Raw genomic sequence first — 49498 nt, 5'->3', positions numbered from 1 at the left:
GAATAGCGCAGTTTGGTAGCGCATCTGGTTTGGGACCAGAGGGTCGGGGGTTCGAATCCCTCTTCACCGACCACTTTCAGGAAGCCCGCTCATTGAGCGGGTTTTTTTGTATGTGCAGGATTCGGCATTTGTGCCTGATAACCCCCTCCTAGCCTCCCCCTTGAAAAGGGGGAGGAACTGATCGCATTTGCTGCGCGTACTGACTTTTCCCTCCCCTTGGCAAGGGAGGGCTAGGGTGGAGTTCGTGAAGTGAGCGCGGATTGGCAGGAGACCGGTTGCGCGGTGTTGATTTGCTCAACGGTGAAGCCCTGCTTTTTCAGTAATGCCGGTAGTCCATATTCTCCCAGCATGTGGTATGCACCCACCACGACCAAAAATGTCCCTTTTTGATATTGCGATGCATGGGCTAACTGCGTGGCCCAGTTCTGATTACGACGGATCAGCAGTCGCTGTTCAGTATCCTCAGACAGGGCGATATCCTGACTGAGCTCGGTCAGAACGGCATTATTCCCGGTCTGCCAAGCGGTGAGCAGGCATTGCAGCTCTTCTTCCAGCAAGTGCCATTCCCGAAGTGTCACCTGAAGCAGATCCAGCCCGTGATCCGGCAAACTGTTCAGAATCCGGAACTGTTCCGCAACACCTTCCAGTTCGTAAATGGGAAGCGACTCTTTCTGAGCCTGATAAAAGAGCGTTTGGTCAATGCCCTGAGCCGGGGTCAGTCCCAATTTCAGCGACTGTGCCATTTGCAGTTGCATGGCGGTCAGCCAGGGGGGACCTTCCAGTAAATGATAGGTGGACAGTTGGTATTCAGCAGCCAGATCTTTGAGCTTTCGTAAATCGTCCGGCGCCAGCAGCTTTCGGGTGAAATGAGCTTCAGGGATCGCAGGCATTTCAAAGTGCTTTTGAATATTGGCTTCCAGAATCAAGCCATCGGCATCCGGCCAGTATCGGGTGAATGCAGTTGGCAGCGGGTAGAGCTGTTGATTGCCGACATGGATGGACCCCATCATGACGAACTGACGCTGCGGGTCTTTTGCCAGCCAGACCTGCGGCTCTGCTGAGGTAGCCGTGCTGAAAAAAGTCAGCAACAGGCTGGCTTTGGTAAGAAGCGATCTGAACATATGCAGTCCATTGGATCCGGTGTGCAAACAGCGTATGGAAAACGGCGATGACAGGCAAGTTTTTGACAGGAAAAGAGGCGGCTGAAAATCAGCTTTCAGCCGCAAGTTTGCTTATTTATCCGGATGGAGCCAGAACCACCAGACAATCAAGCCAATGGCGAGGGCTGCAAGTAATGCCATCATGTCAGGCCTCCTTTGCTGAATGGGGTTGTGTGGTCGCACTACCGGGACGGAACAACCGGAGCCGGTTTGCGTTACTGACGACGGTAATGGAGGACAGCGCCATTGCCGCGCCCGCAATCACCGGGCTGAGTAAACTGCCGGTAAACGGGAACAGAATCCCGGCCGCCAGCGGAATACCCAGCGTGTTGTAGATAAACGCACCGAACAGGTTCTGTTTCATGTTGCGCAGCGTGGCGGAAGACAGTTCCAGTGCATCCGCTACACCGTGCAGCGAATGGCGAACTAACGTCAGTTGGGCGCTTTCGATTGCGACATCACTGCCGCTACCCATGGCAATCCCGATCTCCGCCTGAGCCAGTGCCGGTGCATCGTTAATCCCGTCACCGACCATGGCGACATGCTTGCCGGATTGCTGCAGACTGGCGACCTGCTCTGATTTTCCGTCTGGCAGCACGCCGGCAATCACACGGTCAATGCCAGCCTGACGGGCGATGGCTTTCGCAGTACGTTCGGTATCTCCCGTGAGCATGATGACATCAATCCCTTTGTCTTTCAGGCGTGTTACCGCAGCTTTGGAATCCTGACGTAGCGGATCACTGATCCCGAGGATCGCGGCCAATTGTCCGTTGACGGCCACGAAGATGGCCGTGGCGCCTTCGTCTGCCAGCGCGTGCGCATCGGCCTCGTGGGCATCGGTTGCCACGCTTGATTTTGCCATCAGGGCTCGGTTCCCCAGCAGAATCTGATCGGGACCGACCTGACCGATGACGCCATACCCGGCTTTTGCATCGAAGTTTGCGGCGGACTGCAATTGCAGTGCTTTGTCTTTGGCGGCTTGCACAATGGCTTTCGCAAGTGGGTGTTCGGCCCCCTGCTCAAGACTGGCTGCCAGCGTCAGCACCTGTGCCTCAGTGTGTTCGCCATAATAATGGCTGTGTGTCAGTACCGGCTTTCCTTCGGTCAGTGTGCCTGTTTTGTCCAATACCACGGTGTCGATTTTGGCAGCCAGCTGCATTGCATCGGCATGGCGGATCAGAATCCCGTGTTCTGCAGCCCGGCCCAGTCCGACGGTGACGGACATCGGCGTAGCGAGGCCCAACGCACAGGGACAGGCAATAATCAGCACTGTGGTCGCGGTGATCAGCATATAAATGGCGACCGGATCCGGGCCCAGGTAATACCAGAGGGTGGCCGTGATGATCGCGATGATCATGACGGTCGGGACAAAAATCGCTGAAATGGTATCGGCCATTTTCGCCAGCGCCGGCTTACTGCTCTGTGCCTGACGAACCAGACCAATGATCCGGGCCAGCAGGGTTTGATTCCCGACTTCTTCAGCCCGGAACAGCAGGCTGCCGCTCTGGTTCATGGTCCCGGCATGTAATTTATCGCCCGGTTTTTTATGGGCAGGCACGGGTTCACCGGTCAGCATGGATTCATCCAGATAGCTTTCGCCGCTTTCGATCAGGCCGTCTACCGGTACTTTGGCGCCGGGGCGTAATCTCAGCTGCATGCCGGGTTGGATTTCTGACAGCGGCACCTCGCGTTCGCCGGAGGCGTCAACCAGAATGGCCGTCTGCGGCTGAAGATCGATCAGTTTTTCCAGCGCTCTGGAGGTTCGTCCCCGTGCTTTGGCTTCCAGCGCGTGACCGAGCGTAATCAGACCCAGAATCATGGCTGAAGCTTCAAAATACACATGCCGCGCCTGTGCCGGAAACAAATCGGGCTTGAGCACCACAAACATGGAGTAGAACCAGGCGGCACCGGTTCCCAGCGCCACCAGAGTATCCATGCTGGCTCTGTGATGACGGAACGCTTTCCAGGCATCTTTGAAATAGTGACCGCCGCTGTAGACCAGCAATGCCAGCGTCAGCAGACCAATCACCCCCCAGGCCCACTGGCTGGTGGGGGATTCAATCATCATACTGCCGCCGAACACGCCCCAGGCCATCAAAGGCGCACCCAGCGCCAGCCCGAGGGTAGCATTGGTCAGGTGTTGGCGGTAAGTGGCTTGATTCTGCGCCTGCTGGCGCGCTCTGCGGGTCACTTCATCTTCACTGAGCTCGGCACCGTATCCGGCATCTGAAACGGCCTGTGAAACGGTTTCCGGATCAATCTCACCCTGAACCAGCGCGGTTCGTTCCGCAAGGTTCACGTTGACACGGGTCACGCCATCGACTTGCCGGATCGCTTTCTCGACGGAGGAGACACAGCTCGCACAGGTCATCCCGGAGATCAGGAAATAGCGGCTGTCGGCATCGCTTGCAGTATCGGCTATCGCAGACTGCGGCTGATCCGCGGCTGCCAGAGCAGCGGTGTCGTTAACGGCGGTATTGCCAGATGCTGCTTCAGAAGCGAGGTCTTCTTCAGATACTTCCGGTACCTGATATCCTGTCGCCTGAATGAAAGCGATGAGTTCATCCTGGGGGATGGCGCCGACGACCTGAGCCCGTGTTTGACTGACTTCTGCGCGGGCAATCCGGCTATCTTCTGTCAGGGCTTTAGTCAACTTGGCGACACACTTGCCGCAGGATAAACCGGCCAGCGGCAGGTCGTGATGATAGCCGGCTTCGTAGCCAAGGTTCTCAATCGTGCTGATCACTTCTGTGAGCGCAACCGGGCCAGTAATATGGGCTGTCTTCGTATTGACATCGGCTTGCTCCACACCCTCAAGGGCCTGAAGTGCCTGAGTAATTTTTCCTGCGCAATTCATACAACGGACTTTGCCGAGCGGCAGCGTCATCTCAATGTGCGTCGGGGAATGTGTTGAAACTGTCATGGGCTTCCTTTATACCAGTCATCTCATGTAAGCTGAAGCATAAAGCTTCCAGTTAATGGAAGGTCAAGGCGCAATTACATATTTTTTCATTGGAGGGACACATGAACATCAGTGACGTTTCAAAACAGACTGGTCTGACCAATAAGACCATCCGTTTTTATGAGAGCAAAGGGATGATCAGTGAACCGATGCGGGGAGAGAATGGCTATCGCCGATACAGTCAGAAGCAGGTGAATGAGCTGCTGATGATCAAACGTTCCCGCCTGGTGGGGTTTAGTCTTGAAGAAAGCCGTGAGCTGCTGAGTTTATCCCGGGATCCGGAACGAAAAAGTGCGGATGTGAAAGCCAAAGCGGAACAGAAGCTTTCTGAAATTGATCATCAGATTCAGGAATTACTGGCGATGAAACAAAGTTTACAGAGCCTGATCAGCCAGTGTCCGGGGAATCAACAGCCGGGCTGTCCGATTATCGATGCGCTGACGCAAGACAACGCACCGGATGAAGTTTCGTCCCTGCAGGATTGTTGCCAGCAGGGACGTGTGGATCAGTAAAGCAGAGAATAGAGCTGGCGACGGTACTGAGCCGCGATCGCATTCCCCTGACCCAGTGCGGCCAGAATATCCATCATGGTTTTCTTGGCATTGCCATCGGCGAAGTTCAGATCGTTGCGCAGCAGGCCAATCAGAATGTCCAGCGCTTCCTGCTGACGACTGACCTGGCTGTACTGAATCGCCAGTTCATAGGCCAGTTGGCCATTGCCCGGATCTGCCGCCAGTTTTTCTTCCAGCTGACGAATTTCCGGGGAGTCGCTGGCCTGACGGTGTAATTCCAGCTTCGCGATGAGGCCTTTGTAGTAACCATCCTGATCCTGCATTGGGATCTGTGACAGCAGGGTCTCCGCTTCATCAAACTGTGCGGTTTCCAGCAGACATTCTGCCATCGCCAGTAATACCTGACTGTTGTCCTGCAGGCTACCAGCCAATTCACGCAGCACTGGAAGCGCTTCGTTATAAGCCTGCTGGCTGACCAATTGAATAGCCTGCTCAAGCTTCATTTCTTCTTCGCTGGGCAGATGTTTGTTCAGCATCTGGCGCAGGCTGTCTTCCGTTTGTGGTCCTGCAGCACCGTCAACCGGCTGTCCGTGACTGAAGACGGCGACCGTCGGCAGGCTCCGGACACCAAACTGAGCGGCGACCATTTGCTGGGTTTCACAGTTCAGAGTGGCCAGCACAAACTGACCGGGACGCTGGGCGGCCAGACGTTCCAGCACAGTGTTGACTTCAGCTGTTTCTGGCATTGACGGCGCCCAAAAGCTGATCACCACCAACTGTTGCATTGACTGCTCAATCACCTGATGCAGATTGGATTCGTTCAGTTCAATCGCTGTTTTGTCATTCATACCGGGTGTTTCCGTGATCGTTTACAAAGTGATGTTCAAGATGTTGGGCTTGTTGGCAGGAAAATCAAGAGAAAAGGATGAATTACGCGGGTCAGCGCCGGGATCATTGAAAAAAACGGAGAGCCTGGCTCTCCGTTAGAAGTGGAAGGTTAAAAGCAGAGCAACAGCAACACAGAGACAGACCGCATTGACCCGACGTAATGTCATGCCGATTCCCCCGAAAAAATGGTTTGAATGGAGATCGCTGGACCACCCGAGCGTGCAGGAAAGCACCAACTGAAGAACAAGCGTAGAATTCCCAGATGACACATTCATGACATCGCGCAATAAAATGTAGGGAGTGCTCCCGGATTTCAGTGGAATGGGGTCGAGATCAAACCTTCACCGGTTTGGTTGGTGGTTAATCGCTTTTTGCGAGGATTTTGTCCAGCCATTGCACTGGGAGGATTCGGCGTAAGAACCCAAAAATATACGTTGGCTGGGTCACGTAATAGCGCGGCGCTGGCTTGTCTTTTTCAAGGATCTCCAGCAAGGGTTTCAGGACGGCTTCAGGTGTCAGGGTGAATTTGTTGGAGGGTGACGGCTTACCCAGCCGGTCGAGTGTGTTCTGATAGCTTAGCTGATGGCGCGAGGCGTTCATGTCAATCTGAGCTTCGAACTGCCGTTTGGCATTGGCCCGGAACTGGCTTTCAATGGGGCCCGGCTCGATCAGACTGACCTGAATCGGGCTGTCGGCCAGTTCCAGGCGCAGGGTATCGGTGTAACCTTCCAGCGCAAACTTGCTGGCGTTGTACGCCCCGCGATACTTCATCGCCACTAACCCCAGTACGGAGCTGTTCTGGACAATTTTGCCATGGCCTTGTTGCAGCATCACGGGGATGACCGCACGGGTCAGGGTGTGCCAACCAAACAGATTGGTTTCAAACTGATCGCGTAGTGCATCGGTTGGTAAATCTTCCAGTGCCCCCGGCTGACCATAAGCCCCGTTGTTAAACAGCACATCCAGTCTATTTTCTGTGATGGCTAATGTGTCTGCGAGCCCCTGTTCTATGGATGCGGTATCGGCCAGATCCAGCCGGACGCATGCCAGTCCTTCCTGCTGCAGTCGGTCGACATCTGCTTGCTGGCGGCAACTGGCCACCACCTGATAACCCGCCTGATGGAGGGCGTGTGCGCAATGGTAACCAATACCGCTGCTGCAACCGGTAATGAGAATCGCAGGTTTCATATTGTGTCCTTACTCGGGAAAATCAGAGATAGTAAAATCTGGTTACAAAAAAGGTGTGATAGCTTCTGTCATGAATTGTGCAATCCAGGGCTGCGCCTCGGCAGTCGGATGAAGACCATCCTCCATCATCCATTCATCCTGTAAAATCACTTCTTCCAGAAAGAATGGCAGCAGGGGCAATTCGAATGAAGCACTGAGTTTCGGGTAGATGGCTTCAAACTGGCTGGTATAGCGTTTGCCGTAATTGGGCGGGATACGGATTTGCATCAGCATGGGTTCAGCACCGCTATTATAAATAAGGTCAATGATTGCGGTGAGGTTCTTCTCCACCGTCGCTGGTGGGAAACCCCGCAAGCCATCATTCGCACCCAGTTCAATAATGACGTAATCTGGCGAATGTTGTTTCAGTAACTTAGGCAGACGGGCCAGTCCATTTCCTGTGGTATCGCCGGAAATACTGGCGTTGACCACTTTTAATTTCAATCCGTCGCTATTCAGCATCGGTTCCATCAGACGTGGCCAGCTTTGCTCGGCCCGCATCTGATAGCCAGCGCTCAGGCTGTCTCCAAAGACCATCAGGGTCGCAGCAAAACTGCTGACCGGGGTCATAACAAGTAATAACAGTGCAAGGATCCGCATCATGTCTATATCCGTGATAAAAGCGCAATCAGTTTCCAAACAGGTGACCACAGCCACCACGACTCTGACCATTCTGCAGGATGTTTCGCTTGAGGTCGAGCAGGGGGAAAGTATTGCTTTAGTGGGCGTTTCCGGTGCCGGGAAATCAACCCTGATGACTCTGCTGGCCGGTTTGGATGTTCCGAGTCACGGAGACATTGAACTGCTGGGTCAGTCGCTTGCTTCCATGGATGACGAATCCAGAGCGGCGTTGCGCAGTGAAGCCGTCGGCTTTGTCTTCCAGAGCTTCCTGTTGATCCCTTCTCTGACAGCGCTGGAGAACGTCACGCTACCGGCCATCATTAAAGGAGAATCGGGCGATACGGACCGGGCCGCTGAACTCTTGCGGCAGGTCGGGCTTGAGGGGCGAGAAACGCATCTGCCAGCCCAGCTCTCAGGGGGTGAACAGCAGCGCGTTGCGCTCGCGCGTGCCTTTATGACCGCGCCTCAGGTGCTGTTTGCGGATGAGCCGACCGGCAATCTGGATCAGCACACAGCCGCGACCATCATTGACTTACTGTTTGCGCTGAACCGGGATCATGGCACCACGCTGGTGCTGGTCACGCACGATACTCAGCTCGCCGAACGCTGCGATCGGGTGATCCGGATTCATGGCGGACGTGTGGAGGCAGCATGACCGAGATGAGTGAAAGCCAAACCCCGGCGAAGCCGAAAGGTCACTCCCTGCTGCTGAAATGGAGTTGGCGTGAGTTGTGGCAGGGACAACTCTGGCCGGTCGCCGTCGCTCTGACGCTGATTATTGCCTGTGTCTTTGCGCTGGCATCACTGGTGGTGCGGGTTGAGAAAATCATGATTGATCAGGGACGCAGCATGATTGCTGCAGATCTGGTGCTGCGTTCAGCCAATCCGGTACCGGATTCTGTCCTGGATTCTGCCAGAGCACTGGAGATGACCACCACAGAGCAAACCCGGTTTGGCACCATGGCGTTCAGTGATCAGGCGATGCAATTGGTTAGTGTGAAGGCGGTTTCGAGCGCATTTCCGCTGCGTGGTGAACTCGTGCTGAAAGGCTCACAGCAGACGCAGCATGAAGTAAAGCCCGGTGAATTGTGGTTATCGGAGCGACTGTTTGCGCTGCTGGCAGTAAAACCAGGCGATCCGGTGGCGATCGGGAACGCGGAACTGACCGTGGCGGGGACCATAGTTTCTGAACCTGAATTATCCTTTAACCCCTTCAGTCAGATGCCGGGTGTATTGATCCATCAGTCTGATCTGGCGGCGACCGAAGCGATTCAGCCGGGCAGCCGGGTGCGTTACCGGGCTTATTTTAACGGCGATGAAGCCCAACTGAAGCAATTGCAGGCGCAGGTGTCCCTGACGCCGGATCAACGCTGGATTAGTGAAACCTCACAGGGACGGACCGGCGATATGATCGAACGCGTGCAGCAGTATCTGTCTCTGACGCTGATTCTGGTGATCTTGATGGCCACCGCAACGCTGGTCCTGACCTGCATGCATTATACCGCCAGCCGGACCGAAACCGTGGCCATGATGAAAAGTCTCGGTGCTCGGAAAGGGTTTCTCTGGCGCTGGCTGGCACGTCAGCTTGGCCTGTTATTTGCGATGGCAGCAGTGGCCGGATTCAGCCTTGGCATGCTGCTGGAATGGCTGCTTCGTTTACCGCTCACCGATGTTTTGCCACAACCTTTGCCAGATACCGGTGCCATGCCCTGGCTGGCCAGCTTGCTGGTTGCGGTTCTGGTGTCGGTGCCGGGTATCGGCATCGCGCTGTGGCGGCTGCTGGACGCTCCCGCGCTGGCCGTAATGCAGAAGCAGGCTATGGGGGCAACGTCTAACGTCCGCTATCTGCTGATTTTGGTGCCAGTTGCCGCTTTGCTACTCTGGGTGGGTGACAATCCGCTGATGTGGCTGACGCTGGCGGGGCTGGCCGGATTATTGGTGGTACTGGCCGGACTCGGGTTACTGATCGTCAGGGGCCTGCGTCGCCGCAACTGGGGACCGGCGATGACGCTGGCACTGAGCCGAATCGGACGCAGCCCGCTGGCAACCGGCGCGCAACTGGCGGCACTGACCAGCTCTCTTATGTTGCTGGCGGTGATCTGGTTGCTGCGCACAGATTTGCTGCAAGACTGGCAACAGACGCTGCCGCCGGATGCCCCGAATGTGTTCGCACTCAATATCAGTCCGACACAACAGCAGCCGTATGTGGATGCGCTGGATGACTATGGCCTGATCCGCTCCGACAGTTATCCGATTGTGCGGGGGCGTCTGGTGACGATTAACGGCGTGAATCCGAGAGCGGAAGGTCAGGCGTCTGATGCGGCGGGGGATGATCAGCAGGAAGGCGATGAATCGCTGCGCCGTGAGCTGAATTTCACCTGGCGAGACACGCTGCCGGTTCACAATACGCTGGTCGCCGGTGAGTGGCAGAACACACCCGGCGGTGTCTCTGTCGAGTCTGAGGTCGCGCAGCGGCTCGGGATCAAGATTGGTGACACCTTGGGATTCAACGTGAACAGCCAGCCGTTTACTGCCACGGTAACCAGCTTGCGTGAGGTTGAATGGCGCAACATGCGGCCGAACTTTTACTTTATTTTCACGCCGGATGTGATGGCGGATTTACCGGCGACCTGGCTGGTCAGTTTCCGGGTGGCGGCGGATCAGAGTGAAATCGTCAATCAGCTGGGGCGTGATTATCCCACAGTTACCCTGCTGGATCTGAGAACCATGGCGACCCGGATCCAGGCCATTTTGCAGCAAGTGTCTCTGTCGTTGTCGGTACTGGCTTTGCTGGGCGTATGCAGCGGGCTGTTACTGGTTCTGACGCTACTTCGTCTGAGCCTGTCGCAGCGTCAGCAGGAAATCAAACTTTACCGCACACTCGGTGCCAGCCGTCGCCGTATCCGCGCAACGATCTGGAGTGAATATGGCCTGATGGCGGTGCTGGCGGGTGGGATTGCTGTGGTGGGAGCCGAGGCGCTGGTCGCCGCGCTGATCAAATGGGGATTTGAACTGCCGGTATCGCTGCATCCGGGCCTCTGGCTGGTCTTGCCAGTGTTATCTGTGCTGCTGATCCTGCTGATTATCAGCTCCATGATGAAGCAGCTGTTGCGCCCGTTGGGGAAATAACGGCTGCATCACCATCGCTCTGTACTGAAGGCAGGGTTACTCCACGCGAGTGACCCGGCTTTCCGGTTCTGTCAGGGTATTTTTCAGCGCGCGCTCCAGCTCCGGGTAGCAAAAATGAAAGCCATGGGCTTCCAGGCGGGCGGGAAGTGCACGCTGGCTGTCGAGCAACATCTGCGCCGCTTCGCCCATGCCAATCCGAAGCAACCATTCCGGGGTGCTCAGAATATGCGGCCGATGCAGCACTTTCGCCAGCGTCTGACTGAATTCTTTATGGGTGACCGGATTCGGCGCGGTGAGATTATAAGGCCCTCTGGCATCCCCCTGACGCATCAGGAAAAGAATCCCTTTCACCATGTCCTGCAGGTGAATCCAGGGGAAATATTGCTCGCCACTGCCAATCGGGCCGCCGAGCCCCATTTTGTAGACCGGCAACAGCTTCGACAGAGCTCCGCCCCCTTTTCCGAGCACAACACCGGTTCTGAGCAGGCAAACGCGGGTGTGTTCTGACTGAGCAGCCAGTGCCGCTTCTTCCCACTTCCGACAGACTGTGTGGGCGAAGTCGCTGTCTTTGTTGCCCTGAACTTCCAGCGACTCATCAAAAGCGGTGTGCTGCTGATCTCCGTAATAGCCCACGGCTGAACCGCTGAGGAAAGTATGCGGCGGTTCCGCACTTGCTTTGAGCTTATCGACCAGTTGCCGGGTCAGCTGCCAGCGACTTCGGCAGATTTCTTCTTTTTGTTTGTCTGTCCAGCGTTTGTCTGCGATGGGTTCACCGGCCAGATTAATGACGACTTCAAACTCATCAAGATTGTCCAGGGAATCGAGTGTGGTGAGGACTTTGATGTGGTGTCCCAGGCGCTGATAGGCCCGGTTGGGATTTCGGCTCAGAACAGTCACCTGATCATGATTCAGATGCGGAAGTAATGCTTTTCCGATAAAGCCGGTGCCGCCTGTGATCAGAATATTCATCGCCGTTCTCCTGTTGTCATTGTCGGTTCATCCTTGTTTTGTATAAATTATAACCAAGGAAAGACAACCCCACTGTTTTTCAGTGGAGGACAGGCATTGAAGTGGGTCGCGTTTTTGCCCCTTAGCGATCGACATGACCCAGATCGCGAGCCGGATCCAGAATGTCGCGGATCCGCTGTTTGAGCTGCTTGGCATCGGGGAAACCGCCATCGGCTTTCCGTTCCCAGATCCGGGTGCCGTTACAGAAGATTTCAAAGCGACCGCCGGTGTCCGGATGCAGGCTGACGGCTTCGAGATCTTCACTGAAGGTGTGCAGCAGTTCCTGACACATCCAACTGGCCCGGAGCATCCAGTTACACTGGCGGCAGTAGTAAATATCAATGACGGCTTTAGGCGCCGTGTGTTGCGTGTTGTCAGACATAAATGACCTCAAAGACCAGATAACAGTTTTGCCCCAATCAGGAACGTGAGTACTTCAAAACAGCGTTTGATCCGTTTGTTACTCTGTCGGACCGACAGATGCGCGCCCAGATAGCCGCCAAGCAGTGAGCCGGCGATTAGAATGGGCAGCCAGGGCAAGTAAATCTCCGCGCCGGCAGCATACATGGCGATGGCTCCCGTCCCATTCCAGAACAGGCCGACGCTGATCATGGTCAGCGCGACCGCTTGTTTATAGTCATAGCCAAACCAGCGGATCAGAAACAGGGTGACGAACAAGCCGCTGCCTGCCGTCAGGGAGCCATTGACGATGCCAATCGCCGCCAGACCAAGACTGCCCAGAAGCAGACCCGTGGTATCGCGCCGACGGGGTGTTTCTGCCTGTCCCAGATTCGGCTGATACAGGGAATACAGGCCAAGTCCCAGAATGAGCAGCCCCAGCGCCGCTTCTGCGATCCGGCTTGGGACATAGAGTATGGCATTGGCGCCAAGTACAACCCCAAGCGTTCCGGCAGCGATGACATAAATTGTCATCGGCCAGTTGAGTTTGCCGGTCCGGATATGCTTCACGGCTGCACCCAGTCCCAGCGCAACACTGGCAATTTTATGGGTCGCCAGCGCCACAGAAAAGGGCAGGCCCAGAAAAATGAGCAGGGGAAACTGAATCAGTCCGGCACCACCGCCAGACAATGATGCCAGCGTATTGGCAAGCAGGGAACCGATGAAAAGCCCGAGCGAATTGAGTGCATCCATGTGGCTGACTGCTGTCCTTCTACATCCAGAATTCAACAGCATACGGGTTCTGAAAGGGATCGCAACGGGGGCAATTGGAGAGCTGATAAAAAATACCCCGGCAGCAGGGCCGGGGTATCTGATGGAAGCAGGGTGAAGCGATTAAGCGCCTTGCTCTTCCGCTTGCTTCGCCTGAATCGCGGTCAGGGCGATGGTGTAGACGATATCGTCAACCAGTGCGCCACGGGACAGGTCGTTCACCGGCTTACGCATGCCTTGCAGCATTGGACCGATGGAAACTAAATCTGCAGAACGCTGTACCGCTTTGTACGTGGTGTTACCCGTGTTCAGATCCGGGAACACGAAGACGGTTGCTTTACCGGCAACCGGTGAATCCGGCGCTTTGGATTTCGCAACGTTTTCCATGATCGCAGCATCGTACTGCAGCGGACCGTCGATGATCAGATCCGGACGTTTTTCCTGAGCGATGCGAGTGGCTTCGCGCACTTTATCAACGTCAGCACCCTGACCGGAGTTACCGGTAGAGTAAGAGATCATCGCCACGCGTGGTTCAATCCCAAAGGCTTTGGCAGAATCGGCAGACTGAATCGCGATTTCAGCCAGTTGCTCAGCGTTTGGATCCGGGTTGATCGCACAGTCACCGTAAACCAGAACCTGATCCGGCAGCAGCATGAAGAACACAGAAGAAACCAGCGACGCGTTTGGTGCTGTTTTGATCAGCTGCAGCGGCGGACGGATGGTGTTTGCTGTGGTGTGAACCGCACCGGAAACCAGACCGTGGACTTCGTCACGCTCCAGCATCATGGTGCCGAGCACCACGGTATCTTCCAGTTGCTCGCGGGCCACAACTTCCGTCATGCCTTTGTTTTTACGCAGTTCAACCAGACGCGCAACGTATTGCTCACGCACACTTTCCGGATCGATGATTTCAACACCCGCACCCAGAACCACGCCTTGCTGTTCAGCAACACGCTTGATTTCAGCCGGATTACCCAGCAGCACACAGTCCGCAATACCACGTTCAGCACAGATCGCTGCAGCTTTCACGGTCCGTGGCTCGTCGCCTTCCGGCAGCACGATGCGCTTGGCCGCTTTACGGGCCAGCTCAGTCAGCTGGTAACGGAATGCTGGCGGGCTCAGACGGCGCTCACGGGCAGACCCTTCAGACAGAGACTCGATCCACTGACCGTCGATGTGGCTGGCCATGTATTCGTTGACCATTTCCACACGCTCTTTATCGTCTGCAGGTACTTCCAGGCTGAAGCTTTGCAGGTTCAGAGACGTCTGCCAGGTATTGCCCTGAGCCGTCATCACCGGCAGGCCGGTTTCAAAAGCGCGTTTACACAGGGCTTTCACTGCTTCTGGCAGCTCGTAGCCGCCGGTCAGCAGCAGGGCACCGATTTCAACACCGTTCATGGCAGCCAAACAGGCCGCAACCACAACATCCGGACGGTCGGCAGAAGTCACCAGCAGTGAGCCAGGACGGAAGTGCTGAACCATGTTCGGAATCGAACGGGCACAGAAAGTGATGCTCTTGATACGACGAGAGTCGATTTCGCCTGCATTGATGATTTCTGCATTCAGGTGCTGAGCGATGTCGGTCGCACGGGTGGCGATCAGTTCAGCGCTGAATGGCGCACAACCCAGCACACGAATCGGGCTGGAGTTGAACACCTGCATGACTTCAACGTGCGTTGGCATCACAGAGTCTGAACCGTCGAAGATTTCAGACAGATCTGGACGTGTCCGGCCTTCCGCATCGACAGGTGCGTTCAGCTTGTTCACGATCACACCCGCGATGTGTTTGTTCTTGATGCCGCCGAAGTTCGAGCAGGCAATCTCGATACGCTCTTTCAGCTGAGCCGGGTTATCTGTACCAGGCGCAACCACGAAGACGATTTCTGCATCCAGCGTTTTCGCGATTTCGAAGTTAATCTGGTTCGCGAACGGATGGGTGCGGGTTGGCACCAGGCCTTCGATCAGGGCGACTTCTGCGCCTTCGGTCGCTTCTTTAAAGCGGGCAACGATATCTTCCAGCAGCACATCGCTCTGGTCGTTACGAATCAGCTCGTCCGCCTGCGCCATTGAAACAGGCTCGGCGATTTGCATGTCGCTGTTCGCACGGATAATGGTGGTGGTCAGGTCCGGCTGATCGCCGCCATGACGTGGCTGGGCGATAGGTTTGAAAAAGGAAACACGGACGCCTTTGCGCTCCATAGCGCGTAGCACACCCAGGCTGACGCTGGTCAGGCCGACTCCGGCACCAACCGGAATTAGCATAATGGTACGTGACACAGTCAATTCCTCAAACTGATGGCAAACGGTAGAAAATGTTGGCAGATAGATTGCGGGGCAACCTTCTTCCTTATCATCTTTCTGGATAGAAAATGGCCGACAGAGTCGGCCATTTGATGTCTGTTAGATTTCAGCCAGACGCGCTGTATCTTCGGCAATTACCAGCTCTTCGTTGGTGGAGATCACCATGGCTGGGATGCGGCTGTTGTCGGTGGTAATCACACCTTCGCCGCCGAAACGTGCTTTCAGGTTCTTCTCGCTGTCCACTTCGATACCGAAGATTTTCAGGCGGTTCAGCACCATTTCACGGATTGGAGCCGAGTTCTCACCGATACCACCAGTGAAAGTGATGGCATCCAGCTGGCCATCCAGCGTTGCCGTGTAGCTGGCAACATACTTCGCCAGACGGTGGCAGAACACGTCCATTGCACGGGTCGCTTCTTCTTTCTCACCGTAGTTGTCTTCAACGAAACGGCAGTCAGAAGTCACTTCGGTCAGACCGGCCAGGCCAGACTCTTTGGTCAGCATGGTGTTGATCTGATCAACGGTGTAACCCAGGGTATCGTGCAGGTGGAAGATGATCGCAGGATCGATGTCACCACAACGGGTGCCCATGACCAGACCTTCCAGCGGTGTCAGACCCATTGAAGTATCAACGGATTTGCCGTTCTTGATGGCACAAACCGATGCACCGTTACCCAGGTGGCAGTTGATGATGTTCAGTTCGCTTTCTGGCTTGCCCATGCGGCTTGCCGTTTCGCGGGTGATGAACAGGTGAGAAGTCCCGTGCATGCCGTAACGACGGATGCCGTGCTCTTTGTACAGCTTGTACGGCAGTGCGTACAGGTAAGCTTCTTCCGGCATGGTCTGGTGGAACGCCGTGTCGAATACAGCCACGTTTTTCAGGCTTGGGAAAGCTTTCTGAGCCGCTTTGATACCGATGATGTGCGCTGGGTTGTGCAGAGGCGCCAGGGTTGCACAAGACTCAATGCCTTTCAGAACAGCGTCGTCAATCAGGGCAGACTGAGTGAACTGCTCACCGCCGTGAACCACACGGTGACCGATAGCTTTCAGGTTTTCAGCCAGCTCAGGTTTGGAAGCCAGAATTGTTTCTACCATGAATGCCAGTGCTTCTTCATGTGCGGCACCATTGCCCAGTTGAGCTTCATGTTTGGCGCCATCAAGTTTCCACTTGATACGAGCTTCCGGGAGGTGCAAACATTCTGCGAGACCTGTCAGATGCTCATCACCTGAGATTGCGTCAACGACTGCAAATTTCAGTGAAGAACTACCGCAGTTAAGTACTAGAACCAGCTTAGACATGTGAGTGACTACCTATATAATCTGTCTGAAAGTTGATATTCAATTGAATAAGCGTTACCCATAGAATAGTCGTCTTGTTTTGAAGGCGGCTAAACCAGGTAAAATTCGCTTCTGTCCGTAGAAGGGATGTGAACCTGAGGTGTAAATCATCCTGAATGTTGCGATAACAGGGTTATCGGCCAACAATTACCAAAGGCGTGCATAGGATAGCCCTTGTTGCGTCATATCACAAAAAAATTTTTAAATATTAATTCGAGTTAGATTGATTGTTGCCTAATTTTAATTTTTATAAGATTTGTTGAGGCTGGTGCGATATGAATCAGACAAAAATCTGGAAGCAGGTCCAACATGGCCAGCACTACATGTCGGTATGGCCGATGCGCAAAGAACTGGCGGTTTTGTTCCCAGAGCAGCGCTATATCAAAGCGACCAAATTTGCAGTGCGGGTGATGCCTGCTGTTGCGGTGATGAGTGTGCTGAGCCAGATGGCTTTTCATAATTCATCCGGCCTGCCGCTGGCGATGGCCGTCGCCTTGTTTGCGCTGAGTATGCCGTTGCAAGGGCTGCTGTGGCTGGGGAAACGGAGCCGAACGGATTTGCCCCCGTCGCTCGCAAACTGGTACCGGGAAATTCATCATAAAATTTTGAGTGAAGGTCACGCGATGCAACCTTTGAAGGATCGGCCGCGTTATCTGGAGCTGGCACAAGTACTGAACCGGGCGTTCAAGCAACTGGACAGAGCATCTCTGGAACGCTGGTTCTGAGAATGAATTCTACCGGCTGCTGACCAGCCAATCTCTTTCTTTTTGTACACCACAAACAACAACGGACAGGCCGAGACCTGTCCGTTTGTTTATTGGGATGCCTGCACAGGCGAGCGGTTTATCTGGCCAGATATCGGCGGATTTTCGCCTCGATCCCCGGGCCGTCAATTTCCAGTTCTGCATGCAGTTCTGCCTGGGTGCCCTGATGGATAAATTGGTCTGGCAGGCCAATTTGCAGCACGGGCTTGAGCAGTTTCTCTTTCATCAGATACTCAATCACACCTGAACCTGCGCCACCGGCAATGGCATTTTCTTCCACGGTAACCAGCACATCATGCGTTGATGCCAGTTCACGGATCAGGGTTTCATCCAGCGGCTTCACGAATCGCATATCGGCAACCGTGGCATTGATCGCCTCGGCGGCTTCCAGCGCATAGCTCAGCGTGGTGCCGAAGTTCAGGATCGCAACTTTTTCCCCTTCGCGACGGATGATCCCTTTGCCGATGTCCAGTTCTGTCATGATACTGTCGGGGGATACGCCTGTGCCACTGCCCCGCGGGTAGCGCACGGCGCTTGGCCCTTGATGGCGATGGCCGGTATAGAGCATTTGACGGCATTCGTTTTCATCGCTTGGCGCCATGATCACCATGTTCGGGATGCATCGCAGAAAGCTCAGATCAAAAGCCCCCTGATGCGTCTGTCCGTCGGCACCGACCAGACCGCCCCGGTCGATGGCGAACATCACAGGCAGGTCCATGATCGCAACATCGTGGATGAGCTGATCATAACCGCGCTGCAGGAAGGTGGAGTAAATCGCGACCACAGGGTGATAGCCACCGATAGCCATCCCCGAGGCGAGTGTGACAGCGTGCTGCTCGGCAATCGCCACATCAAAATACTGATCCGGGTACTCTTTCGAGAAGCGAACCATGCCTGAACCTTCGCGCATGGCTGGCGTGATCGCCATCAGCTTGTCATCCTGCGCTGCCATATCGCACAGCCAGTCTCCGAAAATTTTCGAGAAGGTCGGCTTGCTGTTGGCTGCTTTTGGCAGCGGGTTCTGACTCAGATCGAATTTTGGTACTGCGTGGTAGTTAATCGGGTCAGCTTCTGCCGGGGCATAGCCTTTGCCTTTTTTCGTCATGATGTGCAGGAACTGCGGGCCTTTCAGGTTACGCATATTTCTGATGGTGCGGACCAGTTCCTGAACATCATGGCCGTCAATCGGGCCGATATAATTAAAGCCGAGTTCTTCAAACATGGTGCCGGGCACGACCATGCCTTTGAGGTGTTCTTCTGCACGACGAACCAGTTCTTTGATCGGCGGCGCGCCCGACAGGACTTTTTTGCCGCCTTCGCGAATACTGGTGTAGAAATTGCCGGACAGCAAACGGGCCAGATGGTTATTCAGCGCACCGACGTTTTCAGAAATCGACATTTCATTGTCATTGAGGATTACCAGCATGTTCGGGTGCACATCACCGGCATGGTTCATGGCTTCGAATGCCATGCCTGCTGTAATGGCGCCATCACCGATCACGCTGACCACTTTCCGGCCTGCGCCTTCATGTTCTGCGGCAATCGCCATGCCCAGACCTGCGCTGATCGAGGTCGAGGAGTGACCGACCGACAACACGTCATATTCGCTTTCTTCACGCCAGGGGAACGGGTGCAACCCATCTTTCTGGCGGATGGTGTTCAGACGATCGCGGCGTCCGGTCAGAATTTTATGCGGATATGCCTGATGGCCGACATCCCAGATCAGGTGATCGAAAGGGGTGTTGTACACATAGTGCAGAGCGACCGTCAGTTCGACGGCGCCCAGCCCGGAGGCAAAGTGTCCACTGGACTGGCTCACAGAGTTGAGCAGATACGTCCGCAGCTCTTCACAGAGTGCAGGTAAACTCTCCACAGGCAGTAAGCGGAGTTCATCCGGTGTATTGGCTAAAGCCAAATGTGGGTATTTTGAAATATCCAGTGTCATATCAAGTCGGCGCTTTTACTGTTTTAGTTGTTGCGCTCGATAACGTATCGGGCGAAAACTTCGAGTGAATCTGTATTGTAGGGTATAGCTTCCAGAGCGTGTAGGGCTTCCTGGTAAAGTTGCTGTGCCTTTTCCTGCGCCCCGGTTAAACCGAGCAGTGCCGGATAAGTACTTTTTTCCAGCGCTAGATCAGACCCTTGCGGTTTACCCAGTGTTTGGGTATCGCTGATCACATCCAGAATGTCATCCTGTACCTGAAACGCTAGGCCAATTGCATTGGCGAACTGATCCAGTTGCGGCAGCACCGCCAGCCCTTTGTCTCCGGCAGCCAGGGCCCCCAACCGAACGGCGCAGCGAATGAGTGCGCCTGTTTTGTGGCGGTGAACCGTCTCTAACTGTGCCAGTCCCACTTTTCTCTTTTCAGCAGCCAGATCCAGAGCCTGACCGACACACATGCCTGAAGCACCGGCAGCCTGAGCCAGTTCACGGACCATGGCTATGCGCTGGGTGTTGCCGGCATCGCTGAGTTGTCCGGAAGCCAGAATTTCAAACGCCAGCGTCTGCAGGGCATCTCCGGCCAGAATGGCGGTGGCCTCGTCAAAAGCAATGTGGCAAGTGGGCTGACCACGGCGCAGCTCATCGTCATCCATGGCCGGTAAATCGTCATGGATCAGGGAATAGGCATGGATACACTCAACAGCCGCTGCCGGCGCATCCAGATCAGCTTCTGACACGCCCAGCATCTGTCCGGTGACATAAGTCAGGAATGGCCGGGCACGTTTTCCACCCAGCAGCGCGCCATATCGCATGGCCTGAACTAAAGGTTGATCGGTAAACGGCAGTTGGGCCAGCCAGCGTTCCAGTTGTTCGTTATTCCGGGTCGCGTAAGCGGCCAGTTGTTGTGAAAGGCTGTTAGTCATCGCTTGGGTCAAAGTCGGTTAGTGGCGCGTTGTCATCCGCCTGAAGCAAAATTTCGACACGCTGTTCAGCCTGAGTCAGCTTTTGCTGACTGTTCCGTGCCAGGGCAATCCCGCGCTCGAATTTTTTCAGCGCGTCTTCTAAAGGGATATCACCGGATTCCAGCTCGTTGACAATCACATCGAGTTCATTCATGGCTTCTTCAAAGGCCATCTTTTCTGGTTTTTTGGTCGCCATATCCGGTCCATTGATTGGGTTGGGAGCGCAGTCAGGAGCACGCTCAGAAAATGAGGGGAAAATAGCGCACAGGCTATGCCGGGTCAAATTATGGCACAGGGAAGTGTGCGCATTACAGTGTTATTTTTACGGTTTTTCGTTCGCCTTGTCTGGTTGTGGCTGCTGCAGCTTGGTGTCGGGTATGTGATTTCGGGGATGGATGTGCGTTTTTTCCCAGCAGACCACAAAACCAGTGTTGAATCTCTGCTAAACCATTTTGCGGTGATGCCGATACTAGGTGAGTAAGTTAGAATAAGGCCAGTTCGAGTCGGCTGGCTATAAGAAAAATTTCAGAGGAGTAATCCGTGGATTTGGCAACCCTCATAGGTTTAGTTGGTGCCTTTGCTTTTGTCATCATGGCGATGCTGCTGGGCGGCAGCCTGGACATCTTTTTTAATATACCTTCAGTTCTGATTGTTTTGGGCGGTACTCTGTTTGTCGTCCTGATGAAGTTCAGCCTGTCTCAATTTTTTGGCGCGGCCAAAATTGCGACCAAGGCCTTTATGTTCAAGACCGATGATCCGGAAGATCTGATCGCGAAGATCGTCGAAATGGCAGATGCGGCCCGTAAAGGCGGCTTTCTGGCACTTGAAGAAATGGAAGTGAATAACAGTTTCCTGCGCAAGGGAATTGATTTGCTGGTGGATGGTCACGATGCTGATGTCGTGCGTTCAACCCTGCAAAAAGACATCGGGCTGACCAATGAGCGTCATGAACGTGGCATTAGTATTTTCAGCTCTCTGGGCGATGTTGCCCCGGCAATGGGGATGATCGGTACGCTGGTCGGTCTGGTCGCCATGCTGACAAATATGGATGACCCGAAGTCGATTGGTCCGGCCATGGCTGTTGCGCTGCTGACCACGCTGTATGGCTCAATCCTGGCAAATATGGTCGCGATTCCGATTGCGGACAAACTGTCGCTGCGTAAAAACGAAGAAAGATTGAACCGTCGTTTGATTCTGGACGGTGTGCTGGCGATTCAGGATGGTCAGAACCCGCGTGTCATCGATGGCTTCCTGAAAAACTACCTCCATGAAAAGCAGCGTCGTATCGACGTTGATGAATAAGGAGGCACGTGATGGACGAGATCGAATGCAAATGTAAGAAGGGAGCGCCCGCGTGGATGTCGACCTTCGCCGATCTGTCGACCCTGCTGATGTGCTTTTTCGTGTTGTTGCTGTCTTTTTCGGAAATGGATGTACTCAAGTTCAAACAGATCGCCGGTTCACTCAAATTTGCCTTTGGTGTGCAGAGCATGGTGGAAGTGAAGGATATTCCGAAAGGCACCAGTGTGATTGCGCAGGAGTTTCGTCCGGGACGGCCGGAGCCAACGCCGATTGAAGTGATCATGCAACAGACGATCGACATGACCCAGCGCACGCTGGACTTTCATGACGGGGAGTCTGAAAAAGCGGGCGGCACTAAGCGCGAAGCCGGGAAACTGACCGGCGGACGCTCTGAGCATACCGCGACGCAGATGAACCAGAATACCCGCTCAGAGATGACACAGTCTCAGCAACAGCTGGCAGACATTCTGGAAACGGCGTTGGAACGTGAAATTCAGGAAAACCTGATTGAAGTGGAGAACCTGGGTCAGCAGGTAGTGATTCGGATCCGTGAGAAAGGCGCCTTTCCGGAAGGCTCTGCATTCCTGCAGCCGAAATTCCGTCCGTTGGTGCGTCAGGTGGCTGATCTGGTCAAAGATGTGCCTGGGGTCATTACGGTTTCAGGCCATAGCGATAACCAGCGTTTAGATTCGGAGCTTTACCGGTCGAACTGGGACTTGTCCGCACAACGCGCCGTGTCGGTGGCACAGGAAATGGAAAAAGTGACCGGCTTTGATCACAGCCGGATGCGGGTTCTGGGTCTGGCGGATACAGCGCCACTGGAAAGTAATGAGACTGCAGAAGGCCGTAAACTGAACCGCCGGGTTGAGATTGCCATCATGCAGGGTAAACCGCATTACTCTGATGAACTGACCAGTGATCCGGCAGGGGAATCTGCCGTCCCGTCAAATTAAGCCTACAATCTGATTAAGGGAAGCCCTGAATCTCCGGTTCGTCCGGTTGACAGGGCAGTGAGGGACAGTCCGATCGCAGGGAAATACTACGGTCAGCTGTCCCCGCTATGTTTCTGAGAATCCTTTGTATTTCAGCGACCGCTTGCTTGCTGTATAATCCGCGCCTTTAGTTAGGCCCTGTGAAGCGAAGCATGTTATGAAATTTATTGTAAAGCCCCATCCCGAGATTTTTGTAAAGAGTGAGTCGGTGCGAAAGCGCTTTACCAAAATCCTGGAGTGCAATATCCGCATTATCCTTCAGCGCCTGTCTGATCAAGTGGCGGTTTATAACCGTCGCAGCTATATCGATGTGTCCGTGAAAGACGACACGATTCGTGATCAGGTCTTGACCGTGCTGACGCAGACGCCGGGCATTCATCATGTGCTGGAAGTGAAACAAACCAGCTTCACCGACATGCATGACATTTTCGAACAGACGCTGGCTCATGTTCGTGACGATCTGGCAGGGAAAACATTCTGTGTGCGCGCCAAACGGACCGGCAAGCATGATTTTACCTCGATTGAGCTGGAACGTTATGTTGGCGGTGGTCTGAATCAGGCCGTTGAAAGCGCCAAAGTTCAGCTGAAGAACCCGCAACTGACCGTGAAAATCGAAGTCGACGGTGACAAGCTGAATCATGTTCTGGCACGTCATAAGGGCTTGGGTGGCTTCCCGCTGGGCACACAGGAAGATGTACTGAGCCTGATCTCCGGTGGTTTTGACTCCGGTGTTTCCAGCTATCTGCACATCAAACGGGGCAGTAAGGTGCATTACTGCTTCTTTAATCTGGGCGGTCCGGCCCATGAAATTGGTGTGAAGCAGGTTTCAAATTTCCTTTGGAAAAAATTCGGCTCCTCAGCCAAGGTCAAATTCATCGCCATCGATTTCGAGCCAGTGGTTGCTGAAATTCTGGAAAACGTTGATGACGGCCAGATGGGCGTCGTGCTCAAGCGGATGTTCATGCGTGCTGCAGGTCAGGTCGCTGAACGTTTCGGCATTCAGGCACTGGTGACCGGTGAGGCTCTGGGTCAGGTGTCCAGCCAGACGCTGACGAATCTGCGTCACATTGATAACGTGACCGACTCTCTGATTTTGCGTCCGCTGATCAACTGGGATAAAGAAGACATCATCAATGTGGCCCGCGAGATCGGTACCGAAGATTTCGCCAAGACCATGCCTGAATTCTGCGGTGTGATTTCGAAGAACCCAACCGTGAAAGCGGTGAAAGAGAAACTCGAAACCGAAGAAGCTAAGTTTGACTTTGCGGTACTGGATCGCGTGGTGAGTGAAGCCCGTGTGATGGACATCCGTGATATTGAAAAAGAAAGTCAGGTGCAGGCCCCGGAAATCGAGCTGGTGGACCAGATTGATGGTAACAGCACGGTGCTGGATATTCGCAGCCCGGACGAAGAAGATGAGAGTCCGCTGGAAATTGAAGGCGTGGAAGTGAAGCACCTGCCATTCTACAAGCTGGCGACTCAGTTTGGTGATCTGCCGCAGGACAAGACTTATCTGCTGTACTGTGCCCGTGGTGTCATGAGCCGCCTGCAGGCGCTATACCTCAAAGAAAATGGCTTTGAGAATGTGAAGGTTTACCGCCCGTAATCGACGGCTTTTGCATTTGTGCCCGATAACCCCCTCCTGACCTCCCCCTTGAAAAGGGGGGAGGGATCGTCCAGCGATGACTGAAACCGCGATGATTCCTTCCCATTTGCGAAATAGAGGAATGATCAGCTTTTCCCCACCACATCGAAACACATGCTTGGCCACATCACCATGGGCTCGGCAACTTCAGCCGTCTTGGCTTTCCCCATCAGTAACGTAATGATTTCCAGCGCGAATTCCTGTGACGTTCCCGGTGCCTGACTGGTCAGCAGGTTATGATTCACATCAAACATCACGCGGCGGCCAGCTCGGCGACGCTCTTCCGGAATCTGCCCGACAAAGCCCGGATGAGCCGTCATCAGCGCATCCGGATACAGCTGGTGATGTTCCAGCATCACCACCGGGGCTGCACAGATTGCCGCAACCAGCTTTCCGTCATATTTATGCTGCTTGACGAACTCAACGGCGAGTGTGCTGTCGCGTAAATATTCTGCGCCCGGTAAACCTCCCGGCAGAACGACGCAATCGAAAGGGTCATCGGCGATCTCAACCAGCCGCTTGTCGGCGGTCAGGGTAATTCCCCGGGATCCTTTGACGGCCAGCGCGCCATCTTCTGCCACGCTGGCGAGAGTGACCTGCATGCCGGCACGGATTAGAATATCCACCGTGTTGATCACTTCCATCTCTTCACTGCCCGGCGCGATACACACGGCGACAGTGGGGTGTTTTGCCATGCTTGGCGCTGCATTAGCCATATTTTTGCTCCAACTGTTTGATCTGCTGCCACAGCTGTTGATTCGTTGGTGTGGCAATGTGAAATGAGGCTGCTTGTGCCATGAGAAAGCCGGTAATGGCGTCGATTTCTGTCTGTCGCTGATGGGCAACATCCTGCTGCATTGAGGAGTAATTGGCCGCAGTCGCGTTGATGACGGTGTAGACCTGCTGCAAGAGTGATTCCGTCTCTGCGGAATATCCTGCTGCACGCATCACGGCTGCGACTTCATCACAGATTGCCAGCAATGGCTCGGCAAAATGGCGGTCGGCCAGTTCTCCGTTCCGGCACTGGTGAATGGCTGTCAGCGGATTAATGGCACAATTAATCGCCAGCTTCTGCCACTGGGGCAGATGAATGTCGGTGTGCCAGTGGCAGGGGGGAAGGGCATCGTGAAAAATGTCGCTGAACTGGGCGCAGGCCTGACCTGCCGGGTTGACCCCGCCGAAGTGGGTCGGACCCATGCCAGTGTGCCGCACACTGAAGGGATCGGGTCGGAAAGCCCCCTGAGCTGTGGTGGCGTACAGCACGGGATGTTCCGGTAACTGCTTCAGAACATGGGATTCTGTGCCCATGCCATTGTGCATCACAATGACCGGTGTCTGAGGTTTCAGGAAAGGCTGAATCGAAGCCACCGCTTCGCTGACCTGAAAGGCTTTGACAGTGATGAGCACCCCGTCACTGCTGGCCAGCAGCGAAGGCTGATTACAGGGCAGGGTCAAGGTGTCTGGGATTGCTGTATCCAGCCCCTGCCAGTTCAGCGTGAAATGAGTGCCCGGCTGACGTCGCCAGAGATGGACCTGATGTCCTTGTTTGGCCAGCGCGCCTGCCCAAAGGCAACCCACTGCGCCGGCACCGACCAGAGTGATGTTCACGGAAAATCCCGTCGTCGGAGGAAAACTGTGTGTTATTGTAACGGCTGGTGCTTTGTCGGGGAAAGAAAAAGTCCGGATAAAGCAGCATCCGGACTTCATGCGTCGTCAGGGTTCAGAATTTATAGGTGACAGAGAAATAATGAGACGGACCGGTTGATTCAAAGGCGTCGGAGTCTTCAATCAGGTAGACATCATAAAAGAGCTTCAGGCCGTAACCGACAGAGAAGCGGTCTGAATGCCAGTACAGGCCGTTAAACCAGTTCCCGCCATGCGTTGCTTGTGAATTACCATTGAACTCATCATCTGCACCAAACTGGTAATCAATATACCCCTGATAGGAAAGGAAGGTGCCGTTATCAAAGGTATAAAAGGGTTTAAACCAGTTGGTCGAGATCTGGTAGCCATTCCAGTCTTTGGCGTTCACATCGTACAGCGCATACAAATTGAGGCCGACTTTGCCAAACCAGGGGACCATGACGTCTGAACCTATCCCCCAAAAGGAATTGTTGACATCATGCGCACCACCTCCCCAGTTGAAAAGGGTTGCAAAGTACAGCTCTTGCACCGGACCAAAGGAGAGATCGGTTCTGGTCAGGGCATCCAGCGAAACCCGCGGGGCAAATTTCATGAACATTTTGGGCCGGTCTTTTTTGTCGCTGGCATCATGCTCCGTCAGATCGAAGTAATCGACATAGCCATATAAATCGAAAATCCCGGAACGTCCGCCAAATTCCATTTCCAGATAATCGTGACCGGACGAATCGTCCGGTGCCCGTGGGTATTCTTCCAGTGCGTACATCAAATTGAACTGGAACCATTTATAGTCATTTTTATGGATATCGCCGTCAGTATAGTCTGCGGCAAAGCTGATTCCGGGGACAACCAGGACTGCTCCAAGAGCCAAAGCTAACGGGGTCTGTTTCATGTTGGCGTTCTCACTTATCGTTTATCGTTGCCATTGCTTGGGGAACACTGCTGTCAAGGGGCTTGTTTCTTAACAGAAAGACAGTGTCTAAGTTAAAAGATTAGTGGATTGCGGCCGGGCTGCCTTAGATGTAAGAAAATAATCAGTGCTTCGCCGAGGGAGACCAATCGGAACGTTGAAAATCAGTCATAAAATCAGGTGGATAAAATCGGGAGATGAAGGTAAGAAAATTGTCTCAGGAGTTAGAACGAAAAACAAAGGCGCCGAAAAGGCGCCTTTGCTGGATTCTGTGCGTTGCTCAGGGCAAGCCTTAGAACTTGTAAGTCATGCTGATATAGTGAGCAAAACCAGTTGATTTCAGTGCATCCGAATCTTTAATGCCGTAGACATCTTTATAAGCTTTCAGGCCGTACCCCAATGCGTAACGTTCAGAATGCCAGTAGATACCGTTGAACATGGCACCACCATTGCTGGCAGAAGAGTACTCTTCTTTCATGCCAAACTGGTAATCAATGTAACCCTGGTAAGACACGAAGCTGCCGTTGTCCAGCGTGTAGAAAGGTTTGAACCAGTTGGTCGAAATCTGGTAACCGTTCCAGTCTTTTTTGTTCGAGTCGTAAGTTCCATATAGGTTTAGGCCGATTTTACCTAACCAAGGAACATTCACATCAGAACCTAAACCGATTTTCTGCGTGTTAGGGCCTCTAACACCAGCTGCGAATCCACCTGGGCCAGTTTTACCGCCACCCCATTCCAAAACAGTCGCCACATACAACTCTTGTACTGGGCCAAAAGACAGGTCTGTTTGAGTCAGTGCATCCAGAGAAACGCGAGGTGCAAATTTCATGAAGATTTTATCTGCGCCAGCTTTATCACTGTCCGGATCAGTGGTCAGATCAAAAACATCCACGTAGCCGTACAGATCGAAGATGCCTGAACGACCGCCGAATTCCATTTCCAGATAATCATGGCTGGATTCGCTTGGCAGCTCATCAAACGCATACATCAGGTTAAACTGGGACCATTTGTAGTCGTTTTTGTGGATATCACCGTCGGTGTAATCAGCAGCGTTTACAGCAGCAGGCAGGGAAGCAGCCAGTACGCTCAGTGCAACTAGGGATTTACGCATCGTCAACTCTCGCTCAATGAATAAGGACACCGGACTTTTTTGACCAGTCCGTTTCAATGGCGGGCAGTGTATTGCTTGATGTCACTAATGTGAATGTAACGTTTCACTAGTTGTTTTTTGATTGTGAATTCGATCTTATGTAATGGATTTCAAAGTCATTTAAAGGTGATATTGATCGCTTTTCACGCGAGATTTGATGTAATTATTTTTAACTTAGTGAGCTTTTGGTCATTAATTGTTCATTCAGGAAAGGAATAAATCCTGTCTGAAATCAAATAAAGTCAATGTGAGGCTGGAAAGGTTCAACAAAAAAAGAAAAAACAAGGTCGGGGAAGGTCGAAATCGGCCTGAAATGTTGGAACGTTCAGGCCGGATAAAGTTTCACGGGCAGGCACAATTATTTTTGATGCGGCGCATAAAGTGCAACGGCTTTGATAAGAAAGAGAACCGGAATACCGATCAGCGCTGTGCTCAGGAAGAAAGTGTTGTAGCCGTATAAGTCGACAAAAAGCCCTGAGAAGCCAGCCAGAAACTTCGGAAACAGCAGCATAATCGAACTGAACAATGCGTATTGAGTTGCTGAGAAGGCAACATTGGTCAAGCCGGACATGAAAGCAATAAACGCGGCTGTCGCAATCCCTGCACTCAGATTGTCGATAGAAATCACCAGCGTCAGCATCGGCAGGTTGTTGCCAATGTATGTGAATGCCAGAAAGAGCAGATTGGTGAAGGCGGCCAGTATGGCACCCAAGGCCAGAATACGCAGGGTGTTATACCGGACAATCAGCAGGCCCCCTAATCCGGCACCAGCCAGTGTCATGATGACCCCATAGACTTTGGACACCGCAGCCACTTCACTCTTGATGAATCCCATATCCACGTAAAACGCATTGGCCATCACGCCCATAACGACATCGGAGATCCGGTAGCAGCCGATCAGGGCGAGCAACAGGAATCCGGCTTTGCCATAGCGGGAAAAGAAATCAATGAAAGGCATGACTGCAGCGGTATAAAACCAGGCCGCAATGCGGGCCAGTGCTGGTGGCAACCCCTGAGACACCATTTTATAGCGAAGATCGGCTTCCAGCTCTTCCATGGCTTTGCCATTCACTTGGGGTTCGCGAATGCATAATGCTGTGATCAGTCCAATGGACATCATGCTGGCCATAATGAAATACGCCGTTTTCCAGCCGATGGGATCATAACTGCTGTCAGAGCCGAACAGGGCAGCAAAAGCTAAAACGCCAGCACCTGCCATAATCATCGCTAACCGGTAACCTGTCATATAGGCTGCGGCCAGCGCAGCTTGCAGGCGTTCTGTTGCCAGTTCAATCCGGTACGCATCGATCACAATGTCCTGTGAAGCCGAAGCGATGGCGACAATGACCGCGAAAATAGCAAGCTGAGACAAATCAGCCTGAGGGTTACTGACAGCCATGCCGCACAGGGAAGCGATGATCATCAATTGAGAGAAGACCATCCAGCCTCGCCGGCGTCCGAGCAGGTTTGAAAAGACCGGGACGGGAAAGCGGTCAATCAGGGGCGACCAGATCCATTTTAAACCATAGGCGAGCGCGACCCAGCTGAAATAACCGATATCTGTCCGGCTGACATCGGCTTCACGGAGCCAGAATGACAGGGTGCCGAAGACCAGTAAAATGGGAAGGCCGGAAGAAAAGCCGAGGGCTAACATAATTAAAACTGACTTTTCGAGATATACTCGCCAACCCAGATCTTCCTGGTTTTCAACGGATTGCTCCATCGGATGGGGCCTCTGTAACTAAAACAAACGAATATCCCCGGACAGATTCACTGTACGCAGCATGCTGAAGGGGGTTGAAGCTATTAAGGTATCAGTATGTAGGCGGGAGAAAAACCAGTGGAAGGTCAAAACTGCGGGTTGCTCGGGAGAAAAGTGTGTTAAGGACGAATTCCCTGCATTTTTTCCGGTTGCTCGCCGATGCCAAGCAAGAATTTCGCACCCGCGGTCACGCGAAATTGAATGAAACAGTTGCCCAGCAACTGATGCTCTTCGAGGGATTCCATCAGGTGCAGCAGATACCAGTACACCGATTCATAGCCGGAAGCCGGGGTGCCGCTGGGGACAGACAGTTGCCACCAGTCGTGCAGGTGCTCCGTGCAGGTTTTTTTCAGTGAATCATAACTGGTGCTTCCTTCCAGTGTTCCCAGCATAGATAAAGCCAGTGCGGGCGCATGATCTGCAACATGGCGGGCAATTCGCTCCGTTGGCACGTCCGGTTGTGAGGAAACAAGTTTCAACATGGAAGTTCACCTGGCCGCAGACTCACGGCCAGGCGGACGCCAGTCTATTTGTTGAGAATATGGATAGCTTTAATAACTATAGGCTGCTGAGGTACATCTTTCATACCTATTGAGCGGACTGTTGTTGTAGGAACCTGCGCCATTTTTTCAATAACTGAGAACCCTTTCACAACTTTTCCGAACACGGCATAGCCCACTTTCCCGGCCTGCCCGTCCAGAAATGTGTTGTTCTGGTAGTTGATGTAGAACTGACGGGTTGCTGAATCGGCAACCTGGGTTCTGGCCATTGCAAGGGTTGCCCGTTGGTTGCTCAGACCATTGTCGGATTCGTTTTTGATCGGATCGTAGCTCGGACGGCGGTTGAACTCTGCATCAAATCCGCCGCCCTGTGCCATGAATCCCGGAATAACCCGGTGGAACACAGTGCCGACATAGCTGCCATCCTCGACATAGCGGAGGAAGTTTTTGCTGGAAATCGGTGCTTTTTCTTCATTGAGTTCAACAACAAATTCACCCAGAGAGGTGTCGACAGCCACTTGTGTGGCGGCATGGGCTGAAAATGTGCAGGCCAGAATGGCGGCGGTTAACAGTCGGCGCATCAGAGATTCTCCTCCATGTAGCTGCTGAGTTCGGCATCTCCCTGAATGTCACGCAGGACAGCGTCCATCAGGCCATTCATGGCCAGTTCCATGGCTTCAGGTGATGCATTCATAGCCCCTTCACGGGACGACTTTCCGGCATAGCGTTTAATGAACTTTCCGTTCGGTGTGGTCAGAACCAGCTGAAGCTGCAGTTTACTGTTCAGGGTATGGCTGAACGCACTTTGCTTCACATTGACAATGGCTTCCAGAATATCCATGCGCATGGTGCTCTGGCTTTCCGGGCCGACCTGAACGCCCTGAGACTCCAATTGACGGGTCAGTGCATTTTGCAGGGTCAGGCGCAGATTTTCTGTGGCGTGTAATGGGTGGACATTTTTGTCCCCGTTGTCGATGACGGCAACAAACTGGGCTGTCCGTAAATCCCGGCTTTCAAGGTTCAGATTCAGGCCCTGCATGCTGGCCTGAGACGACAGGGCCGGCGTGGGCTGAAGTGAAAGTTGCATGTCCGTTGGTGCAGTACAGGCGGTCAGCGCCAGCATTGATAGGGCTAAAAGAAGTGGCCTCATCCGGTTCGTTCCTTATTAAAACAGGCTGTTATGCAGCCGGAATGTTGAAGAGTTTGGGCTTATTTTTCAGCTTGATAAACCACGAATTTATTATTTTGTGCAATTTTGTGTACTTTCGCATACAAACGCTTGAGTTTGCCATCGTAACCCAGATGGCGATTGCCAATAACAATCAGCCGGCCACCCGGTCGTAAACAACGTTTGGCATCTGCGAACATCTGCCAGGCAATGTGATCCGTGATGGTATTTTGCTGGTGAAACGGGGGATTACAAAGTACCAGATCCGCGTCATCATTTGCCATAGTTTCCAGACAGTTATCTACTTTAACGGTCAACTGTTGCGGGTGCGTCAGATTCAGGTCAGCATTTTCGCGGCAGGAGGCTGCCGCCATGAAACTTTCATCAACACAGGTCACTTGCGCCTGCGGATTGAGCCGGGCTGCCTGAATACCAATCACGCCGTTTCCGCATCCCAGGTCAACAATGTGCTTCAGTGCCGGATCCTGTGGGATATGTTCCAGCAGAAACCGGCCACCAATGTCTAAACTTTCGCCGGAGAAAACATTGGCGTGATTGCTCAGGGTCAACTGGTATTCCGGGACGTCCCAACGTTCAATTTCCGGGAGTGCGCGTGCCAGTGATGCATCGGGACGGCAGAAGATCAGGCGTGCTTTTTTTACCGCCAGAGAGGTGGAGGTCGGGCCGAGGTACTTTTCAAACAGTTTGAGCGTTGATGTATGGATCTCTTTGGCCTTTCCGGCCGCAATCACGATGCAGTCTTCCGGCAGTGATGCGCAAAGCTGGGCCAGTTGCCAGCTGAGCAGCCGATTGCTTTTGGGCAACTTCAGCAGCACCAGTTGCGGTTGATCCGGCAACGGAGACAGGCAGTCCTGAAACTGAACGCGCGGCAACTGATTTTCTTCTAAGTTGGTTTCACTGGCTTTTCGGGCAATATAAGAATCGCCGACGGAGAACACTGGCATTTGTCCTGCAAACCAGCACGCGAGTGCACCAAAACCATCATTCATCAAGATCACAGGACGGGTTGCATCCAGTGTCAGCGCCTGCTCGGCTTTTATGGTTTCGACCTGATTGATCAGGTATTCATCTGCCGCATCCCAGGCCTGCAGCGTTTCGCGCTTGCGAATGGGGTAGCGTTGCAGCGTCAGGCTTCTGCTGTGCAAGGTGAGCTCAGGTTTCATTCGGACTATCTTTAGGGTATGTTGTCGGGTTGAATATTTTCGCAGATGCGGGCCAGCCTGCAAAGGTAAACTGTGCTGATGATGTTGTAACCGGTGAGGTAAACGACAGTCAGCGCAGGATTTATGATCCGCAAATCGTCGCTGGTCTGATCAAGCATCAGGAGGACCCATGATCCAGGAACGTATCGAACAGAAATTGCAGCAATCCCTCGCCCCGGTTCATCTGGACGTGATCAACGAAAGTTACATGCACAATGTGCCAAAAGGGGCTGAAAGTCACTTTAAAGTGATTGTTGTCAGTCATGAATTTGAAGACCAGCGACTGATTGGTCGCCATAGAACGGTAAATGCGATTCTGGCAGATGAACTGGCGAACCATATCCATGCGCTCGCGATTCATACCTACACCCCGGATGAATGGGCGACTCAGCAGGCCGCTCCGGCTTCTCCGTCTTGCCTGGGTGGCAGTAAGTTTGGCTAAGTTCGTCTGTCTTTCACCCTGACTGCTGGCGATTGTATGCCGCTCTCAGAAAAAACCGCACCTGTTGCGGTTTTTTACAGTCTGAAATTTGAAGTCGGTTGTCTTGGTCAATTGAGTCATCGCGTAAAATACGCTCAATTTTTGCCCGGTGACTGACCCGAAAGATTCTCACAGTCTCAGACGGCCGGGCCGTCTATACTGACTCCGGACACTGGATTGCAACAAGATATTTCCAGTGTAAGCGAGTGAAAACATATGTTGCAAAATCGATGCGGAATTGCATGGTTTTTTGCTGTTTTATGATCACCGAATGCGTTAGTTTTACTGGCGACTTTTTGGTGTTGTTAAATTGATATCAGAATGTAAACAGCAGAAAAGTGCATTGCTCGAGGGAATCACGGTTGTAACCACTGCAAGTGTGCGTTGGTTCAAAATTATCCGTTGTCGTGATGATAAGCACATCAGCTATCGCTGAATTTCAGTTCGATTAGCGAGGTTTGCCATAGTAAAAACCCGTTGATTAATGCTAAAATCCGGCCCTCGAAAAAACTCATCATCCGGTTGTGTGATGAAAGAGTAAATAGGATGTTGCGGTGCTGGTGGTATCTGACACCGGCTTCGGACCATGGAAAGTCGTGTCTAAATTGCGCAATAACAAGTTCTTTTTCCCGTTAATGTAGTGCAAGTGCGTATGATTACAATAAAGAAGGGTCTGGATATCCCAATTGCTGGGACTCCTACCCAGGCGATAAATGATGGCAAGGCCATCACTCGAGTCGCCTTGCTTGGCGAAGAATATGTGGGTATGCGTCCAACGATGCATGCACGCGTAGGGGACGTAGTAAAAAAAGGTCAGGTGCTCTTCGAAGATAAGAAGAACCCTGGCGTGAAGTTTACTGCGCCAGCCAGCGGCAAGGTTGTGGAAGTCAATCGTGGTGCTAAGCGTGTGCTCCAGTCCGTCGTGATCGACGTTGAGGGCGATGAGCAAATCACATTCAAGAGCTACGACAAAGCGCAACTGGCGCAACTGGATCATGCTGCTATTGTTGAGCAGCTGGTTGAATCCGGTTTGTGGACAGCATTGCGTACCCGCCCGTTCAGCAAGATTCCTGCAATCGATGCTGAAACTCAGGCGATCTTTGTCAATGCGATGGATACCAATCCGCTGGCAGCCAATCCGGAAGTGATCATCAACGAACAAGGCGATGCCTTTGTTGCGGGTCTGACCCTTCTGTCTCAACTGACCAGTGGCAAGGTGTTTGTGTGTAAGTCAGGTGCAAGCCTGCCTCGCAGCAACGAAGCCAATGTTGAAGAGCACGTATTCAACGGTCCGCACCCAGCGGGTCTGGTGGGTACGCATATTCATACTCTGTATGGCGCAGACACCAAAAATGTTGCATGGCACCTGAACTATCAGGATGTGATCGCATTTGGTCACCTGTTCCTGACGGGTGAATTATATACGCAGCGTGTTGTTGCGCTGGCTGGTCCTGCTGTGAACAACCCGCGTCTGGTTCGTACGGTTCTGGGGGCTTCTGTGGAGCAACTGACCGAAGGCGAACTGATGACTGGTGAGCTGCGCGTGCTGTCAGGCTCTGTCCTGAACGGTGTGAATGCATCGGGTCCACATGCTTATCTGGGACGTTACCATCTGCAGATCTCTGCGCTGCGCGAAGGCCGTGAGAAAGAGTTCATGGGTTGGATCTCACCGGGTAAGAACAAATTCTCTGTGACGCGTGCTTTCTTCAGCCAATTTTTCCCAGGTCAACTGTACAACATGACAACCACGACCAATGGTAGTGAGCGTTCTATGGTGCCAATCGGTAACTATGAGCGTGTCATGCCTCTGGACATCGAACCAACATTACTGTTGCGTGATCTGTGCGCTGGCGATAGCGATAGTGCCCAACAACTGGGTGCGCTGGAGCTGGATGAAGAAGATCTGGCGCTGTGTACCTTTGTGTGCCCAGGTAAGTATGAGTTCGGTCCAATGCTGCGTGCATGCCTGGACAAGATTGAGAAGGAAGGGTAATTCATGAGCCTCAAGAATTTCCTCGAGCAGATTGAACACCACTTTGAACCAGGTGGTAAGCATGAGAAGTGGTTTGCACTGTATGAAGCAGTTGCAACCGTGCTTTACACCCCAGGTATGGTGACCCGTACCGGTTCTCACGTGCGTGACAGTATCGACCTGAAACGTATCATGATCATGGTCTGGTTGGCCGTATTCCCAGCAATGTTCTGGGGTATGTACAACGTGGGCCATCAGGCTATTGCTGGCCTGAACCACCTGTATGCTGGTGCTGAACTGGCTGGTGTGATTCAGGGCGACTGGCACTACTGGCTGACACAGTCACTGGGTGGCACCCTGGGTGCTGACGCAGGCTGGGGCAGCAAGATGATCCTGGGGGCGACATACTTCCTGCCTATCTACGCGACGGTCTTTATCGTTGGTGGTATCTGGGAAGTCCTGTTCTGTATGGTCCGTAAACATGAAGTCAACGAAGGTTTCTTCGTCACTTCGATTCTGTTTGCGCTGATCGTACCGCCAACACTGCCTCTGTGGCAGGCAGCCCTGGGGATTACCTTTGGTGTTGTTGTGGCGAAAGAAGTCTTCGGTGGTACTGGCCGTAACTTCCTGAACCCTGCGCTGGCGGGTCGTGCCTTCCTGTTCTTCGCATATCCTGCTCAGATCTCTGGTGATCTGGTGTGGACCGCGGCTGACGGCTTCTCGGGTGCAACGGCACTGAGCCAGTGGGCTACGGGCGGTCAGGCTGCTGTCGTGAACACGATTACTGGCGAAGCTGTAACCTGGATGGACGCTTTCATTGGCCGTATTCCTGGTTCTATCGGTGAAGTTTCAACCCTGTTCATTCTGATCGGTGGTGCTTTCATTGTTTATCTGGGCATTGCATCCTGGCGCATCATTCTGGGTACGCTGATTGGTATGGTTGCGACGGCAACGCTGTTTAACCTGATCGATTCTACCAGCAACCTAATGTTTGCGATGCCTTGGCATTGGCACCTGGTTCTGGGTGGCTTTGCATTCGGTATGATGTTCATGGCAACCGACCCTGTTTCTGCCTCTTTCACCAACAAAGGGAAGTGGTGGTACGGTGCATTGATCGGTGTGATGGCTGTTCTGGTACGTGTGGTTAACCCTGCATATCCGGAAGGCATGATGCTGGCGATTCTGTTCGCGAACCTGTTTGCACCGCTGTTTGACCATGCAGTGATTCAAGGCAACATCAAACGGAGACTGGCTCGTCATGTCAAGTAAGAATGATAGCATCAAGAAAACGCTGATCGTTGTTGTTGCCCTGAGCCTGGTGTGCTCGATTGTGGTATCAACCGCAGCAGTTATGCTGCGCCCGATGCAGCAACACAATGCGAAACTGGATGTTCAGCGTAATATCCTGTCTGTTGCAGGCTTGCTGCAAGACGGTATCGACATCCCGCAGACTTACAATCAGTTTATTGAACCAAAACTGGTTGAGCTGGAAACAGGCAATTTTATTGATTCTGTTGATGGTGTGTCACCTGCCGAGTATGACCAGCGTGATGCTGCAAAAACACCGGCGTTGTCTGTGAAACTGAACCCATCTGAAGATCCGGCAAAACTGAATCGTCGTGCGAATGTGGCGAAAGTTTATCTGGTGAAAGATGAAAATGACCAGATACAGAAACTGATTCTGCCTGTGAATGGTAAAGGTCTGTGGTCGATGATGTATGCCTTTGTTGCTGTTGAGACTGACGGCAATACTGTTGCGGGTATCTCCTACTATGAGCAGGGCGAAACGGCTGGTCTGGGTGGTGAGGTTGTTAACCCGAAATGGCGTGCACAATGGGAAGGTAAGAAGTTGTTTGATGACAACTTTGAGCCAGCCATCCGCGTTGTAAAAGGCGGCGCACCACAAGGAGATGCTCACGGTATTGATGGCCTGTCAGGTGCAACCCTGACGAGCACCGGGGTAGAAAACACTTTCAAATTCTGGTTGGGTGAAAACGGTTTTGGTCCGTTCCTGGCGAAAGTGCGTAACGGAGGCCTGAACAATGGCTGATACGAAAGAAATGAAAAAAGTCCTGTTAGGGCCGCTGGTTAGTAATAACCCGATTGCCCTGCAGGTACTGGGTGTGTGTTCAGCGTTAGCTGTAACCACAAAACTGGAAACTGCGTTCGTGATGACGCTGGCGGTAACTTTTGTTACAGCATTTTCCAACTTCTTTGTTTCTCTGGTACGTAACCAAATTCCAAACAGCGTGCGGATTATCGCGCAGATGGCGATCATCGCCTCTCTGGTAATCGTGGTGGACCAGATCCTGAAAGCTTACGTTTACGACATCTCTAAGCAGTTGTCTGTATTCGTTGGTCTGATCATCACCAACTGTATCGTCATGGGTCGTGCGGAAGCTTACGCCATGAAATCTGCACCACTGCCATCTCTGCTGGATGGTATTGGTAACGGTTTAGGCTATGGTTTCGTTCTGATTACTGTGGGTTTCTTCCGTGAGCTGCTGGGCTCTGGAAGCATCTTTGGTGTTCAGGTATTGCCGCTGATCTCTGAAGGTGGCTGGTATCAGCCGAACGGTATCATGCTACTGGCACCGTCTGCCTTCTTCCTGATTGGCTTCCTGATCTGGACAATTCGTACCTTCCGTCCAGAACAAGTTGAAGCGAAGGAGTAAGGGAAACATGGAACATTATATTAGCTTAATGGTTCGCTCGATTTTCATCGAGAACATGGCACTGTCTTTCTTCCTGGGGATGTGTACATTCCTGGCGGTTTCCAAGAAAGTTAAAACCTCTTTTGGTCTGGGCGTTGCGGTTACCGTTGTTCTGACCATTGCTGTGCCTGTGAACAACCTGGTTTACAACTTGCTGTTGAAAGACGGCGCCATTGTTGAGGGCGTTGACCTGACGTTCCTGAACTTCATCACATTTATCGGTGTAATTGCGGCACTGGTACAGATTCTGGAAATGATTCTGGACCGATTCTTCCCGCCGCTGTACAACGCGCTGGGTATTTTCCTGCCGCTGATCACCGTAAACTGTGCGATCTTCGGTGGTGTATCTTTCATGGTACAACGTGACTACAACTTCGCAGAATCTGTCGTCTATGGCTTTGGCTCAGGTATCGGCTGGATGCTGGCGATTGTCGCTCTGGCGGGTATCCGCGAGAAGATGAAGTATGCTGATGTGCCTGCTGGTCTGCGTGGCCTGGGTATCACTTTCATCAGTGTTGGTCTCATGGCGTTGGGCTTCATGTCCTTCTCCGGTGTACAGCTGTAAACAGGATATAAAGGGATAATTCATGGATATTATTCTTGGCGTAGTTATGTTTACCCTGATTATCCTGGCTCTGGTTTTGGTGATTCTGTTCGCTAAATCCAAGCTGGTACCATCAGGTGACATCACTATCTCAATCAACAATGACCCGGAAAAAGCGATTACAACCGCTGCGGGTGGCAAACTGCTGGGTGCTCTGGCAGGCAGCGGTATTTTCGTTTCCTCTGCTTGTGGTGGCGGTGGTTCATGCGGTCAGTGCCGTGTGAAAATCAAATCAGGCGGCGGTGATATTCTGCCAACTGAGCTGGACCACATCACAAAAGGTGAAGCACGTGACGGTGAGCGTCTGTCTTGTCAGGTCAACGTGAAATCCGACATGGACATCGAGCTGCCAGAAGAAATCTTTGGCGTGAAGAAGTGGGAATGTACTGTTATCTCAAACGATAACAAAGCCACCTTCATCAAAGAGCTGAAACTGGGGATTCCGGATGGTGAATCTGTACCTTTCCGTGCAGGTGGCTACATCCAGATCGAAGCGCCTGCTCACCATGTGAAGTACGCGGATTACGACATTCCTGAAGAGTATCGTGAAGACTGGGACAAATTTAATCTGTTCCGTTACGAGTCGAAAGTGAATGAGCACACAATCCGTGCTTACTCAATGGCGAACTATCCGGAAGAGGAAGGCATCATCATGCTGAACGTGCGTATCGCTACGCCGCCACCTCGTAATCCGGATGTCGCACCAGGTATCATGTCTTCTTACATCTGGTCTTTGAAAGCTGGTGATAAGGTAACGATCTCTGGACCGTTTGGTGAGTTCTTCGCGAAAGATACTGATGCAGAAATGGTCTTCATCGGTGGTGGTGCTGGTATGGCACCAATGCGTTCTCACATCTTCGACCAGCTGAAGCGTCTGAACTCTAAGCGTAAGATGACGTTCTGGTACGGTGCTCGTTCTAAGCGTGAAATGTTCTATGTAGAAGATTTCGATATGCTTCAGGAAGAGAATGAGAACTTCAAGTGGTACTGCGCTCTGTCTGATCCTCTGCCAGAGGACAACTGGGACGGTTACACAGGCTTCATCCATAACGTGCTGTATGAAAACTACCTGAAAGATCATGAAGCACCGGAAGACTGTGAATACTACATGTGTGGTCCACCGATGATGAACGCTGCTGTGATCGGCATGCTGAAAGATCTGGGTGTTGAAGATGAAAACATCCTGCTGGATGACTTCGGTGGCTAAGGCTGCCTGAGGTACTCCTTCCAGAATGGCTGACCTGAATAGGTCAGCCATTTTTCTTCACCATTCAGAAAGATTTTAGTCAGCCCTAATTTGATACCAATCAAAGTAAGTAAGTGATCAAAAATAGCGCAGGAAAAATGTTTGGGAACAAGGCAGATTTTTTAGATAAGTAGTTATTCTACAATCAAAAAATCTAACGCAGATATCGAACATTTCAACAAGCTAGGATGACCAGTTATTTACTGCGATTGGTATGACTCATCAGATTCACCCTGAGTGCACAGACGTGCTGTATTTTGGAGATCCCTTGCATGAAGAAAGTATTCACCCGAGCCTTAATGCTGCTGGTGATGGCACTGGTTATCAGTGGCTGTAGCGAGAAGCCTCAGCTGATCCATCTCACAGGCTCGACGATGGGGACGTATTATTCAATTAAATTAATTGAACAGGACGGTATGCCAAGTGAAACGGCACTTCAGCAGGAAATTGACCGTCGGTTAGAGCTGGTGAATGACCAGATGTCGACCTATCGTGAGGATTCAGAACTCAGCCGGTTTAATCAGCATCAAAGCAGTGAACCGTTCGCAGTGTCACAGGATACGGCGACTGTGGTCCGGGAAGCGATTCGGTTGTCTCAACTGACCGATGGTGCCTTGGATGTGACCGTTGGTCCACTGGTCAACCTGTGGAGCTTTGGTCCGGAAGCACGTCCGGAAGTGATCCCAACAGCAGCCGAACTTCAGGCGCGTCAACAGGAGGTTGGGATTGAACACCTGAGCGTCGACGGAAATCGACTCCTCAAAGATTTACCGGGTTTGTATGTCGATCTTTCTTCAATCGCTAAAGGCTACGGCGTGGATGTGATTGCGGATTATATTGCTTCGCTGGGGTCTCAGGACTATCTGGTTGAAATTGGTGGTGAAATTCGCCTCAAAGGTAAGAATGCAGAAGGCGTACCATGGCGTATTGCCATCGAGAAGCCGACTGAAGACGGAAGCCGTGCGATTCAGGAAGTGATTGAGCCGGGAGAAATGGCGATTGCGACGTCTGGAGATTATCGTAACTATTTTGAAGAAAATGGTGTACGCTACTCCCATCTGATTAACCCGAAAACGGGTCAACCGATCACAAACCGCGTTGTTTCCGTCACTGTGATGCATCCACAATGTATGACAGCTGATGCGCTGGCAACGGCATTTTCCGTGATGGGTGAAGAGAAAGCAATGGAGCTGGCGAACAGAGAAAAATTGCCGGTTCTGCTGATTGTGAGCACTGACGAAGGCTTTAAAGAGTACGCTTCAGAGGCCTTTGCCCCTTACATGCAGAAGAAGTAAGCTGAGAGCATAGTATGTTGGTATATGTAACCACCTTTGGTGTATTTCTGTTGGTCATTGTTGCAATGGCCGTTGGCTATATTTTCCAGCGTAAAACCGTGGCGGGCAGCTGTGGTGGTCTGGGTGCTGTGGGTATCGAAAAAGAATGCGACTGCCCGGAGCCATGTGACAAACGCCTGAAACGTGAAGCACGTGCTGCGAAACAAGCCGAATGGAAGAAGAATCAGATCCTCTGATTTTCTCCGAATCACATGCAAAGCCCATGGTTGATCCCATGGGCTTTTTTGATCCTCGCCATCTGTGGCCGAGCGCTCTATAATGCTGTATATAAAAACAGTCTATCAGAGTGTTCATATTCGCGATGTCAGAGTCCGCTTCAGATCAGCCAGTGCAGAAAAAAATCATCCATGTTGATATGGATTGTTTTTTTGCCGCCGTCGAAATGCGAGAAAATCCTGCTTTACGGGATGTTCCCATCGCCATTGGCGGGCGCTCTGAACAGCGTGGGGTCATCAGTACCTGTAATTATCTGGCCCGGCAATTTGGGGTGCGCTCAGCCATGCCGACTGCACAGGCGCTGAAATTATGCCCCAATCTGGTATTGGTTCCGGGCAGAATGGCTTTGTATAAAGAAGTCTCTCAGCAAATCAGGGCAATTTTTCAACGATATACGGCTCTGATTGAGCCTTTGTCGTTGGATGAAGCTTATCTGGATGTCACCGAATGCACCCAGATGCGAGGTTCTGCAACCCTGATTGCTGAAGATATTCGCCGGGCCATCCGTGAAGAACTTTACCTGACCGCTTCCGCAGGGATTGCTCCGGTGAAATTTATCGCCAAGATAGCTTCGGACCTGAACAAGCCCGACGGACAGTATGTGGTGACGCCAGCCGATGTCCCTGAATTTGTTGCGAAGCTACCCCTCGAAAAAATTCCCGGTGTCGGTAAAGTCATGATTCAAAAGCTGCATGACATCGGGCTTTATGTGGGCAGCGATGTGCAGGCTTATGATCGGCGGCAATTGCTGCAACAGTTCGGCAAGTTTGGCCAGTCGCTGTGGTCGCGGTCCCATGGGATCGATGACAGGGAAGTGGTGGTGTCTCGCGAGCGGAAGTCGGTGGGTGTTGAGCGAACCTTCTCTCAGAATATCAGTGACTATGCTGAGTGCTGGCAAGTTGTGGAGCGTTTGTATCCTGAGCTGGAATCAAGACTGAAGCGTGTGCGGCCGGATTTACGGATCGCAAGGCAGGGCATAAAGGTGAAATTTGCCGATTTTCAGCAAACTACGGTCGAACATATTCAGCCGGTGCTGGAGAAGCAACAGTTTGCCGCCTTACTGACGGAGGCTCTGACCCGGCAAAAAGGGCGGGAGATCCGTTTGATCGGTCTCAGTGTCGGTCTGGAGTTGGGCACACAAGCCAAACAGTTAACTTTTGAGTGGTAGCTTCAGGATCAACGCAATAAAAGGGGAGCCTGGCTCCCCTTTGAAAGTTATCGGTGATTTCAGTGATGGATTACTTCACTGGAATTTGCTTGAGGATTGCAACCATCTGTTCCCAGAACAGACCCACGGTCTTGATGTTCACTTTCTCGTCCGGAGAATGCGGGAATTTGATCGTTGGCCCGAATGAAATCATGTCCATGTCCGGGTAAGGTTCTTTGAACAGACCACACTCCAACCCGGCATGAATCACCATGATGTTGGGAACGTTACCGTAAATATCTTTGTAGGTTTCACGGAACAGGTGCATCACTTCGGAGTCCGGATCCGGTTTCCAGCCTGGGTATGCGCCAGAGAAACTGCATGCTGCACCAGCCAGTTGCGCCAATGCCGTCAGGTTTTCTTCGACATGGATACGGCCAGAATCGATCAGTGAGCGGATCAGACACAGCAGGGTGATCTGATTTTCTTCTGTGGTGATGACCCCCAGATTTAAAGAGGTTTCAACAACGCCAGGAATGTCGTCACTCATGCGCATGACGCCATTCGGGCAGGCATTGATGAGGGCAAGCAGTCGCTGCTGACTGTCGTGCTTCAACACATTCGCAGGCATATCGACCGTTTCTACCGACAGCTGAATGTTGGTTTCAATTTGTCCCAGCTCAGCGTTGAGCAGCGTTTCGAATGCTGTGAATTGCGTGTGAAGGGCATCGGCTTTTTCGGCTGGTAGCGTCACGATGGCAGCGGCTTCCCGTGGAATCGCATTGCGCAGTGTACCGCCTTTCAGGCTGCTGAGTTGAAGCGCAAGCGGCTGCGCGTGAGCAAACAGGAAACGGCCCAGCAGTTTGTTGGCGTTCGCTCGACCGGTATGAATGTCACAGCCGGAGTGACCGCCTTTCAAGCCTTTCACCACGAGTTTCAATGCTGTGTGGCCAGCAGGAACTGACTCGCGTTCTGTTGTGAGTTTCAGCTCAGCATCTACACCGCCGGCACAGCCCATGTAAATTTCACCTTCCTGCTCAGAGTCCGTATTGAGCAGGATATCGCCTTCTAACCAGCCTTGTTCCAGACCGAATGCACCGGTCATCCCGGCTTCTTCGTCGATGGTCAGTAAAACTTCCAATGGGCCGTGTTCAATGTCTTTTGATGCTAAAACAGCCAGACAGGTTGCCATGCCAATGCCGTTGTCTGCACCCAGCGTTGTGCCTATGGCCGTGACCCATTCGCCATCAATGTAGGGCTGAATCGGATCCAGTGTGAAGTCATGATCTGTGTCTTCGTTCTTCTGCGGCACCATGTCGATATGGGCCTGCAGCACAACACCTTTGCGGTTTTCCATGCCCGGTGTGGCAGGCTTTTTGATGAAAACATTGCCGGTCGCATCACGACGGACACTCAGCCCTTCGCTTTCAGCAAAACGAATGATGTGCTGGGCAAGGGCTTCTTCATGTTTGGACGGATGAGGAATGGCGCAGATTTGATCAAAGAATTGCCACACAACTTGTGGCGAAAGTTGGCTGATTTCGGACACAGAACTCTCCCTAATAAACGGTCAATCATACAGCCCTTGCTGGACTATCCTTCGGTTAAATCTCAGCGCGGGCAGTTGATTATCTTACATCAGCCATGGAAAGCTTGCCATTTTTCGACTGGGTTCAAGCTGAAACCTTAAATTGAGAGATTTGTTGATTCAGGTGGCGGCCACTGGATAGCAACTGCTCACTTGCCGCAGCAATCTGTTCGCCCTGATTCACATGACTCTGACTATGTTCGCTTAGCTCTGCCAGACTCATATTAATGGCTTCGGTTGCATCGGTTTGCTGCTGGCTGGCATCGGCAATATGCTGATTCAGCTCCCGAATCGTGCTGATTTGCTGACTGATGGCTTCCAGTGCCTGGGCCACCTGCTCTGAGTGTTCAACGGTGCTGGCCGATTGTTCCCGGGTCTGAACCAGCGCCTGGCTGACGTCAGCCGAGCGGCCCTGTAAGCGGGAAATGATGGTTTCGATTTCATTGGTACTGGCTTGTGTGCGGGTCGCCAGAGTTCGGACTTCATCGGCAACCACGGCAAACCCACGGCCCTGTTCTCCGGCACGGGCGGCTTCAATGGCTGCGTTCAATGCCAGCAAGTTGGTTTGTTCTGCAATATTGCGAATCACATCCAGCACTGCACCAATGGTTTCCGAATCTTCTGCCAGTGCCTGAGCACTTTGGTTGGTTTCATCCAGCAGGGCGAGCAGGGCATGCATTTCTTTGCTGGATCGGGAAACGACGTTCATGCCCTGATCACTGTGCGTCTGAGCTTCCGAAGCGGCTTCAGCAGCATGTGCTGCTGAGCGGGCAACCTCCTGATTGCTGGAATGGAGTTCTGTCATCGCGGACGCGACGGAATCAACCCCCTGATGGGCCATGGTCGCGCTGTCCGCTGTGGTATTGGCAACCGCATTCAGTTGACTTGCTGCCGCGCTGATATGTTCACTGACGGGCGAGACTGCGCGCAGCATGTCGCTGATTCGCTCAGCGAACTGATTATAAGCGGCTGCGATTTTACTGAGCTCATCGTCGCCCTGAATCGGGAGGCGTTTGGTCAGATCGGCGTCGCCGCTTGAGATATCCTGCATGGCTTTTAAAGTCGATTCGCAAGGTGCCGTAATGGTCCGGCCAATGGCGCGCGCAAGCACCAGCATCACAAGAAGGGCAAGGGATAGGATCAGGCCAAGGCGTTTCAGTTCGGCGAGGAATTGCGCTTTCACATCATCGACATAGATCCCCGAACCAATGATCCATCCCCAGGGGGCAAAACCTTTCACGTAAGATATTTTATCGACGGGTTGATCGTGACCTGGTTTTTCCCACTGATAATCGACAAACCCTTCTCCCTGACGGCGGACCGTATCAGCCATACTGACAAACAGCCGATTGCCAATGGGGTCCTGAAACTGAGACAGATCTTTCCCGTCCAGTTCCGGTTTAAATGGGTGCATGATCATGTGCGGCTGATTGTCGTTGATCCAGAAGTAGTCGTTATTTTCATAACGCAGTGCAGCGATGGCTTGTTTGGCCTGCAGCTGCGCCTGATCCGGTGTGAGCTTGCCTTCTGTTTGCTGCCGATAGTAAAAATTCAGCAGACTGTGCGCACTTTCAACCAGATTTCGTGTTTTATCCCTTTTTTGTTCCATCAGTGTGTCTTGGTAGGCGGAAGTAAAAATGACGAGGGGAATCAGGGTGAGCAAAGTAATCATCAATCCCAGCAAATAGAGCCGGCTGCTGATCGAAAAAGAGCGTAGATATTTGAGTATTGTCATTGCGCTTCCTTCCTTGTTTGCACCGATGGCAATTGAGTGACACACCTCACCCGGGAAAAGGGAGAGACTTCATGTTGTATTCTTCTGAAGCAAGAATGTATGCCACTTTAGTCTCATTCCTGAATATTTATGGCGCAGTTAACAAAAATGCTGTAAGTAACATCCTTTCAATAACTGCCGGAATGAGAGGTTGATTCATTAAAAATGTGACTCAGTTAAAGCTTTTATTGTAATTAAATTACTTAATGGTTATCCTATAACCAAGTTGCAAAACCGATAGTCAGCACAGGGAAATTGCAAAGTGCGTTGACTCCAAGGAACCGAGATCAAGTTGATCTGCTTTGTTTGCAACCTCAAAGCAGCAAAAATTAATTGAGGAAGTCGTTGTCATGAAAGTTTATAAATCAACCGCTAAATTTTGGAATAACAAAGGTGTTTACGGTGGTGCATTCAGCTACCCGCGTCCTTTTGGCTATTAAGCGCTGCGGGCATTGCGCCTGAATTTGTGTATTCCTATCTCCAGATTCACGCATAGCGCGTATGCGGTATGCGTTCTGTTCCCCCGAACTTTTAAGACTTCATCAGGGGTTTGGCTGCAGGAGCAACTGCCGCTGAATCCAGTGAGATTTGTTTTGACGCCACCCAGATTTGGGTGGCGTTTTTTTATCGTTGTATTTTGAGGCCAGTTGGGTGAAAAGATTTCGACCCGTGGATTCATCGCGAGATTGATGAAAAAGTGATGTATACGATTACATCTGGGTGAAACCGAAACGACAGGCAATATTTTTTCAGATTGAAGCGATTGCGTTTCGGGTTAAAAATCAGATTGGTTAAAAAGAGTACAGTTTCAGGGTGTAATTAAGATTATGATTTTATTCTGAATGTTGTGTTTTTATCTCTGTTGCGTAAGATTTTTGTCCATAATTGAGTCTCTGAGGCGGATTTTGAGCAAGTCTGGAAATTTATCACTGAGAGGCCTATAATCGCCCCCCAAAAATTCAGAAACGCAAACGTTTACTTCGAGAGGGTATAAATGGTGGCGTTTCCCAAATAACAGACACTTTTCTCCAAGGACCTGAGAACAATGCTTGAGAAGCTGTTTAAGTTAAATGAAAACGGGACCAATGTTCGTACCGAAATGCTGGCTGGTGCGACGACGTTCCTGACGATGGCCTATATCATCTTTGTGAACCCGTCGATGCTGGCGGCAACAGGGATGGATAAAGGGGCCGTTTTTGTTGCAACCTGTCTGGCGGCGATGATCGGCTGTTTCATGATGGGTTTAGTGGCAAATTATCCGGTTGCTCAGGCGCCGGGCATGGGGCTGAATGCCTTCTTCACTTATTCCGTTGTTTTGGGAATGGGTTATACCTGGCAGGTGGCGCTCGCAGCGGTCTTCTTCTCGGGTCTGTGTTTTATCGTGCTCAGTCTGCTGAAAGTCCGCGAGTGGTTGATTCATGCTATTCCACTCTCGCTGAGGACGGGCATCACGGCGGGCATCGGGTTGTTTCTGGCATTTATTGCTTTGCAAAGTGCGGGAATTGTCGTCGATAACCCGGCAACGCTGGTTCAGGTGGGTGACTTCACCAGTTTCCCGGCAGCCATGGCAGCGCTGGGATTCATCCTGACGATTGCGTTGGTTCATCGCGGGTTAAAAGCTGCGGTTCTGATTGCCATTCTGATCATTACGGCGCTGGGGATTTTGTTTGGCGACGTCCAATACCACGGCATTGTTTCTTTACCGCCAAGTCTTGCGCCGACCTTCATGCAACTGGATTTCAGTGGTGCAATAGATGTGGGCCTGGTGTCGATCGTCTTTGCTTTCCTGTTTGTGGATCTGTTTGATACCGCCGGGACACTGGTGGGGGCAACCACCAAAGCTGGCATGGTCGACAAAGACGGCAAGATGCCGCGTCTGGGCCGTGCGCTGCTGGCAGATAGTACCGCAACCTCCGTGGGCGCACTGCTGGGAACATCCAACACGACGTCTTATGTTGAAAGTGTTGCCGGTGTTGCGGCAGGCGGCCGGACCGGTCTGACTGCGGTGACTGTGGGTGTCTTGTTCCTGCTCGCGCTTTTCTTTTCACCGCTGGCAGGGATGGTACCTGCTTACGCAACGGCCGGTGCACTGTTTTACGTCGCCATCCTGATGATGTCGGGGTTGAACAGCATTGACTGGCGTGACTTAACAGAAGCGGCACCTGTTGTTGTGGTCTGCCTGTTGATGCCATTAACATATTCTATTGCAGAAGGGATCGCGCTGGGCTTTATCAGCTATGCTGCGATCAAGTTGCTCAGTGGCAAAGGACGCGAGGTGAATATCAGCGTCTGGATCATTGCCGTGCTGTTTGCAGCGAAAATCATCTTTTTATAATTTGTTTCATTGACCAGCGTTTTCGTTCGCTGATTTAGAGGTTCATCGGATATGAGTAAGAAGTTCGTCATCACCTGGGATAACATGCAGAGCTACACACGCCAGCTGGCAGAAAAGCTGTTGCCTGCAGATCAATGGCAAGGCATCATCGCCGTGAGCCGTGGCGGTCTGGTGCCGGCTGCTATTCTTGCCCGTGAGCTGGGCATTCGTCATGTTGATACCGTCTGTATTTCCAGCTATGACCATGATCATCAGCGTGAAATGAAAGTGCTGAAAAAGGCAGAAGGTGATGGTGAAGGTTTCCTGGTTGTGGACGATCTGGTCGATACCGGCGGCACTGCTGAAATGATCCGTGCGATGTACCCGAAAGCGAAGTTTGTGACCGTGTGCGCCAAGCCTGCGGGTCAGCATCTGGTTGATGATTATGTGGTTGATATTGAGCAAGACACCTGGATTGAGCAGCCATGGGATATGGCTGTGACTTATGTTGATCCAATCTCAAAGCGATAATGTCATCCGAACATACCTGAAATCAAAAAAGGGCCGAAAGGCCCTTTTTTTGTGTCTTATGTTTGTGGGGATTACCATATACAATGAAACGAGAAGCAGGTTATCGGTTGGATAACCTTTTGGATTTTCAATGTGCAGGAGTGAATTGTGTCTGAGCCTTCCAAGGTCAATCTGTCTGAAAAACTGTTTGCCCCGCGTCAAACCACAAAAGAAACCTCCAGTCTGGTGAAGCTGGCGCATGTGGCCTCCAATGAGATGCACAATGCGCTGGATGGCGACAGTGTCTCGGGTTGGTATCGGGTGCTGCGACGGCCGCAGTGGATCTGGCAGGGCGTGGATCCGATTGAGATGGAAGCCGTGTTCTCGCGCATTGCGGGCTCCACTGCCAAACGAACCCAGGATGAATTGTTAGATACGGTGATTGGTTTTAAGCCGGGCAACTGGGTGTATGAGTGGTCGCAATTGGGCAGTCAGTATCAGCGCAAGAGCCGCGAATTGCTGGATAAAGGCGAGAAAGCACAGGCTGCCGAGATGTTGCTGAAAGCCAGTACACACTACGGCATTGCGGCTTATCCGCATTTGAAAGGGGATGAACTGGCTGCACAGGCAGAGTTGCAGGCCACGGTGACTTATAAAGATGCAACTGAACTCATGCCCCATCAGGTGAAAACCATTGATGTCTCCTATCAGGGCAAAACCTTTCAGGCTTTTATTCATTTGCCCCGGACTGATGTTTTGCTGCCGACGGTGATCGTTAGTGGTGGTCTGGATACGCTGCAGACGGAGCTGTGGCCGCTCTATGAGCATTACTTCGGCCCGGCTGGTTTCGCGATGATCACGCTGGATATGCCATCGGTGGGTCACAGTGCCGCCTGGACACTGACGGAAGATACCAGCCGACTCCATCAGGCGCTGGTGCAACAGCTTCGGGATGTACCTTGGGTCGACCACCATCGGGTGGGGATGCTGGGGATTCGTTTTGGTGGCAACGCGGCCATTCGCCTGGGGTTTGTTGAACCCACACGATTGAAAACCTGTATCAGCCTGGGCGGCATTATTCATGGCTTCCTCGCACAACCCAAACTGCTGAACAGCATGCCACGGATGTATCTCGACATGTTTGCTTCCCGGATGGGTAAGAATGGCGTTTCGAAAGCCAGCCTGATCTCGCATATGACGGCATGGTCATTGAAACAGCAGGGGCTGCTGGGACGTCGCAAAGTGGATATTCCGATGCTGGCCATCAATCTGAAAGATGATCCGGTTTGCCCGGAAACGG

44 protein-coding genes (1 of these 44 running past the window's edge) are annotated in these 49498 nt (G+C 52.4%); 20 read left to right on the top strand and 24 right to left on the bottom strand.

Annotated features, from left to right (window positions below):
* Nucleotides 1-230: 230 nt before the first annotated feature.
* Both Q4579_RS03675 and Q4579_RS03670 read right to left on the bottom strand, forming a co-directional pair.
* Complete coding sequence (locus Q4579_RS03675; RefSeq protein ID WP_303561693.1) at nt 231-1121, bottom strand: TraB/GumN family protein; 891 nt, start codon at nt 1119-1121, stop codon at nt 231-233.
* Nucleotides 1122-1305: 184 nt separating this feature from the next.
* On the bottom strand, nt 1306-4083 hold the full coding sequence (locus Q4579_RS03670; RefSeq protein WP_303561692.1) for a cation transporter: 2778 nt from the start codon (nt 4081-4083) through the stop codon (nt 1306-1308).
* Between the two features lie 101 nt (nt 4084-4184).
* Here Q4579_RS03670 and cueR point away from each other — a divergent pair, with 101 nt between their 5' ends.
* On the top strand, nt 4185-4634 hold the full coding sequence (gene cueR, locus Q4579_RS03665) for a Cu(I)-responsive transcriptional regulator (protein ID WP_303561691.1): 450 nt from the start codon (nt 4185-4187) through the stop codon (nt 4632-4634).
* On the opposite strand, the gene Q4579_RS03660 is transcribed toward cueR, so the two are convergent.
* The 3 genes from Q4579_RS03660 to tesA form a co-directional block, all read right to left on the bottom strand.
* Entirely contained in the window at nt 4628-5482 is an 855-nt protein-coding gene (locus tag Q4579_RS03660; RefSeq protein ID WP_303561689.1) for a co-chaperone YbbN, read from the bottom strand. The two genes, cueR and Q4579_RS03660, sit on opposite strands and share 7 nt — an antisense overlap.
* Nucleotides 5483-5882: 400 nt before the next feature.
* Nucleotides 5883-6710: an SDR family oxidoreductase gene (locus Q4579_RS03655; protein ID WP_303561687.1), complete on the bottom strand. Its 828-nt coding sequence runs from the start codon at nt 6708-6710 to the stop codon at nt 5883-5885.
* A gap of 42 nt (nt 6711-6752) precedes the next feature.
* Nucleotides 6753-7352, bottom strand: a complete 600-nt coding sequence (tesA, locus tag Q4579_RS03650) for a multifunctional acyl-CoA thioesterase I/protease I/lysophospholipase L1 (RefSeq protein ID WP_303561685.1) — start codon at nt 7350-7352, stop codon at nt 6753-6755.
* On the opposite strand from tesA, the gene Q4579_RS03645 reads away from it, so the two are divergent.
* Together Q4579_RS03645 and Q4579_RS03640 are read left to right on the top strand one after the other, a co-directional pair.
* A complete protein-coding gene (locus Q4579_RS03645) occupies nt 7351-8025 on the top strand; it encodes an ABC transporter ATP-binding protein (RefSeq protein ID WP_303561683.1) in 675 nt (224 codons plus the stop codon). The genes tesA and Q4579_RS03645 overlap by 2 nt on opposite strands.
* Nucleotides 8022-10499, top strand: coding sequence for an ABC transporter permease (locus tag Q4579_RS03640; protein ID WP_303561682.1), 2478 nt, complete (start codon nt 8022-8024; stop codon nt 10497-10499). The genes Q4579_RS03645 and Q4579_RS03640 overlap by 4 nt, the downstream gene beginning before the upstream one ends.
* A gap of 36 nt (nt 10500-10535) precedes the next feature.
* Here Q4579_RS03640 and Q4579_RS03635 read toward each other — a convergent pair whose 3' ends face one another.
* The 5 genes from Q4579_RS03635 to Q4579_RS03615 all read right to left on the bottom strand — a co-directional run bounded on the left by Q4579_RS03635 (nt 10536) and on the right by Q4579_RS03615 (nt 16277).
* On the bottom strand, nt 10536-11468 hold the full coding sequence (locus Q4579_RS03635; RefSeq protein WP_303561680.1) for a TIGR01777 family oxidoreductase: 933 nt from the start codon (nt 11466-11468) through the stop codon (nt 10536-10538).
* Between the two features lie 121 nt (nt 11469-11589).
* On the bottom strand, nt 11590-11889 hold the full coding sequence (locus Q4579_RS03630) for a SelT/SelW/SelH family protein (protein WP_303561679.1): 300 nt from the start codon (nt 11887-11889) through the stop codon (nt 11590-11592).
* Between the two features lie 8 nt (nt 11890-11897).
* The gene (locus Q4579_RS03625) at nt 11898-12659 is read right to left on the bottom strand and encodes a sulfite exporter TauE/SafE family protein (RefSeq protein WP_303561678.1); all 762 of its coding nucleotides are present in this window, start codon (nt 12657-12659) and stop codon (nt 11898-11900) included.
* 141 nt (nt 12660-12800) lie between these two features.
* Complete coding sequence (pta, locus tag Q4579_RS03620) at nt 12801-14954, bottom strand: phosphate acetyltransferase (protein WP_303561676.1); 2154 nt, start codon at nt 14952-14954, stop codon at nt 12801-12803.
* A 123-nt stretch (nt 14955-15077) separates the two neighbouring features.
* Nucleotides 15078-16277, bottom strand: coding sequence for an acetate kinase (locus tag Q4579_RS03615; RefSeq protein ID WP_303561674.1), 1200 nt, complete (start codon nt 16275-16277; stop codon nt 15078-15080).
* Nucleotides 16278-16591: 314 nt separating this feature from the next.
* Here Q4579_RS03615 and yfbV point away from each other — a divergent pair, with 314 nt between their 5' ends.
* Nucleotides 16592-17041 (top strand): terminus macrodomain insulation protein YfbV, encoded by a 450-nt coding sequence (yfbV, locus tag Q4579_RS03610; RefSeq protein ID WP_211646023.1) that lies wholly within the window; start codon nt 16592-16594, stop codon nt 17039-17041.
* 118 nt (nt 17042-17159) lie between these two features.
* Here the strand turns inward: yfbV and dxs are convergent, their stop codons facing one another.
* From dxs to xseB, 3 genes are read right to left on the bottom strand one after another with little or no spacing between them, the layout of a single operon-like run.
* Nucleotides 17160-19025 carry a 1-deoxy-D-xylulose-5-phosphate synthase gene (dxs, locus tag Q4579_RS03605; RefSeq protein WP_303561672.1) on the bottom strand — a complete coding sequence of 622 codons (1866 nt, stop codon included), beginning with the start codon at nt 19023-19025 and terminating at the stop codon, nt 17160-17162.
* Between the two features lie 23 nt (nt 19026-19048).
* Nucleotides 19049-19945 carry a (2E,6E)-farnesyl diphosphate synthase gene (gene ispA / locus Q4579_RS03600; protein WP_303561670.1) on the bottom strand — a complete coding sequence of 299 codons (897 nt, stop codon included), beginning with the start codon at nt 19943-19945 and terminating at the stop codon, nt 19049-19051.
* The gene (gene xseB / locus Q4579_RS03595; RefSeq protein WP_211646020.1) at nt 19938-20180 is read right to left on the bottom strand and encodes an exodeoxyribonuclease VII small subunit; all 243 of its coding nucleotides are present in this window, start codon (nt 20178-20180) and stop codon (nt 19938-19940) included. Before xseB ends, ispA begins: the two co-directional genes overlap by 8 nt.
* 344 nt (nt 20181-20524) lie before the next feature.
* On the opposite strand from xseB, the gene pomA reads away from it, so the two are divergent.
* From pomA to thiI, 3 genes are all read left to right on the top strand, one after another.
* Nucleotides 20525-21286: a flagellar motor protein PomA gene (pomA, locus tag Q4579_RS03590; RefSeq protein WP_211646018.1), complete on the top strand. Its 762-nt coding sequence runs from the start codon at nt 20525-20527 to the stop codon at nt 21284-21286.
* Between the two features lie 11 nt (nt 21287-21297).
* Nucleotides 21298-22239 carry a flagellar motor protein MotB gene (locus Q4579_RS03585; RefSeq protein WP_303561668.1) on the top strand — a complete coding sequence of 314 codons (942 nt, stop codon included), beginning with the start codon at nt 21298-21300 and terminating at the stop codon, nt 22237-22239.
* 196 nt (nt 22240-22435) lie between these two features.
* Nucleotides 22436-23884 carry a tRNA uracil 4-sulfurtransferase ThiI gene (gene thiI, locus Q4579_RS03580; RefSeq protein WP_303561666.1) on the top strand — a complete coding sequence of 483 codons (1449 nt, stop codon included), beginning with the start codon at nt 22436-22438 and terminating at the stop codon, nt 23882-23884.
* Between the two features lie 125 nt (nt 23885-24009).
* Here thiI and Q4579_RS03575 read toward each other — a convergent pair whose 3' ends face one another.
* From Q4579_RS03575 to Q4579_RS03535, 9 genes are all read right to left on the bottom strand, one after another.
* On the bottom strand, nt 24010-24639 hold the full coding sequence (locus Q4579_RS03575; RefSeq protein WP_303561664.1) for a DJ-1 family glyoxalase III: 630 nt from the start codon (nt 24637-24639) through the stop codon (nt 24010-24012).
* On the bottom strand, nt 24632-25531 hold the full coding sequence (panE, locus tag Q4579_RS03570) for a 2-dehydropantoate 2-reductase (RefSeq protein WP_303561662.1): 900 nt from the start codon (nt 25529-25531) through the stop codon (nt 24632-24634). Before panE ends, Q4579_RS03575 begins: the two co-directional genes overlap by 8 nt.
* A 112-nt stretch (nt 25532-25643) precedes the next feature.
* A complete protein-coding gene (locus tag Q4579_RS03565) occupies nt 25644-26456 on the bottom strand; it encodes an outer membrane protein OmpK (RefSeq protein WP_303561660.1) in 813 nt (270 codons plus the stop codon).
* A 310-nt stretch (nt 26457-26766) separates the two neighbouring features.
* On the bottom strand, nt 26767-27585 hold the full coding sequence (locus Q4579_RS03560) for an outer membrane protein OmpK (RefSeq protein ID WP_303561658.1): 819 nt from the start codon (nt 27583-27585) through the stop codon (nt 26767-26769).
* 397 nt (nt 27586-27982) lie between these two features.
* Nucleotides 27983-29347 (bottom strand): AmpG family muropeptide MFS transporter, encoded by a 1365-nt coding sequence (locus tag Q4579_RS03555; RefSeq protein ID WP_368501955.1) that lies wholly within the window; start codon nt 29345-29347, stop codon nt 27983-27985.
* 158 nt (nt 29348-29505) lie between these two features.
* Nucleotides 29506-29868 carry a hypothetical protein gene (locus tag Q4579_RS03550; RefSeq protein ID WP_303561655.1) on the bottom strand — a complete coding sequence of 121 codons (363 nt, stop codon included), beginning with the start codon at nt 29866-29868 and terminating at the stop codon, nt 29506-29508.
* A 44-nt stretch (nt 29869-29912) separates the two neighbouring features.
* On the bottom strand, nt 29913-30467 hold the full coding sequence (locus Q4579_RS03545; protein ID WP_303561653.1) for a peptidylprolyl isomerase: 555 nt from the start codon (nt 30465-30467) through the stop codon (nt 29913-29915).
* A complete protein-coding gene (locus Q4579_RS03540; RefSeq protein ID WP_303561651.1) occupies nt 30467-31036 on the bottom strand; it encodes a YajG family lipoprotein in 570 nt (189 codons plus the stop codon). Before Q4579_RS03540 ends, Q4579_RS03545 begins: the two co-directional genes overlap by 1 nt.
* Before the next feature lie 59 nt (nt 31037-31095).
* Nucleotides 31096-32238, bottom strand: coding sequence for a methyltransferase (locus Q4579_RS03535; RefSeq protein ID WP_303561649.1), 1143 nt, complete (start codon nt 32236-32238; stop codon nt 31096-31098).
* A 169-nt stretch (nt 32239-32407) separates the two neighbouring features.
* On the opposite strand from Q4579_RS03535, the gene bolA reads away from it, so the two are divergent.
* The 10 genes from bolA (at nt 32408) to dinB (ending at nt 42033) form a co-directional block, all read left to right on the top strand.
* Entirely contained in the window at nt 32408-32719 is a 312-nt protein-coding gene (bolA, locus tag Q4579_RS03530) for a transcriptional regulator BolA (protein WP_303561646.1), read from the top strand.
* A gap of 691 nt (nt 32720-33410) precedes the next feature.
* Nucleotides 33411-34751 (top strand): Na(+)-translocating NADH-quinone reductase subunit A, encoded by a 1341-nt coding sequence (locus Q4579_RS03525; RefSeq protein ID WP_303561644.1) that lies wholly within the window; start codon nt 33411-33413, stop codon nt 34749-34751.
* 3 nt (nt 34752-34754) lie between these two features.
* Nucleotides 34755-35999: an NADH:ubiquinone reductase (Na(+)-transporting) subunit B gene (locus Q4579_RS03520; protein ID WP_303561643.1), complete on the top strand. Its 1245-nt coding sequence runs from the start codon at nt 34755-34757 to the stop codon at nt 35997-35999.
* Nucleotides 35989-36780 (top strand): Na(+)-translocating NADH-quinone reductase subunit C, encoded by a 792-nt coding sequence (locus tag Q4579_RS03515; RefSeq protein ID WP_303561641.1) that lies wholly within the window; start codon nt 35989-35991, stop codon nt 36778-36780. Before Q4579_RS03520 ends, Q4579_RS03515 begins: the two co-directional genes overlap by 11 nt.
* Nucleotides 36773-37405, top strand: a complete 633-nt coding sequence (locus tag Q4579_RS03510; protein WP_211646003.1) for an NADH:ubiquinone reductase (Na(+)-transporting) subunit D — start codon at nt 36773-36775, stop codon at nt 37403-37405. Before Q4579_RS03515 ends, Q4579_RS03510 begins: the two co-directional genes overlap by 8 nt.
* 7 nt (nt 37406-37412) lie before the next feature.
* The gene (nqrE, locus tag Q4579_RS03505; RefSeq protein WP_211646002.1) at nt 37413-38009 is read left to right on the top strand and encodes an NADH:ubiquinone reductase (Na(+)-transporting) subunit E; all 597 of its coding nucleotides are present in this window, start codon (nt 37413-37415) and stop codon (nt 38007-38009) included.
* 22 nt (nt 38010-38031) lie between these two features.
* The gene (gene nqrF / locus Q4579_RS03500; protein WP_303561639.1) at nt 38032-39255 is read left to right on the top strand and encodes an NADH:ubiquinone reductase (Na(+)-transporting) subunit F; all 1224 of its coding nucleotides are present in this window, start codon (nt 38032-38034) and stop codon (nt 39253-39255) included.
* 311 nt (nt 39256-39566) lie between these two features.
* A complete protein-coding gene (locus tag Q4579_RS03495; protein ID WP_303561638.1) occupies nt 39567-40589 on the top strand; it encodes an FAD:protein FMN transferase in 1023 nt (340 codons plus the stop codon).
* Between the two features lie 14 nt (nt 40590-40603).
* A complete protein-coding gene (gene nqrM / locus Q4579_RS03490) occupies nt 40604-40825 on the top strand; it encodes a (Na+)-NQR maturation NqrM (RefSeq protein WP_211645999.1) in 222 nt (73 codons plus the stop codon).
* Nucleotides 40826-40950: 125 nt separating this feature from the next.
* A complete protein-coding gene (dinB, locus tag Q4579_RS03485; RefSeq protein ID WP_303561637.1) occupies nt 40951-42033 on the top strand; it encodes a DNA polymerase IV in 1083 nt (360 codons plus the stop codon).
* Nucleotides 42034-42103: 70 nt separating this feature from the next.
* Here the strand turns inward: dinB and Q4579_RS03480 are convergent, their stop codons facing one another.
* Complete coding sequence (locus tag Q4579_RS03480) at nt 42104-43561, bottom strand: aminoacyl-histidine dipeptidase (RefSeq protein WP_303561636.1); 1458 nt, start codon at nt 43559-43561, stop codon at nt 42104-42106.
* 124 nt (nt 43562-43685) lie between these two features.
* Nucleotides 43686-45335 (bottom strand): methyl-accepting chemotaxis protein, encoded by a 1650-nt coding sequence (locus tag Q4579_RS03475; RefSeq protein ID WP_303561635.1) that lies wholly within the window; start codon nt 45333-45335, stop codon nt 43686-43688.
* A gap of 1084 nt (nt 45336-46419) precedes the next feature.
* Here Q4579_RS03475 and Q4579_RS03470 point away from each other — a divergent pair.
* The 3 genes from Q4579_RS03470 to frsA form a co-directional block, all read left to right on the top strand.
* Complete coding sequence (locus Q4579_RS03470; protein WP_303561634.1) at nt 46420-47709, top strand: NCS2 family permease; 1290 nt, start codon at nt 46420-46422, stop codon at nt 47707-47709.
* A 51-nt stretch (nt 47710-47760) separates the two neighbouring features.
* Nucleotides 47761-48219: a xanthine phosphoribosyltransferase gene (gpt, locus tag Q4579_RS03465; RefSeq protein WP_303561632.1), complete on the top strand. Its 459-nt coding sequence runs from the start codon at nt 47761-47763 to the stop codon at nt 48217-48219.
* A gap of 147 nt (nt 48220-48366) precedes the next feature.
* Nucleotides 48367-49498: the 5' portion of an esterase FrsA gene (frsA, locus tag Q4579_RS03460; RefSeq protein ID WP_303561631.1), read on the top strand. It continues 125 nt past the right edge of the window; 1132 of the gene's 1257 nt are visible here — the first part of the coding sequence; the start codon lies at nt 48367-48369; its stop codon lies beyond the right edge, outside the window.

The organism is Photobacterium sp. 1_MG-2023, assembly GCF_030547945.1.
GTDB lineage: Bacteria > Pseudomonadota > Gammaproteobacteria > Enterobacterales > Vibrionaceae > Photobacterium.
Note: the sequence above shows the minus strand (reverse complement) of the source record. Positions and strands in the feature narration are given on the sequence as shown.

Bases quoted from the DNA above. Each gene is read 5' to 3' on its own strand.
- Q4579_RS03675 (WP_303561693.1), bottom strand. From the start codon at position 1,121: ATGTTCAGATCGCTTCTTACCAAAGCCAGCCTGTTGCTGACTTTTTTC.
- Q4579_RS03670 (WP_303561692.1), bottom strand. From the start codon at position 4,083: ATGACAGTTTCAACACATTCCCCGACGCACATTGAGATGACGCTGCCG.
- cueR (WP_303561691.1), top strand. From the start codon at position 4,185: ATGAACATCAGTGACGTTTCAAAACAGACTGGTCTGACCAATAAGACC.
- Q4579_RS03660 (WP_303561689.1), bottom strand. From the start codon at position 5,482: ATGAATGACAAAACAGCGATTGAACTGAACGAATCCAATCTGCATCAG.
- Q4579_RS03655 (WP_303561687.1), bottom strand. From the start codon at position 6,710: ATGAAACCTGCGATTCTCATTACCGGTTGCAGCAGCGGTATTGGTTAC.
- Q4579_RS03645 (WP_303561683.1), top strand. From the start codon at position 7,351: ATGTCTATATCCGTGATAAAAGCGCAATCAGTTTCCAAACAGGTGACC.
- tesA (WP_303561685.1), bottom strand. From the start codon at position 7,352: ATGATGCGGATCCTTGCACTGTTATTACTTGTTATGACCCCGGTCAGC.
- Q4579_RS03640 (WP_303561682.1), top strand. From the start codon at position 8,022: ATGACCGAGATGAGTGAAAGCCAAACCCCGGCGAAGCCGAAAGGTCAC.
- Q4579_RS03635 (WP_303561680.1), bottom strand. From the start codon at position 11,468: ATGAATATTCTGATCACAGGCGGCACCGGCTTTATCGGAAAAGCATTA.
- Q4579_RS03630 (WP_303561679.1), bottom strand. From the start codon at position 11,889: ATGTCTGACAACACGCAACACACGGCGCCTAAAGCCGTCATTGATATT.
- Q4579_RS03625 (WP_303561678.1), bottom strand. From the start codon at position 12,659: ATGGATGCACTCAATTCGCTCGGGCTTTTCATCGGTTCCCTGCTTGCC.
- Q4579_RS03615 (WP_303561674.1), bottom strand. From the start codon at position 16,277: ATGTCTAAGCTGGTTCTAGTACTTAACTGCGGTAGTTCTTCACTGAAA.
- yfbV (WP_211646023.1), top strand. From the start codon at position 16,592: ATGAATCAGACAAAAATCTGGAAGCAGGTCCAACATGGCCAGCACTAC.
- dxs (WP_303561672.1), bottom strand. From the start codon at position 19,025: ATGACACTGGATATTTCAAAATACCCACATTTGGCTTTAGCCAATACA.
- ispA (WP_303561670.1), bottom strand. From the start codon at position 19,945: ATGACTAACAGCCTTTCACAACAACTGGCCGCTTACGCGACCCGGAAT.
- xseB (WP_211646020.1), bottom strand. From the start codon at position 20,180: ATGGCGACCAAAAAACCAGAAAAGATGGCCTTTGAAGAAGCCATGAAT.
- Q4579_RS03585 (WP_303561668.1), top strand. From the start codon at position 21,298: ATGGACGAGATCGAATGCAAATGTAAGAAGGGAGCGCCCGCGTGGATG.
- thiI (WP_303561666.1), top strand. From the start codon at position 22,436: ATGAAATTTATTGTAAAGCCCCATCCCGAGATTTTTGTAAAGAGTGAG.
- Q4579_RS03575 (WP_303561664.1), bottom strand. From the start codon at position 24,639: ATGGCTAATGCAGCGCCAAGCATGGCAAAACACCCCACTGTCGCCGTG.
- Q4579_RS03565 (WP_303561660.1), bottom strand. From the start codon at position 26,456: ATGAAACAGACCCCGTTAGCTTTGGCTCTTGGAGCAGTCCTGGTTGTC.
- Q4579_RS03560 (WP_303561658.1), bottom strand. From the start codon at position 27,585: ATGCGTAAATCCCTAGTTGCACTGAGCGTACTGGCTGCTTCCCTGCCT.
- Q4579_RS03555 (WP_368501955.1), bottom strand. From the start codon at position 29,347: ATGGAGCAATCCGTTGAAAACCAGGAAGATCTGGGTTGGCGAGTATAT.
- Q4579_RS03550 (WP_303561655.1), bottom strand. From the start codon at position 29,868: ATGTTGAAACTTGTTTCCTCACAACCGGACGTGCCAACGGAGCGAATT.
- Q4579_RS03545 (WP_303561653.1), bottom strand. From the start codon at position 30,467: ATGCGCCGACTGTTAACCGCCGCCATTCTGGCCTGCACATTTTCAGCC.
- Q4579_RS03540 (WP_303561651.1), bottom strand. From the start codon at position 31,036: ATGAGGCCACTTCTTTTAGCCCTATCAATGCTGGCGCTGACCGCCTGT.
- Q4579_RS03535 (WP_303561649.1), bottom strand. From the start codon at position 32,238: ATGAAACCTGAGCTCACCTTGCACAGCAGAAGCCTGACGCTGCAACGC.
- bolA (WP_303561646.1), top strand. From the start codon at position 32,408: ATGATCCAGGAACGTATCGAACAGAAATTGCAGCAATCCCTCGCCCCG.
- Q4579_RS03525 (WP_303561644.1), top strand. From the start codon at position 33,411: ATGATTACAATAAAGAAGGGTCTGGATATCCCAATTGCTGGGACTCCT.
- Q4579_RS03520 (WP_303561643.1), top strand. From the start codon at position 34,755: ATGAGCCTCAAGAATTTCCTCGAGCAGATTGAACACCACTTTGAACCA.
- Q4579_RS03515 (WP_303561641.1), top strand. From the start codon at position 35,989: ATGTCAAGTAAGAATGATAGCATCAAGAAAACGCTGATCGTTGTTGTT.
- Q4579_RS03510 (WP_211646003.1), top strand. From the start codon at position 36,773: ATGGCTGATACGAAAGAAATGAAAAAAGTCCTGTTAGGGCCGCTGGTT.
- nqrE (WP_211646002.1), top strand. From the start codon at position 37,413: ATGGAACATTATATTAGCTTAATGGTTCGCTCGATTTTCATCGAGAAC.
- nqrF (WP_303561639.1), top strand. From the start codon at position 38,032: ATGGATATTATTCTTGGCGTAGTTATGTTTACCCTGATTATCCTGGCT.
- Q4579_RS03495 (WP_303561638.1), top strand. From the start codon at position 39,567: ATGAAGAAAGTATTCACCCGAGCCTTAATGCTGCTGGTGATGGCACTG.
- nqrM (WP_211645999.1), top strand. From the start codon at position 40,604: ATGTTGGTATATGTAACCACCTTTGGTGTATTTCTGTTGGTCATTGTT.
- dinB (WP_303561637.1), top strand. From the start codon at position 40,951: ATGTCAGAGTCCGCTTCAGATCAGCCAGTGCAGAAAAAAATCATCCAT.
- Q4579_RS03475 (WP_303561635.1), bottom strand. From the start codon at position 45,335: ATGACAATACTCAAATATCTACGCTCTTTTTCGATCAGCAGCCGGCTC.
- Q4579_RS03470 (WP_303561634.1), top strand. From the start codon at position 46,420: ATGCTTGAGAAGCTGTTTAAGTTAAATGAAAACGGGACCAATGTTCGT.
- gpt (WP_303561632.1), top strand. From the start codon at position 47,761: ATGAGTAAGAAGTTCGTCATCACCTGGGATAACATGCAGAGCTACACA.